This window comes from Pseudoalteromonas sp. 120-MNA-CIBAN-0494 (assembly GCF_040308885.1).
Taxonomy (GTDB): Bacteria; Pseudomonadota; Gammaproteobacteria; order Enterobacterales; family Alteromonadaceae; genus Pseudoalteromonas; species Pseudoalteromonas nigrifaciens.
In genome coordinates this window covers 173,015-230,685 of the sequence record NZ_JBEOOE010000001.1, presented here as the reverse complement: position 1 = coordinate 230,685, position 57,671 = coordinate 173,015, and the positions used below count along the sequence as shown (strand labels likewise).

At 39.3% G+C, this 57,671-nt stretch carries 49 protein-coding genes, 7 pseudogenes and 1 other annotated feature (1 of these 57 cut by a window edge); of the genes and pseudogenes, 28 read left to right on the top strand and 28 right to left on the bottom strand.

Going from position 1 to position 57,671, the window contains the following annotated elements; all coding sequences use genetic code 11:
• Positions 1–219 carry the 5' end (the start) of a LysR family transcriptional regulator gene (locus AAEY55_RS01065; RefSeq protein ID WP_011328872.1) on the bottom strand. The gene continues 648 nt to the left of window position 1, outside the view, so the window shows 219 of its 867 coding nt (coding positions 1–219); its start codon is at positions 217–219; its stop codon lies beyond the left edge, outside the window.
• Positions 220–386: 167 nt separating this feature from the next.
• Here AAEY55_RS01065 and AAEY55_RS01060 point away from each other — a divergent pair, with 167 nt between their 5' ends.
• Entirely contained in the window at positions 387–713 is a 327-nt protein-coding gene (locus tag AAEY55_RS01060) for a multidrug efflux SMR transporter (RefSeq protein WP_011328871.1), read from the top strand.
• A 135-nt stretch (positions 714–848) separates the two neighbouring features.
• A complete protein-coding gene (locus AAEY55_RS01055) occupies positions 849–1,979 on the top strand; it encodes an S-(hydroxymethyl)glutathione dehydrogenase/class III alcohol dehydrogenase (RefSeq protein WP_011328870.1) in 1,131 nt (376 codons plus the stop codon).
• A gap of 136 nt (positions 1,980–2,115) precedes the next feature.
• Here AAEY55_RS01055 and AAEY55_RS01050 read toward each other — a convergent pair whose 3' ends face one another.
• Positions 2,116–2,331 (bottom strand): hypothetical protein, encoded by a 216-nt coding sequence (locus tag AAEY55_RS01050; protein ID WP_011328869.1) that lies wholly within the window; start codon positions 2,329–2,331, stop codon positions 2,116–2,118.
• 170 nt (positions 2,332–2,501) lie between these two features.
• Here AAEY55_RS01050 and AAEY55_RS18750 point away from each other — a divergent pair, with 170 nt between their 5' ends.
• From AAEY55_RS18750 to AAEY55_RS01030, 7 genes and pseudogenes are all read left to right on the top strand, one after another.
• On the top strand, positions 2,502–2,864 hold the full coding sequence (locus AAEY55_RS18750; protein WP_372811437.1) for a PKD domain-containing protein: 363 nt from the start codon (positions 2,502–2,504) through the stop codon (positions 2,862–2,864).
• A 21-nt stretch (positions 2,865–2,885) separates the two neighbouring features.
• Positions 2,886–3,551, top strand: coding sequence for a DUF1800 family protein (locus AAEY55_RS18745; protein WP_407072701.1), 666 nt, complete (start codon positions 2,886–2,888; stop codon positions 3,549–3,551).
• Positions 3,552–3,556: 5 nt separating this feature from the next.
• Positions 3,557–3,985, top strand: coding sequence for a DUF1800 family protein (locus tag AAEY55_RS18740; RefSeq protein ID WP_407072700.1), 429 nt, complete (start codon positions 3,557–3,559; stop codon positions 3,983–3,985).
• Positions 3,982–4,395: a hypothetical protein gene (locus AAEY55_RS18735; protein WP_407072699.1), complete on the top strand. Its 414-nt coding sequence runs from the start codon at positions 3,982–3,984 to the stop codon at positions 4,393–4,395. The genes AAEY55_RS18740 and AAEY55_RS18735 overlap by 4 nt, the downstream gene beginning before the upstream one ends.
• Before the next feature lie 10 nt (positions 4,396–4,405).
• Positions 4,406–5,753, top strand: a pseudogene (locus tag AAEY55_RS01040) (DUF1501 domain-containing protein).
• 82 nt (positions 5,754–5,835) lie between these two features.
• The gene (locus AAEY55_RS01035) at positions 5,836–6,549 is read left to right on the top strand and encodes a DUF1499 domain-containing protein (protein ID WP_182678333.1); all 714 of its coding nucleotides are present in this window, start codon (positions 5,836–5,838) and stop codon (positions 6,547–6,549) included.
• 158 nt (positions 6,550–6,707) lie between these two features.
• The gene (locus tag AAEY55_RS01030) at positions 6,708–7,754 is read left to right on the top strand and encodes an NAD(P)-dependent alcohol dehydrogenase (protein ID WP_179807884.1); all 1,047 of its coding nucleotides are present in this window, start codon (positions 6,708–6,710) and stop codon (positions 7,752–7,754) included.
• 60 nt (positions 7,755–7,814) lie between these two features.
• Here the strand turns inward: AAEY55_RS01030 and AAEY55_RS01025 are convergent, their stop codons facing one another.
• Positions 7,815–9,017, bottom strand: coding sequence for an MFS transporter (locus AAEY55_RS01025; RefSeq protein WP_208835186.1), 1,203 nt, complete (start codon positions 9,015–9,017; stop codon positions 7,815–7,817).
• Positions 9,018–9,553: 536 nt separating this feature from the next.
• Here AAEY55_RS01025 and AAEY55_RS01020 point away from each other — a divergent pair.
• Together AAEY55_RS01020 and AAEY55_RS01015 are read left to right on the top strand one after the other, a co-directional pair.
• The gene (locus AAEY55_RS01020; RefSeq protein ID WP_208835185.1) at positions 9,554–10,852 is read left to right on the top strand and encodes a PAS domain-containing methyl-accepting chemotaxis protein; all 1,299 of its coding nucleotides are present in this window, start codon (positions 9,554–9,556) and stop codon (positions 10,850–10,852) included.
• Positions 10,853–11,010: 158 nt separating this feature from the next.
• Positions 11,011–13,137: a TonB-dependent receptor plug domain-containing protein gene (locus AAEY55_RS01015; RefSeq protein ID WP_350549695.1), complete on the top strand. Its 2,127-nt coding sequence runs from the start codon at positions 11,011–11,013 to the stop codon at positions 13,135–13,137.
• Positions 13,138–13,284: 147 nt separating this feature from the next.
• Here AAEY55_RS01015 and AAEY55_RS01010 read toward each other — a convergent pair whose 3' ends face one another.
• On the bottom strand, positions 13,285–13,473 hold the full coding sequence (locus tag AAEY55_RS01010) for a DUF2986 domain-containing protein (RefSeq protein WP_011328862.1): 189 nt from the start codon (positions 13,471–13,473) through the stop codon (positions 13,285–13,287).
• A 175-nt stretch (positions 13,474–13,648) separates the two neighbouring features.
• Here AAEY55_RS01010 and AAEY55_RS01005 point away from each other — a divergent pair, with 175 nt between their 5' ends.
• Positions 13,649–15,142, top strand: coding sequence for a dipeptidase (locus AAEY55_RS01005; protein ID WP_350549692.1), 1,494 nt, complete (start codon positions 13,649–13,651; stop codon positions 15,140–15,142).
• A gap of 66 nt (positions 15,143–15,208) precedes the next feature.
• Here AAEY55_RS01005 and AAEY55_RS01000 read toward each other — a convergent pair whose 3' ends face one another.
• From AAEY55_RS01000 to AAEY55_RS00985, 4 genes are all read right to left on the bottom strand, one after another.
• Complete coding sequence (locus tag AAEY55_RS01000) at positions 15,209–15,988, bottom strand: EAL domain-containing protein (protein ID WP_350549689.1); 780 nt, start codon at positions 15,986–15,988, stop codon at positions 15,209–15,211.
• A gap of 369 nt (positions 15,989–16,357) precedes the next feature.
• Positions 16,358–16,786 (bottom strand): OsmC family protein, encoded by a 429-nt coding sequence (locus AAEY55_RS00995; RefSeq protein WP_197182172.1) that lies wholly within the window; start codon positions 16,784–16,786, stop codon positions 16,358–16,360.
• A gap of 124 nt (positions 16,787–16,910) precedes the next feature.
• Positions 16,911–17,048 carry a DUF2256 domain-containing protein gene (locus tag AAEY55_RS00990; RefSeq protein WP_182678345.1) on the bottom strand — a complete coding sequence of 46 codons (138 nt, stop codon included), beginning with the start codon at positions 17,046–17,048 and terminating at the stop codon, positions 16,911–16,913.
• Positions 17,038–18,549, bottom strand: a complete 1,512-nt coding sequence (locus tag AAEY55_RS00985) for a cryptochrome/deoxyribodipyrimidine photo-lyase family protein (RefSeq protein ID WP_182684390.1) — start codon at positions 18,547–18,549, stop codon at positions 17,038–17,040. Before AAEY55_RS00985 ends, AAEY55_RS00990 begins: the two co-directional genes overlap by 11 nt.
• 120 nt (positions 18,550–18,669) lie before the next feature.
• On the opposite strand from AAEY55_RS00985, the gene AAEY55_RS00980 reads away from it, so the two are divergent.
• The 7 genes and pseudogenes from AAEY55_RS00980 to AAEY55_RS00950 all read left to right on the top strand — a co-directional run bounded on the left by AAEY55_RS00980 (position 18,670) and on the right by AAEY55_RS00950 (position 24,604).
• Entirely contained in the window at positions 18,670–19,278 is a 609-nt protein-coding gene (locus tag AAEY55_RS00980) for a flavin reductase family protein (protein ID WP_011328856.1), read from the top strand.
• Positions 19,279–19,311: 33 nt separating this feature from the next.
• Positions 19,312–20,970 (top strand): annotated as a pseudogene (locus tag AAEY55_RS00975) (YHYH protein).
• A 9-nt stretch (positions 20,971–20,979) separates the two neighbouring features.
• Positions 20,980–21,510 (top strand): hypothetical protein, encoded by a 531-nt coding sequence (locus AAEY55_RS00970; RefSeq protein ID WP_350549684.1) that lies wholly within the window; start codon positions 20,980–20,982, stop codon positions 21,508–21,510.
• Positions 21,510–22,960, top strand: a pseudogene (locus tag AAEY55_RS00965) (ATP-binding protein). Before AAEY55_RS00970 ends, AAEY55_RS00965 begins: the two are co-directional and overlap by 1 nt.
• Before the next feature lie 8 nt (positions 22,961–22,968).
• Positions 22,969–23,648, top strand: a pseudogene (locus tag AAEY55_RS00960) (response regulator).
• A gap of 209 nt (positions 23,649–23,857) precedes the next feature.
• Entirely contained in the window at positions 23,858–24,136 is a 279-nt protein-coding gene (locus tag AAEY55_RS00955; protein WP_350549681.1) for an EF-hand domain-containing protein, read from the top strand.
• A 12-nt stretch (positions 24,137–24,148) separates the two neighbouring features.
• Complete coding sequence (locus AAEY55_RS00950) at positions 24,149–24,604, top strand: hypothetical protein (RefSeq protein WP_350549678.1); 456 nt, start codon at positions 24,149–24,151, stop codon at positions 24,602–24,604.
• 75 nt (positions 24,605–24,679) lie between these two features.
• Here AAEY55_RS00950 and yghU read toward each other — a convergent pair whose 3' ends face one another.
• The 3 genes from yghU to AAEY55_RS00935 all read right to left on the bottom strand — a co-directional run bounded on the left by yghU (position 24,680) and on the right by AAEY55_RS00935 (position 26,983).
• Positions 24,680–25,519 carry a glutathione-dependent disulfide-bond oxidoreductase gene (gene yghU / locus AAEY55_RS00945; RefSeq protein ID WP_192532113.1) on the bottom strand — a complete coding sequence of 280 codons (840 nt, stop codon included), beginning with the start codon at positions 25,517–25,519 and terminating at the stop codon, positions 24,680–24,682.
• A gap of 73 nt (positions 25,520–25,592) precedes the next feature.
• The gene (locus tag AAEY55_RS00940) at positions 25,593–26,186 is read right to left on the bottom strand and encodes a rhomboid family intramembrane serine protease (RefSeq protein ID WP_192532112.1); all 594 of its coding nucleotides are present in this window, start codon (positions 26,184–26,186) and stop codon (positions 25,593–25,595) included.
• Positions 26,187–26,299: 113 nt separating this feature from the next.
• Complete coding sequence (locus AAEY55_RS00935) at positions 26,300–26,983, bottom strand: type 1 glutamine amidotransferase domain-containing protein (RefSeq protein WP_350549676.1); 684 nt, start codon at positions 26,981–26,983, stop codon at positions 26,300–26,302.
• Positions 26,984–27,126: 143 nt separating this feature from the next.
• On the opposite strand from AAEY55_RS00935, the gene AAEY55_RS00930 reads away from it, so the two are divergent.
• The gene (locus AAEY55_RS00930; protein ID WP_350549673.1) at positions 27,127–28,050 is read left to right on the top strand and encodes a LysR family transcriptional regulator; all 924 of its coding nucleotides are present in this window, start codon (positions 27,127–27,129) and stop codon (positions 28,048–28,050) included.
• Between the two features lie 58 nt (positions 28,051–28,108).
• Here the strand turns inward: AAEY55_RS00930 and AAEY55_RS00925 are convergent, their stop codons facing one another.
• The 6 genes from AAEY55_RS00925 to AAEY55_RS00900 form a co-directional block, all read right to left on the bottom strand.
• Entirely contained in the window at positions 28,109–28,843 is a 735-nt protein-coding gene (locus AAEY55_RS00925; RefSeq protein WP_350549670.1) for a dienelactone hydrolase family protein, read from the bottom strand.
• A gap of 59 nt (positions 28,844–28,902) precedes the next feature.
• Positions 28,903–30,144, bottom strand: a complete 1,242-nt coding sequence (locus AAEY55_RS00920; RefSeq protein ID WP_350549667.1) for a glycerophosphodiester phosphodiesterase family protein — start codon at positions 30,142–30,144, stop codon at positions 28,903–28,905.
• A 41-nt stretch (positions 30,145–30,185) separates the two neighbouring features.
• The gene (locus AAEY55_RS00915; protein WP_011328843.1) at positions 30,186–31,040 is read right to left on the bottom strand and encodes a carboxylate/amino acid/amine transporter; all 855 of its coding nucleotides are present in this window, start codon (positions 31,038–31,040) and stop codon (positions 30,186–30,188) included.
• 92 nt (positions 31,041–31,132) lie between these two features.
• Positions 31,133–32,560 (bottom strand): amidohydrolase family protein, encoded by a 1,428-nt coding sequence (locus AAEY55_RS00910; RefSeq protein ID WP_086998837.1) that lies wholly within the window; start codon positions 32,558–32,560, stop codon positions 31,133–31,135.
• Between the two features lie 147 nt (positions 32,561–32,707).
• Positions 32,708–34,843: a M3 family metallopeptidase gene (locus AAEY55_RS00905; RefSeq protein WP_208834135.1), complete on the bottom strand. Its 2,136-nt coding sequence runs from the start codon at positions 34,841–34,843 to the stop codon at positions 32,708–32,710.
• 218 nt (positions 34,844–35,061) lie between these two features.
• Positions 35,062–35,271 (bottom strand): hypothetical protein, encoded by a 210-nt coding sequence (locus AAEY55_RS00900; RefSeq protein ID WP_011328840.1) that lies wholly within the window; start codon positions 35,269–35,271, stop codon positions 35,062–35,064.
• A gap of 189 nt (positions 35,272–35,460) precedes the next feature.
• Here AAEY55_RS00900 and AAEY55_RS00895 point away from each other — a divergent pair, with 189 nt between their 5' ends.
• Positions 35,461–36,321: a mechanosensitive ion channel family protein gene (locus AAEY55_RS00895; protein ID WP_011328839.1), complete on the top strand. Its 861-nt coding sequence runs from the start codon at positions 35,461–35,463 to the stop codon at positions 36,319–36,321.
• Positions 36,322–36,380: 59 nt separating this feature from the next.
• Here AAEY55_RS00895 and AAEY55_RS00890 read toward each other — a convergent pair whose 3' ends face one another.
• On the bottom strand, positions 36,381–36,929 hold the full coding sequence (locus tag AAEY55_RS00890; RefSeq protein ID WP_086998845.1) for an HdeD family acid-resistance protein: 549 nt from the start codon (positions 36,927–36,929) through the stop codon (positions 36,381–36,383).
• Positions 36,930–37,320: 391 nt separating this feature from the next.
• On the opposite strand from AAEY55_RS00890, the gene AAEY55_RS00885 reads away from it, so the two are divergent.
• From AAEY55_RS00885 to yegD, 5 genes are all read left to right on the top strand, one after another.
• Positions 37,321–39,558, top strand: coding sequence for a TonB-dependent receptor (locus tag AAEY55_RS00885; RefSeq protein WP_350549662.1), 2,238 nt, complete (start codon positions 37,321–37,323; stop codon positions 39,556–39,558).
• Positions 39,522–39,616: a sequence feature (Trp leader region), on the top strand. Its footprint overlaps the gene before it by 37 nt.
• Before the next feature lie 63 nt (positions 39,617–39,679).
• Positions 39,680–39,979: a hypothetical protein gene (locus AAEY55_RS00880; RefSeq protein ID WP_011328836.1), complete on the top strand. Its 300-nt coding sequence runs from the start codon at positions 39,680–39,682 to the stop codon at positions 39,977–39,979.
• 59 nt (positions 39,980–40,038) lie between these two features.
• Positions 40,039–40,695: an HAD family phosphatase gene (locus AAEY55_RS00875; protein WP_350549659.1), complete on the top strand. Its 657-nt coding sequence runs from the start codon at positions 40,039–40,041 to the stop codon at positions 40,693–40,695.
• Positions 40,696–40,727: 32 nt separating this feature from the next.
• Positions 40,728–41,570 carry a DNA ligase gene (locus AAEY55_RS00870; RefSeq protein ID WP_350549656.1) on the top strand — a complete coding sequence of 281 codons (843 nt, stop codon included), beginning with the start codon at positions 40,728–40,730 and terminating at the stop codon, positions 41,568–41,570.
• A gap of 82 nt (positions 41,571–41,652) precedes the next feature.
• A complete protein-coding gene (gene yegD, locus AAEY55_RS00865) occupies positions 41,653–43,017 on the top strand; it encodes a molecular chaperone (protein WP_309216328.1) in 1,365 nt (454 codons plus the stop codon).
• Positions 43,018–43,028: 11 nt separating this feature from the next.
• Here yegD and AAEY55_RS00860 read toward each other — a convergent pair whose 3' ends face one another.
• From AAEY55_RS00860 to AAEY55_RS00850, 3 genes are read right to left on the bottom strand one after another with little or no spacing between them, the layout of a single operon-like run.
• Positions 43,029–43,493: a methylglyoxal synthase gene (locus tag AAEY55_RS00860; protein WP_011328832.1), complete on the bottom strand. Its 465-nt coding sequence runs from the start codon at positions 43,491–43,493 to the stop codon at positions 43,029–43,031.
• Between the two features lie 18 nt (positions 43,494–43,511).
• Positions 43,512–44,144 (bottom strand): LysE family translocator, encoded by a 633-nt coding sequence (locus AAEY55_RS00855; RefSeq protein WP_011328831.1) that lies wholly within the window; start codon positions 44,142–44,144, stop codon positions 43,512–43,514.
• A 2-nt stretch (positions 44,145–44,146) separates the two neighbouring features.
• Positions 44,147–45,340 (bottom strand): multidrug effflux MFS transporter, encoded by a 1,194-nt coding sequence (locus AAEY55_RS00850; RefSeq protein ID WP_011328830.1) that lies wholly within the window; start codon positions 45,338–45,340, stop codon positions 44,147–44,149.
• 380 nt (positions 45,341–45,720) lie between these two features.
• On the opposite strand from AAEY55_RS00850, the gene AAEY55_RS00845 reads away from it, so the two are divergent.
• The gene (locus AAEY55_RS00845; protein WP_089368608.1) at positions 45,721–46,194 is read left to right on the top strand and encodes a hotdog fold domain-containing protein; all 474 of its coding nucleotides are present in this window, start codon (positions 45,721–45,723) and stop codon (positions 46,192–46,194) included.
• Here the strand turns inward: AAEY55_RS00845 and AAEY55_RS00840 are convergent, their stop codons facing one another.
• The 7 genes and pseudogenes from AAEY55_RS00840 to AAEY55_RS00810 all read right to left on the bottom strand — a co-directional run.
• On the bottom strand, positions 46,195–46,677 hold the full coding sequence (locus AAEY55_RS00840) for a polymer-forming cytoskeletal protein (RefSeq protein ID WP_309216327.1): 483 nt from the start codon (positions 46,675–46,677) through the stop codon (positions 46,195–46,197).
• A complete protein-coding gene (locus AAEY55_RS00835) occupies positions 46,667–47,830 on the bottom strand; it encodes a M23 family metallopeptidase (RefSeq protein ID WP_086998862.1) in 1,164 nt (387 codons plus the stop codon). Before AAEY55_RS00835 ends, AAEY55_RS00840 begins: the two co-directional genes overlap by 11 nt.
• 142 nt (positions 47,831–47,972) lie before the next feature.
• Positions 47,973–49,286, bottom strand: coding sequence for a fumarylacetoacetase (fahA, locus tag AAEY55_RS00830; RefSeq protein ID WP_089368605.1), 1,314 nt, complete (start codon positions 49,284–49,286; stop codon positions 47,973–47,975).
• Positions 49,287–49,498: 212 nt separating this feature from the next.
• The gene (gene hppD / locus AAEY55_RS00825) at positions 49,499–50,545 is read right to left on the bottom strand and encodes a 4-hydroxyphenylpyruvate dioxygenase (protein WP_011328825.1); all 1,047 of its coding nucleotides are present in this window, start codon (positions 50,543–50,545) and stop codon (positions 49,499–49,501) included.
• Between the two features lie 319 nt (positions 50,546–50,864).
• A pseudogene (locus tag AAEY55_RS00820) lies at positions 50,865–53,621 on the bottom strand (metallophosphoesterase).
• A 175-nt stretch (positions 53,622–53,796) separates the two neighbouring features.
• On the bottom strand, positions 53,797–55,287 hold the full coding sequence (locus AAEY55_RS00815; protein ID WP_182678376.1) for a peptide MFS transporter: 1,491 nt from the start codon (positions 55,285–55,287) through the stop codon (positions 53,797–53,799).
• 256 nt (positions 55,288–55,543) lie between these two features.
• A pseudogene (locus tag AAEY55_RS00810) lies at positions 55,544–56,626 on the bottom strand (cellulose synthase subunit BcsC-related outer membrane protein); the annotation flags it as partial.
• A 63-nt stretch (positions 56,627–56,689) separates the two neighbouring features.
• Between AAEY55_RS00810 and AAEY55_RS00805 the strand changes: the two are divergent.
• Positions 56,690–57,390: pseudogene (locus AAEY55_RS00805) on the top strand (IS3 family transposase); the annotation flags it as partial.
• Positions 57,391–57,671 lie beyond the last annotated feature (281 nt).

Genomic DNA, 57,671 nt, shown 5'->3' with positions numbered 1-57,671 from the left:
ATCAAGCACACTGCGGCAATGCTGATAAAACACTCGGCCTTCTTCAGTTAACGACACTTTGCGCGTAGTACGATAAAACAGCTTCACATTCAGCCGGTTTTCGAGCGCACTAATTTGCCTGCTTACTTGCGCTGTAGATATTGCCATTTTTTTTGAGGCTTGCGTAAAGCTGGCATTTTCAGCAACGTGTACAAATTCACTAATACCTTCCCACTGCATGATTGTTACCTATATGTACAAGTTAATTTCAAAAATAGCATATTATCATTTTTACAGAAACAAATATAATAGCAGCCATCAACACAAAGATGCTGTGAATAAGTTAAATCGTCGATATAACGTTATCGACATTAATACAACAGCTCGCAAAATAAATAGGAAAAAATATGAGTTGGGTATTTTTATTTTTAGGTGTTATTGCAGAAGCAATGTCGCATGTGGCATTAAAACAAACAGATGGCTTTACTAGGTTACTGCCCAGCATAGTGGTGTTATTGGGCCATTTGGCTGCGTTTGTTTTTTTAGGCCAAGCAATGAAAGGCATGCCTGTAGGTATTGTGCATGCGATGTGGGCAGGGTTAGCTATTGTTACCGTTACGCTACTATCTACCCTTGTATATAAACAGCATTTAGATCTATCCACTTGGTTAGGAATGGCATTGGTGGCCATAGGCATTGCAATGATTAACCTATCGCAAGGGCATAGCCATTAATTGCTTTAAAATGAATAGCATAATTCTAAGCCAAAAATAATATGCAGCAGCGCATTATTAAGGTAACTGAACTAAACTAAAATACGTGTTTACGTTCATTTATATTAAATAATTTATTAATTAAGAGAGAACGAGATGTCAGATAAGTTTATAAAATCGAAAGCCGCCATAGCATGGGGTCCAAAACAGCCTTTATCTATCGAAGAAATTGACGTAATGCTGCCGCGCAAGGGCGAAGTATTAGTTAAAGTTATTGCCTCTGGAGTTTGTCATACCGATGCTTTTACTTTATCTGGCGATGATCCTGAAGGGATTTTTCCGGTTATTTTAGGCCACGAAGGCGGTGGTATCGTTGAGCAAGTTGGCGAGGGCGTAACGAGTGTAAAAGTTGGGGATCACGTTATTCCTTTATATACACCAGAGTGTGGCGAGTGTAAGTTTTGTTTATCGGGTAAAACTAACTTGTGTCAAAAAATTCGTGAAACTCAAGGTAAAGGCTTAATGCCTGATGGCACCACTCGTTTTTACAAAGACGGACAGCCAATTTTTCATTATATGGGTTGTTCAACTTTCTCTGAATACACGGTATTACCAGAAATTTCGTTAGCAAAAGTTAATAAATCTGCACCATTAGAAGAGGTGTGTTTATTAGGCTGTGGTGTTACAACCGGCATGGGCGCGGTAATGAATACTGCAAAAGTTGAAGAAGGCGCAACAGTAGCTATATTTGGCCTTGGTGGCATAGGCTTGTCGGCAGTTATTGGCGCAACTATGGCTAAAGCGAGCCGAATTATTGCTATAGATATTAACGAAAGTAAGTTTGAATTAGCAAAAAAACTAGGCGCTACCGACTTTATTAACCCTAAAGACTACGACAAACCAATTCAAGATGTAATTGTAGAGTTGACCGATGGCGGTGTTGATTACTCGTTTGAGTGTATTGGTAATGTTAACCTAATGCGCTCTGCGCTAGAGTGCTGCCATAAAGGCTGGGGTGAGTCTGTGGTTATTGGTGTTGCTGGTGCGGGGCAAGAAATTTCAACCCGTCCGTTCCAATTGGTAACGGGTAGAGTATGGAGAGGCTCAGCATTTGGTGGGGTTAAAGGTCGCAGCGAATTACCTGATTATGTAGAACGTTATTTAGCGGGTGAATTTAAGTTAAGTGACTTTATTACCCATACAATGGGACTTGAAGATATTAACGAATCGTTCGATTTAATGCGCAGAGGCGAAAGTATTCGCACTGTTATTCATTTCGATAAATAACGATAAACAGCAGCACTATGGTTTAATTAAACCATAGTGCTTTTTTTGTTTAATTTATAGTTACTAATCAACAATCCATCAGTTTTAAAAAAAGTAGATCCAGCCAAAAACACTTCAAAATATATAAGCATTGTTTTTAAATTTCTTTACCGCCGTGTGTTTCGGCTAAATCGTCAAGCTCTGCAACTGTGTAGTCAAAACCACTCTCGTCATAGTCATAATTAACCTTTACGCAATTGCCGCCATTAAATAATTTTGTTTTTACATCATTAATGGGCCAATTTTTAAGTAGATGTATAAATCGGTTGGCAACTTGAGAAGATTCAAAACGATAGCTAATTTCTGTTTTCATAAATAATAAGGCTCTGGCTAGTTTAACCCCCGTAGTTTGTGCATTTTTGCTAATTAGTCAAGTTTCGGTTACAAAAAATAAAGAGTAAACATGTAATTTTTATGTTTCAATTGATGTGTTAATTGCAGTAAGCACTGTTGTGCTTTAATTAAAGGTGAGAACAAATTTACATGTACTATAGAACTTTTTTACTAGCAAGCTCTGCTTTGTTTATCAGTGCTTGCGGTGGCTCTGGCTCAGATGAGACAGCAGTTATAAGCACAAATAAAATCCCCTCCCTATCAATAACCAATATCAAAAACGATATAGTTAAAGGTCAAACTATTGACTTAAATGCAACAGTTGGCGATGCCGATGGCGTTATCAGTAGTGTTGTGTGGGAACAAACTGCGGGGCTTAAAGTACTTAATGCACCTGTAAATGCCAGTAGTATCACTATTACTTTACCAGATGCGCAAAGCCATGCAGCAATGGAGTACGCTTTTAGCGTAACGGCAACCGATAATGAAGGGCTACCAACGTTAAAACTGTGAGTTTTTTTTGCGCGTAATAGTATGGATGAAACTGCTGCCGCACGTATATTACAGCAAGGCAGTATGGGCCCCACATTAAGTGAAATACGCCAAGCTCAAGGGTTAAGCGAACAGCAGTGGCTTGAGCAACAAATGGCGTTACCAATTAACTACCATCGTGGTTATTTAGTGAAAAGCCCTGATGGAAACAAATTTCAGTATATTAATAGGATTGATGCGTGGTGGAAGGGGGGGTTGCATAGCAACGATCAACTACGCCAACGTGTTGCCTTTGCATTGAGTCAAATATTGGTTGTATCGGATGCAAGTAGTAATGTAGGTAATCAGCCCGAGGGCATGATCACTTACTACGATATTTTGCTTAAACATGCTTTTGGTAACTATAGAGAGCGACTAGAAGACGTAACGCTGTCGCCAATTATGGGTACTTTTTTAAGCCATTTAGGGAATGAAAAGGCAAATGATGAGCTTAATATTCGCCCAGATGAAAACTACGCCCGCGAAGTAATGCAGTTACTTACAATAGGCCTTGAAGAGTTAAATTTAGACGCTACTCCAAAGCTTGATGCGCAAGGTAATACAATTGCCACCTACGGTCAGGCTCAAATAGAAGGATTTGCGCGCGTTTTTACTGGGTGGACATTTGCAGCTAGTGAAACTTTTAAGAAAAAAAACGTGATTATGTAAATCCAATGAAAGCGTTTAGCGAGTATCACTCTAGTAAACAAAAAACATTGTTAAATGGCGAAATTATCCCCGAGGGCTACGGACCAGAAGAAACACTGCAAATAGCGCTCGATAACCTATTTAATCATAATAATGTAGCGCCATTTATTAGTAAACAACTCATACAGCGTTTAATTACCTCAAACCCAACACCGCAATATGTTACCCGTGTTGCTCGTGTTTTTAATGATAATGGCGCTGGAGTACGAGGAGATTTAGCCGCGGTAATAAAGGCTATTTATTTAGATGATGAGGCACGCCATTTTGGCAGTGTTTTAAATTATCAAGGGAAACTAAAAGAGCCACTGATAACCACAATACAGTTTTGGCGAAATCTAGATGCTAATATTAGAACACGTGGGGTTTATACAATACCTATGGACAGGGGCCAATGAAGTCGCCCTCAGTATTTAACTTTTACAGGCCCGATTACCAACCTGTTTATTTACGTAGTGATGGCTTAGTTGCTCCAGAGTTACAAATAGCAAATGACTCTACAATAACTGGCATAATGAATAAGCACTTTGCAGATTTAGTGTGGAATGCGGCTGAAGGAAAAACATCTTTAAGTCCAAAATTACTATACGTCTATATTAAAAACGATATGAACCATCTAAAAAATTATGGCATAGAGTCGTTACTTGATCAGTACAATGTGTTGTATTTTGCCGGTTCAATGAGCCACGAAACACGCCAGGCGTTACTCGATTTAAGTGCCTATTTTATTGATAATCAAGATCGTCAGCGGGTATCGTATTTACTTTATATGATTGCTATTTCACCTGAATTTAATTTGCAGTATTAGGAGAGGCATAATGAGCATAAATAGAAGGCAATTTTTGTCATTATGTTTAAAAGGCGGGGTGTCGGCAGCGGCGCTAACCAGCTTACAACTTCAAGCATTAACGGGTTCAACAAATGCTATTGAATTGGGGGATTATAAAGCCCTAGTATGTATATTTTTATATGGCGGTAACGATTCACTAAATATGCTAATGCCGTTAGAGGGCGAGCAACGAAATTTGTATGAAAAAAGCAGGCAAAACTTGGCGGTTGCTTCGCCTATTGCGCTTAATACTAATTCGTCGTTTGCTGGTGGTGTAGGGCTGCACCCAGCGCTTGCACCCATGCAAAGTGTGTTTGATTCGGCTAACTTGGCATTTGTTGGCGGAGTAGGTACTTTGCTTGCACCAACCACGCTTGACGATTATAAAAATAAAGCAGTACCGCTGCCTCAACACTTGTTTTCACATAACAATCAACAATCAACAAGCAGCGTGGATGTATGGTCGTGAAAAGGAATCGCTAAATAATGGTTGGGGAGCGCGTTTGCTAGAGCGCTTAAATCAGCAAGATCAGTTTGCTGCAAACATATCGCTCGATGGCACCAATCTTTGGCAAACAGGCGCTCAAACTAAGGCGTTTTCGCTTAATAAAAGCGGTATCAGTAAAGTAAACGCTTTTGGCGGTTATCAGCCAAGAACTGAGCATGTAACCAATATTATGAACCGTATAATGGGTAATACGAATCATCCATTAACGGGTGCTTACGCTAATAGTTTTAATTCAGCGATAAGAAATACCCAAACAATGAATAGTGCGCTTGAAGCCGCCCCTGAACTTATTACCTCATTTAGCGATACAGGGTTGTCGAAGCAACTAGCTGCGGTAGCTAAGGCGATTAGTGTGCAAGCAAAGTTAAGTACGCAGCGCCAAGTGTTTTTTGTTTCTATGGGAGGGTTTGATACACACGATAATCAATTGAATACTCACCCTGCATTGCTTAGCACACTAGCACAAGGACTTAACGAGTTTAATAGTGCGATGAATGAGCTGAATATGGCTGACAAAGTAACGTCGTTTACTATGTCGGACTTTGGCCGTACGCTAACATCTAATGGCGATGGCACGGATCATGGTTGGGCAGGAAACCAAATCGTTATGGGAGGCGCAGTTAAAGGCGCCAATATATATGGGGAGTTATTAACTCAACATTTAGGCGGACCACAAGATACCGGCCGAGGGCGATTAATACCAAGTGTTGCAAATGAGCAATATTTTGCCACACTAGCTAAGTGGTTTGGTGTTCCTGCATCAGAATTAGGTGATATATTTCCAAACTTAAGATACTTTAATCAGTCGACATTAGATTTTATGGTTTAATTCGTTATTAATTAACCCAAATTCCATCGCAAACAGTATAAAACTGTTTGCGAATAAAAAATTCATGTAATGGAGTAAATTAATGAAAGTTTTAGTAAGTTTGGTGAGTTTAATCGCCTTTTTAATGGTTGTATTGCCCGGGCCATTATATAAATTTGGCGTTGTTGAATTAGGCACTGCGTTTGCTGGATTTAGGTTTGGTGTTTACGTGGGGGGAGCTGCGCTTGTATTACTTTTAGTGCAGGTCATATTTATGCGTAAAACAGCCACTGTAAGTAGTACTATAGTGGCCGTTGTATTTGCGGGTATTGCTATTTTTATGCCACTTAATATGATGGATAAAGCGAAAAGTGTGCCGCCAATTCATGATATTTCGACAGATGTAGTTAATCCACCAAAGTTTGTAGCTATTGCACCACTGCGTGCCGATGCGCCAAACCCAGTGGCTTATGCCGGGGCAGAAACGGCTGCGCAACAGCTTAAAGCTTACCCAGAACTGACTACCCTTAATTATGCTTACCCAAAAAGTGAGCTAGTAGTGGCTACAGTGCAAGCGATTAAAAATTTGGGTTGGGAGTTAGTTAATAGCGATGCTAGCCAAGGGATTGTTGAAGCAACCGAGACTACCACCTGGTTTGGTTTTAAAGACGATATAGTGGTGCGTATTAAAGATGAAGGCTCTCAGCGTTTTGTTGATATTCGTAGTAAGTCGCGTATTGGTCGCAGTGATTTAGGTAAAAATGCAGAGCGTATTCATACATTTGTAGATGAATTAAACGCGGTACTGGCAAAATAATTAGGGCAAACCTAAATGTTAAGTTACTAACAATTAAGTTACCAACAATCAAATGGAACCCAAGCGTACGGCTTGGGTTTTTTATCATCAGTTAGTGTTCACAGCTAAGCAAGTATACTTATTTGGTATTTATATTTTTAACATACTATGGAGTTATTATGAAAACAGTAGGATATGCAGCAAAAAGCCAAGGTTCAGAACTCACCGAGTTTTCTTTTGAGCGCCGCGATTTACGAAATAACGATGTAGAAATTGAAATATTATACTGTGGAGTTTGTCATTCAGACTTGCACGCGGTACGTAATGATTGGGGCGGTAGTCGCTACCCGTTAGTACCCGGACACGAAATTGTTGGTAAGGTTATGTCGGTAGGTAGCGACGTTACAAAATATAAGCAAGGCGATACGGTTGCTGTTGGCTGTATGGTCGACTCATGTAAAAGTTGCGATCAGTGCGATAATAACGAAGAGCAGTTTTGCCGTGAAGGCATGGTAGGCACATACGCAGGAACAGATCGTGTTAACGGCGATATGACCCAAGGTGGGTATGCTAAACATGTTGTAGTGCGTGAAGAGTTCGTACTCTCAGTACCTAAAAACTTAGAGCTGTCGCGTGTTGCACCGCTGTTGTGTGCAGGCATTACTACCTACTCGCCATTACATAAGTGGGGCGTTAAAAAAGGCAGTCGTGTTGCTGTAGTTGGTTTAGGTGGTCTTGGCCATATGGCGGTTAAAAACGCTGTCGCTATGGGCGCAAGCGTTACGGTAGTTGGCCGTAGTGAGTCTAAAAAAGACGATGCGGTTAAACTAGGTGCCCAGCATTATTTAGTGTCGTCAAACGATGATGCAATGAAAAGTGCGCAGTCAGCCTTCGACGTTATTATTGATACCGTACCGGTAAAGCACGATTTATCTATTTACACACCACTGCTAGATATTGATGGTACGCTGGTTATTGTTGGTCAGGTTGGCCCGGTTGATGAGCTAAGCACAGTGCCATTATTAATGGGGCGTCGCCGTATTGCAGGCTCACTTATTGGTGGTATTGCACAAACGCAGCAAATGCTTGATTTTTGTGGCGAGCATAATGTATTACCCGAATGTGAAATGATCAATATTGATGAAATAAATACAGCTTATGAGCGAATGGAAAAGTCTGACGTTCGTTATCGTTTTGTTATTGATATGGCATCGTTAAGTGTTTAATTACACTTAGTAATTAAAAATAAAAAGAGCCGCAAATTAGCGGCTCTTTTTAGTTAACTATTAAGCCTCTTTTGCTACAAACGATTTATTGCTCATTTGTAAGTAGCTAAGTAACCACATAATAAACCCACCAACAAAAAGAGCAGCGGCAACATAGCCTGTTTGATTTGGCGCGGCACCTTGCGCAATTGCAATGCCTCCAACCCAAGGGCCAATTGCATTAGCAACATTAAAAGCACACTGTACTAACGCGCCTATCATGGCATGCCCATTAGGAGACACATCCATTAGTAAGGTTTGTACTAGCGTTGCTAAACCTAAACTGCAGCCAATAAAAAATATAACCCCATAAAGCAGCCAAATGTTATAGCTTGCGGTTACATAAGCAAAGGCAAATACAATAGTGCAAACCAGTACTAAGCCAGTTGTTTTAATTGCAGATTTATCTGCCGCTTTACCTAATACATAATTGCCTAATGTTGAGCCAATACCAAACATCACCATAGCAATCGAAATGGTGTAGGGCGCTGTTTCGGTTACTTCTAAAATAGTATCGGCAACATAGGTATAAATACAAAATACCCCACCAAAACCAATAATTACAATCCCCAAAATAGACCAAACCAGCTTGTTTTTTAATACTCCAAACTCATTAAGTAAATTAGATGGTTTAGTGTTTTCAATATTTGGCACAACTTTATATACAAAAATAAAAGCAATAAAAGCTAAAACACCTGCACCGGCTAAGCAGTAACGCCAGCTTAAGTTTTGCCCTACTAAAGTTACCACAGGTACGCCAACAATGGTGGCAATGGTCAAACCCATAAAAACTTTCGACATAAAGCTTGCACGCTTACCTGCAGGGGCAATTTCAGAGGCTAATAAAATAGCTGCACCAAAATAAGCACCATGGGGCAAGCCACTTAAAAAGCGAAACAATACCAATTGCTCAAGTGACGTTGCAAAAGCGCTTAAGCTATTAGAAATACACATTAAGCTTAAAAATATAAGCAACGCTTTGCGTTTTCTCATGTTTGCAGTAGTTAACATTAAAATGGGCGCACCAACAACAACACCTAAAGCATAAGCGCTTATAGCGTAGCCACTTTGCGAAGGCGTTGAGCCAAAAGTTTCACTGATCAGTGGCAGCATAGGCATCATCGAAAATTCAGATAACCCTAAAATAAAAGTACCGAGCGCAAGCACGATTAATATAGCTGTTCGGTTAAGTTGATTAGATGGCGGCGCTACATCTGCGGTCATATATGAGCCCTTAAGGTTTAATTTTAAAAATGTAAATGCATAATAAATTCTGAATAGAAAATATAATGTGTATGCTTAAATTTTGATGTGAGAGGGTAATTTGTGAGGGCGCCATTCTAAGTTAAAAAAAGTACAGAGTCATGCATAAACAAGAGCGTATTAGTCTTTTAGGATTAAATTTTTATCAAGAAACCATTTTATCGCAGTGTAAGGTTTGTAATTTTGTGAGTTATAACTGCTCCTGCATTATTTTACTGGCTACATATGCAAAGCTGCTGCGCTTTTGGTTATACATAGTTGTCGCTTATTTATAGGAGTGATATACATAACCCCTACCTTACCTGAGATACAAATGAGCTGTTTAAAATTCAATCTCGACAGACAAGTGCGGCCTAGTTGTTTTTGGTTGGTTTTTAATATTTTAACTAGAAAAAAGCATTGATTAGTGTGTGTAAAATAAAAAAACGCTCATAAATTGTGTTTCTATCTCATTAATATTGTTAATATTAATGCTGATTTATTCTTTGAGATTTTACATGTTTGGCATTTCTAAAATGAACGCAAAAATTGAAGAAATGGAGCTTCAATTAATTCAAAAACAGTCTGTTTTATCGGCAATTAATGAGCATGTTGCTTATATAGAATTTACACCTGAAGGAATAATATTAGACGTGAATCAGTTGTTTTTAACAACGATTGGGTACAGAAAAGAGCAAATAATTGGTAAGCATCATAGTATGTTTTGCGAGAGCGATTATGCAAGCTCAACTGAATATAGCCGATTTTGGCAAGAATTAAAGGCGGGTAATTCTAAAGCAGGCGCTTTTTTAAGGTACAAAGCTAATGGTGATAAGCTTTGGCTTGAGGCAACCTATTTTCCAGTAAAGAATAACGGTGTTGTAACCAAGGTTATTAAAATAGCCTCAGATATTACCACTAGCTATATACAAAGAGAGTCGCAAGAAGCTATTGCCAGTGCACTAGATAAAGCGTTAGCTACCATCGAATTTACTCCCGAAGGTAATATTTTAAATGCAAATCAAAACTTTTTAGCAACAATAGGCTATAGCTTAAACCGCATAATAGGTAAACATCATAAGATGTTTTGTACTGAAGCATTTTATGAGGAAAACCCTCACTTTTGGGGTGAGTTAGCACAAGGGCAGTTTAAGTCAGGAAAGTTTAAGCGTATTAGTGCTGATGGTTCAGAAATTTGGCTAGAAGCAACCTACAATCCAATTTTAGATAACAAAGGCAGAGTAACTAAAATAGTTAAATTTGCGTCAAACATTACAGCTCGAGTTAAAAATAATAGTGCGGTAACGCAAGCTGCTGCGATAGCCTATGAGTCGGCAGTTGCTACAGTGCAAACAGCTAAAAAAGGCTCTGAGATATTACAAAAATCTGTTGTGAATTCCGACGAAATCGTAAGCCAAGTACTTAAATCGGTAGATTTAATAAAAAATCTTAATGAGCAGTCAGCTGTAATAGGTGCCATTGTTTCTACAATTAATAGCATTGCTGATCAAACCAATTTACTAGCACTTAATGCGGCAATAGAAGCGGCGCGTGCAGGTGAATACGGGCGAGGTTTTGCTGTAGTGGCTGATGAAGTAAGGCAACTTGCAGCAAGCACTAGTAGATCAACTAATGAAATAGCAACGGTTGTTAAAAACAATCAAGAGTTAACTAACAATATATCAAAACAAATAACATCAGTTTCAGATTCATCAGAACAAGGAAGAGAGCTTATTATGAGTGTGTCCGAGGTTATTAAAGAGATTGGCTTTGGGGCAGATATTGTTTCTCAAACGGTATCTAAATTGAATGTTTAGTTAATCAATTACATAATTTTTACGTTTAAAGCCGCCTCTTAAGTGCTCAAACACGCTTAATAACATTCTAAATTGATAAAGTGCGACAATATGTCGCGCTTTTGTTTTTACAGCTCATTATATAATTACGCCAATTATTACAGTGGCATAAATTAACAATGGTTTATCAAAGTAAAACTCAAAAAATATACCTACTTACCCCTGTTGCACTTTTTATTAGTAGTGTGCTATCTCCTTTAGTATTTGCCGACGATACATCTTTAGAAGTGATTGAAGTACATGGGCATGCTCAAAATAAACATTTAGTACTTGGCTCTACAGAGTCGCTATTAAGTGATTTAGGTGTCGATTTTTCAGCAGCTGGTGGCGTATCTAATTTACCTATTTTAAATGGTTTAATGGGCGACAGAGTAAAAGTATTAGTTGATGGCGCAGAAATAACGGCGGCATGCGCTAATCAAATGAATCCGCCGTTGTCTTACATTTCGGCGAACCAAGTTACGTCTTATCATGTGGTTGCCGGTGTATCACCGGTAAGTGCAGGTGGCGATAATATAGCAGGTGTAATAAGTGTTAACTCTATTGCACCGCAATACACTCAAAATAGCGATTTAGCATGGCATTCTGGTTATGTATCGGCAAAGTACAGCACTGCTGACAATGGTCGTAATTTTGGAGTAGGTGCACGTTTAGCAAGTAATACACTTAGCGTTAATTATCAGGGCTCGTTTAGTGATGCAAACAGCTATGAAGACGGTAACGGCGATGTAGTGCTTGATACGTTGTATCGCGCCCAAAATCACAGTTTAACCGCAGCTATACGCGACGATAAACAGCAGGTTGTAGTTAAGCTTAGTCATCAAAAAATTCCGTATCAAGGCTTTGCTAATCAGTATATGGATATGAGAGATAACACCAGTTACGGGGTTACAGCGCAATACAAACGAGCATTTGCGAGCAGCGAGTTTACAGGACAAGTAAATTGGCATAGCGTAAAACACGATATGGGATTTTTTAGCGCAGAAAAAATCGGCATGATGCCAATGAAAACCGACGCAGAAGATATAAGCAGCCAGTTAAAATGGCGTATAAATTTAGATAACGATAGCAGCATATTGCTAGCTCAAGAATATTACCATTATAGTATTGATGATTGGTGGCCAAGTATTACAGGCTCGGCCATGATGGGGCCAAACGACTATAAAAATATTAATAATGGAAAGCGTGAACGCATTGCACTTGTTGCAGAATATGAAAGCCAAAATAGTAAAAAACTATGGTTAAACACGGGTGTGCGTATTGAAAATATAAATACCCAAGTAAGTGAAGTACAGGCATATAACACAGGTATGCACATGGGCGGTATGCATATAGGGCCAAGTGACGCTATGGCAGCAAATACGTTTAATGCAGGGAGTAGAAATAAAACCGATACTGTAGTTGATGCAAACGTATTAATTAATTACCAAATAACTAACGTTGATGAACTGCAACTTGGTATTGCTCGTAAAAATCGCGCGCCAAACTTATACGAGCGATACAGTTGGGGGGTTAGCAATATGGCAACCACCATGATTGGCTGGTACGGCGATGGTAATGGTTATATTGGCACCCCAGATCTTGGCGTTGAAATCGCACATACAATGAGTGCTACTTATACTAAATTGGCAAAAGACGACAGCTGGCGTTTAAGCACTAATATTTGGTATACCGATGTGAGTGATTATATTGATGCTGACATAGTAAGGAACTTTAATAGTTCAGGCATTGACGGTAATAGTCGCAATATTTTGCAGTTTACTAATGTAGACGCCATTTTATATGGCGCTAAAGTAGATTTAAGTGCCAGTATTTATCAATCTGAACAGTTAGGTCAGTGGCAGTTAAAAGCAAATATAACTAACACCCGTGGCAAACGCGACGGTAACTCTAGCACTCAGCCGCTTTATCAAATTAAACCATTGCAAACCCAGCTTGGTATTAGCCAGCAAGTTGGTAATGTTGAAAACTCACTTTTATGGCAATGGGTCGATACTAAAACGAGAGTAGATAACAACCGCTTTGAAAACCAAACCGATAGCTATCATTTAGTTAATTTAAGTTCTAAAACAGTGTGGGATGCATTTACGCTAAGTGTTGAGGTAACAAATTTATTTGATCAGTATTACCAACTACCATTAGGTGGGGTTAGCATTGCTGGGTTTAAACAAGATAACGCAACCGGCTTTACACAATTAGCAGGACAAGGAAGATCATTAAATTTAGCATTAAGCTACGCGTTTTAAGGTTGAAACGGTAAATAGAAAGGCTATATAAATTTACTATGGCTTTTAAATTAATAGTTACCACTGTGGTAGTAGGTTATTGAGCGATACGCTACTTTTACCACAATAGATCCGTAAAAACTTAAAGCAATAAGCGCCTAAAAGCGCTTATTGTTGCTCAGCTTCAGGTTCAGCGGTTTGCTCAGTTGTTTGTTCTACTTTTTCGTCAGTAAGTTTTTCAAGTTTTTCGCGCTCAGCTTTTGATACATAACCTGGCTTTTTGCTTTTATGTAATTTGGCATTGGTGCGCTTGTCTTTCTTTTGAAATTTAGTAACGATTTTTTTGCGACGGTTCATGTTTAATACTCATAATTTTAAGGCGCGCATTATATAGCACCAAGTATAAAAGCAACTATATAAATATTTAACTAATTGCACTGGTTGTTATGTGATTTTACCGCAAAGCGCTGTTTGTGTGAGATGCACAAGGTTATAATTATGTTTCTTAGTGATTAATTAAATGGGAATTGTTTTGAAAAAGTTAGCGTTAGCCAGTGTTGCATTATTTGCGTTTAGTGCCCAAGCACAGTTAAATAAAAATATTGATAGTGTTGCCAATTATGCCGTAAATACCTACCAAAGCGCCCAGGTACATACACTAACCAATTTAGTATCATTTCCTACTGTGAATAAAAGCGATATTAGCGCACCACAAAATCCCGACTTTATTGGTTTTAAAGCCTTACTCAAAATGAAAGCGGCCGAGCTGGGTTTAGATTATCAGGATTTAGGCTACACAGTATTAATTGGACTTGGGGAACAAAGCGATAAAGTAACCGTAGTAACACACGGCGACGTGCAACCAGCTAATGCGAGTAAGTGGCAGCAAAGCCCATTTATTATTGATACAACATCAGAGCCTGGGCGCTTAATTGGCCGCGGTACCGAAGACGATAAAGGCGCAATAGCGACAGCGCTTTACGCCATGAAAGCCATTAAAGATAAAGGCATAACGCTTAATAACCGTATTGAGTTAATGATTTACCTTGCTGAGGAGTCTGATTGGGGCCCGCTTACTGAGTTTATGAAAACCTATGAGCAGCCAAAGTACGCAGTAACAATTGATGCGTCATACCCGGTAGTGGTGGCTGAAAAAGGTTGGAGTTTAATTGCGCCAACGTTCAATGCTACCTCGGCAAAAACAGGCGTTTATGTTAGTGATGTTGCAGGTGGTGCATTTGTAAGCCAAATACCAGAAGACGCCAGCCTAGTACTGCATAATGCCGATGCTAAGTTACTTACTCAATTAAAAGCCAAAGCCAGTACGCTTAAGCAAGTAGAGTTTAACTTTGCTCAGCAAAGCGATACTGCTGTCGCAATTAGTGTAAAAGGCGTATCGGCGCATTCATCAGAGCCAGAGTCGGGTGTTAACGCAATTGCTTATTTAGCCGAAATATTTAAAGGTCTAGTGCTTGAAAATAATAGCGATGGGCAGTTAATTAACTTTGTAAATCAGCTAATTGGTTTAGATATTCATGGCAAACAGTTTGGCGATATTGCCTATAAACATGATTTTATGGGGCCAATGACAGTGGCACCTACTGTGATTGAACGAGAGGGAAATGCCCTAACGCTTAGTGTAAATGCGCGCCGCCCTATGGGCAAAGAAGAGTTGGTGTTAAAGCAACAAATAGACAGTGCACTAGCAAAATGGCAAGCTACTAACGATGTAACATTAAGTGATGTTAAAACCATTATTGGTACGCCTATGCTACTTGATGGCGCGCCGCATGCGCAAAAGTTACTTGATATTTTTAAGCACTTTACGGGTGATCAACAAGCGGGTTTTGTCTCTATTGGCGGCGGTACTAACGCTAAGTTATTTGATAATGCGGTATCGTTTGGCCCATCAATGCCAGGTAAGCGTTACACCGGGCACTCTGAGCATGAGTTTATTACCCTTGAGCAGCTTAAACTTAACTTGCGCATGTACACAGCGATGATGATAGAGCTAGGTAATATGTAACTTTACTCTCTCCTTAGTATAAAAGGAGCATAAAAATACCGGCTAAATATAAATATTAGCCGGTATTTAAGCTTGGCAATTTAAGTTAGCAAAGTTTACATCTGGTAAGCTTTCAAATCCCGGTTTAGCAAACAAATACCCCTGCATAAGCTCAATACCCGCATTTTTAAGCCATGTATATTCTTCTAATGTTTCAATGCCTTCGGCCAATGTTATAACTCCCAGATCGCGAAACATATTTAAGCAATGAGTCACAATTGTTTGGCGTTTTGCATCTTTATCTATATCGCGTATAAGTGCCATATCAAGCTTAATAATATCGGTTTGAAAATCGGCTAATAAATTTAAGCCAGAATAACCCGATCCAAAATCATCAGTGGCTGTTTTAAACCCAAGAGACTGATAATAGTTAACAACGCGTTTTACATGGGCGGTATCTTCAATTTTTTCAACTTCGGTAAATTCAAATAAAATATTTTTTGTTGGGAAGTTATACTTTTCAGCGGCTTCTAATGTAGTGCGAATACAACGCTCAGGTTTATAAATAGCATTAGGAAGAAAGTTTATACTTAAAATGGAGTCTATTTTTAATTTTGCCGCTAATGCAATGGCTTTTATACGGCACAGTTGATCAAACGTATAGCGATTATCGACTGTAATTTTAGAAATAATAGAATAAGCCGACTCATTATTTAGCCCTCTAACTAATGCTTCATAACCGTAAATACTTTGGGTTTTACAGTTAATAATAGGTTGAAAAGCCATGGTAAAATCAAATCCGAGCTCATCTAAATCTGCGCAATTACTACATGAGACTTTTTCACAATTTATTGCTTTATCATCCATTATTATAGTCCTTTCAATTTAGAGGGGGTAATTACTGTGTTATGCTTTTATCTGTAGAAGAGCTGGTGGAGCAAGTGTAATAAAAATTGCTATATACGAAGGTTATTCGAAAACAGCTTTAATAAAAAGTAACAAATTTACTCAGTATTAGAAAGATCATTTTTATTTAAGTAAATCTACCTTGTATCAATTATAACTCCGCAAAACATAATAAAAGTACGAAAAGGTATTTACTACTTTAGTGAGTTAATTGTTTAATTAATCAAAAGGTTAATTAATAAGGTGATTAACTAGGAAGTAGACCAAGCATAATGCTTGGCCTATTGGTGTAATTATTTATGTAATTACTAGCAAGCTAGGTTAAGGGCTTTAAAGTAAGTTTGCTGTGAGTGATATTTCAGCATTCATTAGTTTAGAAATAGGGCAGCCTTTTTTGGTTTGATCGCATAAAGCTTGAAACTGCTCGTTTGCAATATCAGCAATTTTAGCATTAACTTCAAGCGCAATGTGGGTAACAGCAAAACCATCGTCTACTTCATCTAAGCTAACTACCGCTTTGGTATCAATGTTGTCGGCGGTAAACCCTGCTTCACCTAATGCTAGCGATAATGCCATACTAAAGCATGCACTGTGCGCCGCAGCTACTAATTCTTCAGGGTTTGAGCCGGGTTTATCTTCAAAGCGGGTATTAAATCCGTAGGGTTGATTATTAAGCGCGCCACTTTGCGTAGAAATACTCCCTTTACCTGTTTTAATATCACCAGACCATTTTGAGTTTGCAGATTTTTTAATTGTCATCATCTTCTCCTTATTGCATTGGCGGTAAGCTTTTCATACTAGGTGAGTGTTATTTGCAAAAATAATCACAAAATAGCTAAAAAGCGTTGTATTTATAAGGTTAGTGCAAGATGAGCGCCAGCTATTATTGCTTATTGCACTTACAGCGCTTTGAGCAGTAAATAACATTGTCCCAGTCGCGTTGCCATTTTTTACGCCACGTAAAATGTTTATTGCAAATGGGGCATGTTTTTTGAGGTAAGCTTTGCTTTTTATGAGCCATCGTTAGTGGTTTTATTTTTTACTTGGCTTGTTTTTGCTGTAATTGCTACGTGCCTTCTAAGAATACTTCCTATGGCGCGTTTAACATCTGCTCGCTCGCGGTATTGCCATAAACGTTCGCGCGCTGCTTTTGAGGCTGCTGTTAAATCAAGCATGGGCTCGGGGTAATCTTCCCCTAGCTTAAAATCGTTAAATAGCGCTTCCATAGGAGTTTGTTGCCAAGGCTGGTGTAAATATTCAATAGGGAGTTTTTCAAGTTCGGGGCACCACTTTTTAATAAACGCGCCTGTTGGGTCTTGATCTTCCGACTGCTTTATTGGGTTGTAATGCCTAATGGTATTAATGCCAGTTACTGAGGCTTGCATTTGAATTTGCAGGTAGTGAATTCCTGGTTCAAAATCTAAAAAGTAATTAGCAAGAGGAAAGCTTGCTTGCTGCCAGCTTATATTTAAATGATGTGTTACAAAGCTTACAAGCATGGCGCGCATTCTAAAGTTTATATAACCTGTGGCTTTTAAACAGCGCATGCAAGCGTCAATAATTGGAATACCTGTTTGACCTTGCGCCCAGCGTTCAATATCGCTTTTTACATGTTCGTCATCACGATACGGAAATACGTGATAACCCGGATTAAGTGCTAAAAACTCCATAGAGCATTCGCTTTCAAACTTTTGCATAAAGTGGCAGTGCCAATGCAAGCGCGATACAAACGCAGCAAGTGGGCGCTTCCAGCCTTTTTTATCAGGATGTTTTGAATGATATTTGTCAAAGGCCATTTGGTACACTTGCCTAAGGCTAATGTTCCCCCAGGCTAAATACGGCGAGAGCCGAGAGCAATGTACTTGGCTCAAACTTGGGCTTGATATTCCTTTTTGATAACCTTTACCGCGCTCGGCAAAAAAGCTCTGTAATACAGTGCGTGCTTGCAGCGGGCCGCCTTGTTGAAAACTGTCGTGATTTTGGGTGTAAGCGCTTGGCAGCTCAGGTGCTTGGTAATTATTGAGGGTAATTGTTTTTATACTTTTCCAATTAGGAACCGCGATAGGTGCTTGCATTGTTTGCTGCCAGCGCTCGTTCCAATTATTACGATTTTTTTTGCCGCGAATTACTGCGCCTGTTTGCGACTCCTGCCAATTAATGCGGTTATGTTGGCACCACACTTTAATGGCTTTATCGCGCTCAAAGGTATTGTTTAAACCTATTTCTTGATGGCTAAAAATATTAACTATTTCAAACTGCGTCTTTAACGATTCAAGTAAGTCACCCATGTTTAAATTAAATATATAAACGCAGGCATTAAAGCGTGTTAGTTGATTATTTAACTCAACTATTGATTGATATACAAAGCGCCAATGCCGCTCATTGTAGTGTGCATCTTCAAGCATTAATGGCTCAAAGTTATAAAGTAGTAGGGTAGGTAAGCCGTTACTAAATGCATTTTTTAATGGTTGATGATCGCTAAGACGTAAATCGCGTTTAAACCACACTATGTTTATTTTCATATAATTTGTTTATTGCTTTAAATGGAGATAAAAATTAGTTTGTTATTTAGCTAAGTCAGCCAAGCCTATACGTAACTACTTTGAATTAAGATTTAGTTTTAATGTATTAAAGGGAAAAGTATGTTTTTAGATCTAACCGAAAACACCAGTCAAAATGTTTACTCCTACTTAGTAGGCGCAATAAGCCCTAGACCAATTGCATGGATAAGCACATTAAATAGTGAAGGTATTGCGAATATTGCGCCTTATTCATTTTTTACTGTGGCTAGCTGCAAACCACCTGTTTTAAGCGTTACGCAAGTAAACCCAAGTGATAAAACGAATAAAGATACGCTCAGTAATTTAATGGCAACTAAAGAATGTGTGGTTAATATAGTTAGCCAAGAGCTAGTTGAAAAAATGAATCAAAGTTGTGCAAATTATCCTAGTGATATAAGTGAATTTGATGCAGCTAACATCGCCCAAGCTCCAAGTCTGTTAGTTAACGCGCCAAGTGTTGCCGGTTCAAAAGTACGGTTTGAATGTAAGTTACGCGAGGTTATTAGCATTTCCAATGAGCCTGGCGGCGGAAAAATGATGTTATTGGATGTAGTGGGTATTTGTATAAACGATAGCGTGATGAGTAATGGCTATATTGACCCTGAATTATTAAATGCAGTGGGCAAAATGGGCGGCGATTACTTTAGTACAACCAAAGATAAATTTGTGCTCAAAAGGCCACAATTGTAATTTTAATGTAGATTCTTCCTTAGTTTGTGCACATTGTTTGCACTTTTACTTGTTAACTTTGTTTTATTAAACGTTAATGTAAAGGTTCAAACATTGAAAACGCACTCTAAAACAAAAACCTCGAATGTAGCTAAGTTATTCGCATTAAGTGCACTTTGCATCGCTTTAAGCGCATGTAATAGCGATTCAACAAGTGCAACTATTGAAGGCGAAATAGTCAGTAATGCAGCTCCAACAGTTAATGCGGGTATTGATCAAATAGTTAATGCGGGTGATACCGTTTATTTAAACGCTACGGTTGAAGATGATGGTGAAGTATCGGTTAGCTGGTCGCAAACATCGGGCACAACCGTTAGTTTATCTTTAAGTACTGCAACGTCAACAGAGTTTGTAGCACCTGAGGTATTAACCGACGAAGCACTGATATTTGAACTCAGTGCAGATGATGGCACTAATGATGTTGTTATAGATAGTGTAACAATTACTGTGCGTGCATCATCAGATTATACTAGCAATACCAATACCAGTGCAAAGCTTGCTAGTTGGCTAATTAACAAGGATACAACTTCTACTTATATACAAAATAATGGTGCAGTGGTTGAAGATGTGCAATCAGTTGAAGTTGTTAGCGTTGCACAAGATGATGCTGACGTTGAATACATGTACGTGCAAACCACAGATATTCCAAAATATGACGTAACGCTTACACAAGAGTAAGTAGACGCGCTAAATAACCGCCCACGTGTAGCCACCGATTTTTATAACGGTGTAACCTCAGCAGCAGTAGGGCAAACAATCTCTTTTGGTGAAGACATAGGTTATAACAGCAGCACTGAAAATTGTAATGATACAGGCGGTGCAGGCTATTGGCCTCCAGGACCTGGTTGTCCGACTGAACAAGCTGTAGAAGCGTACTTTCCAATAACACCCACCGATTTACCTGACACCGAAACCTGTGAAACTGGCCTAGGTACAGTTGGTTTAATGGTTAATGGCACCAGCATATTTAATTGGGGCGATGGTATGAGCTACGGTAATAATGTTTGGTATACGTTAGCGCCAATTGCCGAACAATACGATGTGGATGTATGTGGCGGACACGCTGCTAACGGAGAATATCATCATCATTTTTACACGAGCTGCTTAGCTGATTTACTTGAAGATGATGGCGATGCGCATTCACCAATTTATGGTTTTGCAGCTGATGGCTACCCACTTTATGGCCCTTATGAAAGTAACGGGCAACTTGCATTAAGCGGTTGGGAAATGCGCGATTATGGTGCATCAACAAGCGAGGGCGGTTGTGGTACGCAAGGTGAGCGAAGCTGTACTTTAGTCAATCAATACGATATTAGCCAAGGTACACAAATAAGCGATACAGGCCCAGCTATTGGCGCAGAAGTAACAACACTTTCAGGTAATACATTAAATGCCGACGACGGTTATTATTTTGAAGATTATTACTACGCCCAAAAAACAGTAGCAGGTGCACAACTTGATGAGCATAACGGCCACGATACCAACGATGATAAAGGTTATCACTACCACATAACACTTTCGTTAGACAGCGATGGTAAATTACAGCCTTCGTTCCCTTATCAAATTGGGCCACGTTTTAAAGGTCAATTAGCTGATAATTCAATTGGTCGCTGTGATACGGGCGAAACAATGGGTCCACCACCAAGAAGGTAAGGAGTAACTATGCGTTATTTTAAATACGCATTGATCCTAACTACTGCTGTGCTATTGAGCTTTAAGCTCTTTGCGCAGCAGGAAATGATGGATCATAGCCATATGCCTATTGCAGTACCAAACGCTGCACCCACACCGGCACTGAGCCTTAAGTTATTAAAAGATAGTATGTCGGGTTATAACTTAATTTTAGATACACAGCGTTATGATTTGTCTGTGCCGCCAGAGGGCACGATGAACATGCAACAAATGATGGTTGCGACAACAAACCAAGACACCGGTTTTTTACAAGGTCATGCTCATTTATACATTAATGGGGTTAAAATACAGCGAATTTACGGACAAGCGTTGCATTTACCTGCTAACTTATTTAAAACGGGTATAAATACCGTATCGGTTACTTTAAATAATCATGGTCATATGTATTGGACCGCTCAAGGTAAAAAAATAGTTGCTACGCTGTATGTTAACGACCAAACCAAAGAGTTTATAACATACCGATTTGAAAGCTTTCCTAGCAAGGTTAAAAATACGCATTAATGAAAATTCATAATAAACTTTTTTTAATACTATTTAGTTTTACCTTTAGTGTTATTGCAGGGATGGTAATACTTATACAGTGGAGTATAGGGCAAGGCGTTATTGATTTTGTTAATGCAAAAGAGATAAAAGCATTAGAACCACTTACGCTACAACTTGCAAAGCAGTATCAAAAAACGCCCTCGTGGGAGTTAGTTATTGGCGGCGACAAAAACTTTAGAATGCTTATAGAATCGCAACTAGAAAACAGCCAGTTTTTATCTAAGTTACCAAAAAGCCCTGATCCAAGAGGGCGAATGATGCGCCGGCCACCACCATCCGAGCATATTGTTTTAGGCGCGCGCCGACCACCTCCTGAAAATATTGCTCATTATGCTTTGCTTGACGAAAATAAACAGCGAATAGTGGGCAGGTATTTAAGTAATTTAAACTATATGACTACAGCCATTACAGTGAATAATAAAGCGGTTGGTTATTTAGCTGTATCCAAAAGAGATAGCTTAGTTGATGGCTACGAACTTGATTTTTTACAGCAGCAAACAAACTACTTATGGTTTATTGCTTTAGCGGCGGTACTGCTTACATTACTGGTTACCTTTTTATTATCTCGGCATTTAGTTAGCCCAGTAAAACAAATAGCTAACGGTATGCACCGCTTAACGCAAGGCAATTACGAGACTAAGCTGACCCTAGATCGAAAAGACGAACTAGGGCAGTTAAGCGAGGATTTTAATACGCTTGCATTTACGCTGCCAAAGACGAGCAAGTACGTAAACGCTGGCTTGCCAATATTTCTCATGAGCTTAGAACGCCAATGAGCATTTTGCTTGGTGAGCTTGAAGCTATGCTACTTGGCATACGCGAGCCAAATGCAAAAAATATAAACTCGGCCAACGACGAAGCCCTGCATTTAAAGCGCTTAATAGACGATTTGCATATGCTCAATAGCGCAGAGTTAGGGGGCATGCATTACACTATGCAAGCTACTGATATGGCATTGTTATTAAATACTATTGAGCAAAAATATCAGGTTATACTTGAGCAACATAATATAAAGCTTTACCTATTAAATGCTGCAAAAAATATAACCGTTCAAGCAGATAAAACACGCCTTTTACAGTTATTCGATAATATTTTAATGAACGCAGTGCATTACGCACAATGCTCTACTATTTCATTAACGGCGAGTAATATAAGTATTAAAGGGCAAATGTATTTACAGCTTATTATTGAAGATAATGGCGTGGGGGTTGAGCCATCGCATTTATCGCACTTATTTGAGTATTTATACCGAGTAGATAGTTCGCGAAATCGCCAAGAGGGCGGTTCGGGTTTGGGGTTATCTATTTGTCAGCACATAGTTAAAGGTCATAAAGGCGAGATTAAAGCTGAAAAATCTAGTTTAGGCGGTCTTGCTATCATTATTAAATTACCCTTATTTAAAGCTTAGAGGACACTATGCAAGAGCAAATACTGATTGTAGAAGATGAGGTTAAGCTGGCTAACTTAATAAGCGATTTTTTAACAAGCCATCATTACATAACGCATCAAATACATCATGGTAATGAAGTACTACCTTGGCTTGAAATTAACAAGCCTAGTGTGATTTTGCTCGACATAATGCTACCTGGTCAAAGCGGAATTGAATTGTGTAAAGCAATTAGGCAGTTCTCTAATGTGCCTATCATTATGGTGTCGGCAAAGGTAGAGGAGATTGACCGATTACTTGGGCTTGAATTAGGAGCCGATGATTATATTTGTAAGCCTTTTAGTTATGCGGAGCTGGTGGCGCGTGTTAAAGCTATTTTAAGGCGCTTGAATAACGTTGAGCCAAAACCAATGTTATGCAACTTGATGAAAGCACCTACAGTGTAAAATACAAAGCAGCAAGTATTGAGCTTACCAATGTTGAGTTTCAGTTATTTAAGCCCTTGTTTAACAACCCTAACCGTATTTATTCGCGCGATAGCTTAATGGATACTATGTACGCCGATCAACGTATTGTGAGCCAGCGTACTATTGATAGTCATATAAAAAAATTGCGTAAAAAGCTGGAGGAATTAACCAAAACCGACAGCGTTATTCAATCGGTTTATGGTGTTGGTTATCGCTTTGTAAATCCACAGCAGTGTAATTAACAACAAAATGTTTGATTAATTAGCATAATACGATGCGTTAACGTAAGTAATTAATAGCCACTTTAGCTATTTACTCGCATTAGCATTTCGCTATCATTTTAAATTTATGCATTAGCGATATACATTATTTTAACTTCCTCATTATTTGCACATTATTTGCATTTTTACAGCGTAATCTTTTGTTATTAATTAAACAAAAGGTTACGAGCATGAAACACTTATCATCACTTACAATTATTACACTATTGTCGGTTGCTTTTTCAGTAAATGTTGCAGCAAGAGGCAGCGATAGCAAACCACCTAAACCTGATTTTTCAAGCATGGATACCAATGGCGATGGCGTAATTAGCAATGCAGAGTTTAGCGCTAAAAAACCACCACACGGCGAAGACGCACAAACAATTTTTGACGAAATAGATTCAGATGGTAATGGCGAAATTAGTGAGCAAGAAGTAAATGATCATAAACCACCTCGTCGTAAGCGTTGAAAGGATACTGTAATGATTAATAATATTAGCAGTAATTCTGCAAGCCTGGTGCAGCAACAAAGTAGCCAAACCGCAAAGTTAACAACAGCACAAAGTGACTTTGTAAAACAAACACTCGCTGAATTCGATGCCGAAAATTTAACGGCAGAAAACGCGCTAAGTATTCAAGCTGCACTTAAAGAGCAAGGTATAGCGCCAACAAAAGAGTTGGCTGAGCTAATGGGCGAGTTGGAGTTTGACGCTAAAAGCATAGGTGATGATGCTCGACCTGAAGGTCAGCGCCCGCCACCACCGCCTAAAAATTCAATTGAGCAAGTAAATACTAAAGATGTAGTTAGTTATTTAGATGAGTTGTTAGCGCAGTATTCAAGCCAGTTAAATGACGAAGATAAAAGTTCTATTTTATCGGCGGTTCAAGAAAAGTTTGCTTTATCACAAGGTGATTCGATACTGAGTGTTAAAGCGTAATTATAAATAAGGCAACACCTAAACTAAAAAATCAGCTATTACAGCTGATTTTTTAGTTTATCAATAACAGCAAGGTTAAAAGTCACTACTACTGTGGCGCTCTGCTAGTTGCTCTTCTTCAGGTCCCCATGTGCGGTTAACGCGACGACCACGTTTTACGCCAGGGCGTTTTGAAACCTGTTTAGCCCAACGTACAACATGAGTGTATGAGGCAACATCTAAAAATTCAGCTGCATCATAAATGTCGCCAAGCACTAAAGAGCCATACCAAGGCCAAATTGCGATATCGGCAATTGAGTACTCAGCTCCTGCCATGTATTCGTTTGCACTTAAATGGCGGTTTAGCACGTCAAGCTGGCGCTTGGTTTCCATGGTGAAACGATCAATAGGATATTGCATTTTAGTGGGTGCATAACTATAAAAGTGGCCAAAGCCACCACCTAAGTACGGCGCTGAGCCCATTTGCCAAAATAGCCAGTTACGACATTCAGTTTTAGCTTTTAAATCTTTAGGTATAAGCACATCAAACTTTTCTGCTAGGTATTGCAGTATAGAGCCCGATTCAAAAATACGCGTTGGCGGCGTGGTTGAATGATCCATTAACGCTGGAATTTTTGAATTTGGATTAATATCAACAAAGTCAGAACCAAACTGATCACCATCACCTATGCTGATTAAATATGCGTCGTATTCTGCATCGGTTAAGCCCAGCTCTAACAGCTCTTCAAACATAATAGCGGCTTTTTGACCATTTGGTGTAGCAAGCGAATAAAGCTGAAATGCGTGCTCGCCAATAGGTAAGGTTTTGTCATGAGTTGCGCCGGCAATGGGGCGATTAATGCTGGCAAATTTACCGCCACTCTCACTGTCCCATGTCCAAACTTTGGGTGGGGTGTATTGATTTTGATCACTCATAAAAATAACCTCTGTTTAAATGAAATACATATAAAAAAATATATGTATTAATAAATGTGGCCATTAAAATAAATTAAAGGCGAGTTTTTTGACTTTTAATTTTGTCGGATTTTGCTAATTTATAGCCTAAAAATAATCCGCTCAATGCTCCAAATAAGTGGCTTTCAAACGAAATATGCAAGCGCTGTGGTAGTACACCCCAAACAAATCCGCTGTAAAGTAGGGCAACGACAACAGCAATAACAATGGATTTAAATGAACGTCTAATTACGCCATAGCAAAGTATAAAACCCCACAACCCATATATAACGCCACTTAAGCCAACATGAATATTACTACGACCAAATGCCCATACTAAAAAACCACCTACTAATGCGGTAAAAATAAATACGTTATAAAAACGCTTAACGCTGTATTGGCAAATCAACCAACTTAAAACCATAAAAGGCAGCATGTTACTGGCAAAGTGCCACCAACTGCCATGTAAAAATGGCGCGCTCAGTATGCCAATTAAGCCATTAATGCTGCGCGGATAAATGCCAAAACCATTAAGATTAATGCCAGGTAAGCTATTAATTAGCTGTAACACAAAGCAAATTGTAACAATACTAAAAATAGCGAAGCGTTTGCTTGTTAGTAATGACCGTGTGGTTGGCTTGGTTGCCATATAATCGTCCTAGTTGAGCTTAATAGTTGCCAGTATAGGAATTGTATTTGCTAATGCAAAGCAATTAAAAAAGCACAGCATTAAATGCTGTGCTTTTTACTTATAAATCGTTATTAACCTAGTTTGGTTAGTAGCTTTTTAGCAGCAAGTTCTGAGCTTGCTGGGTTTTGACCGGTAATTACTAGGCCATCTTCGAGTACAAGTACACCCCAGTCATCCGTTTTTTGATAGTCGCCGCCTTTTTTAATCAGTTCGTCTTCTACTAAAAACGGCACTATGTCGGTAAGTTGTACTGCCGCTTCTTCACTGTTAGTAAAACCAGTTACTTTTTTACCAGCAACAAGTGCATTACCATCGGCATCTTTAGTATTCAAAAATACGGCACTGGCATGACAAACAGCCGCTACTGGCTTTTGCTCTTTAATAAAGCTTTCAATAAGTGCAATAGAGTCGGTGTTTTCTACTAAGTCCCATAGTGGGCCGTGGCCACCTGGGTAAAATACCGCGTCAAAATCTGTCGAATTTACTTCACTAAGCACTTTGGTATTGGCCATTAATGTTTGTGCGGCGCTGTCTGCGTCGTAGCGTTTAGTTGCATCAGTTTGAAAATCAGCAAGAGTACTTGTAGGGTCTATCGGGGGCTGGCCGCCATTTGGCGATGCAAGAGTGACTTCAACGCCTGCATCTCTAAATGCGTAATAAGGGGCTGCGAATTCTTCTACCCAAAAACCTGTTTTTTCACCTGTGTTGCCCAATTCTGCATGTGAGGTTAAAACCATAAGTATTTTTTTAGCCATTAGGATATTCCTTTTGATGATTTAAATTAGTTAACTTTGCTACCAACTACTATATGCACTAATAATGCTTTAAACAACGATGATAAATTTAACTTTATTGATTCAATAATTGATACAATAATACAGTGGATTTAGGAGATGTTATGAAAGTGTCGTTTGAGCAGTTAAAAAGTATGGTGGTGTTTGCACAAATTGTAGAGCAGGGTAGTTTAACCGCTGCGGCTAAGCATTTAGGTTTAACGCGTGCGGTGGCAAGTTACCATTTAAAAAAATTAGAAACCCAACTTGAAATTACCCTACTAAATCGCTCAACACGCACTATGGCATTAACAGAGGCGGGAGTGGCGTATTACGAGCGCTGCAGAATAATTACTGAGCAAGCCAATGCGGCAAATCAACAAATAGAAAATATAAAAAGTGAGCCTCAGGGGCTGCTCAAAATTAGTTGTCCGGTAAATGTAGGGATGCAATTAATAGTGCCTGCTATTAATAGCTTTAAACGCCAATACCCCAAAATTAACATAGACCTACAACTTAGCGATGATGTAGTTGATATTATAAAGCATGGTTTTGATTTTGCCATTCGTGGGGTGGCGCTAAGCGACTCTAATTTACAAGCAACGAAACTCACAACAATGAGTACCTGTATTTGTGGCTCGCCAGATTACTTTGCTCATTTTGGCAAACCTAAAAACCCTGTTGAGTTAGCTCAGCATCAATGGGTGGTGTATCAATTGGGCAGTAAAACGTTAACCTTTTCAAAAGAAGGTAAAAAATACGACATTACAATGCAAGGCGGTTTAAGTACCAATAACGCTGCTGCCCGTACTGCTTTTGTTGAAGCCGGGCATGGCATAGGCCGTATACCGCTGTACGATGCGTGGCCTAAAGTGCAAGCAGGGTTGCTAGAAATTATATTAGACGATTACAAAAGCAAAGATATTGAGCTTTATGGGGTGTTTCCGCCAGGCGCAGCAGGCTCTAAAAAATTGCGGCTATTTATAGATTATTTAAAAGCCTACTTTGTAAAACAACATACTGCTTTAGGCATGCTAAAAAATATTTAACATGAACGCTGGTTAAAAGATTTATTATCCAGCGTTTGGATTAATTTAATCATCTAATTTATAAAGTGCGGTTAAATAATGCCACAGCTTGTTGATACATACTTATTGCAAGCGCTGCGTCGTATCGCTCACCTTCGTCGCGCATAAAGGCATGTTGTGCGTTTACTTCTTGCCATTGGTAATTTATACCCGTATTAACGCATTGCTGATAAATTTTAGTGCGGCCTTCTTGCGGCACATGTGGATCTTGTTTACCCCATATAAAGTGAATTTCGCCTTGTACATCAGCCATACGTTCAAATGAATTATTACCTGCTTTTGCCGGTAATGTATTACTGTGAATATCGGTTGCGTATAAACAAAATGCAGCTTTAATTTCAGGGTTTAATGCGGCTCTATATGCTAAATGCCCACCAATACATACACCCATTACACCAAGCGTACCTGTGCAATAGTTTTGTTGTTTTACAAAGTCGATCATGGCTTGGGTGTCGCTATCGTGATGCTCTAAAGGTTTAGCCCATTTGTCGGCATTACCTTTGTCTTTACCTGCGTCGTCGTAAGCGAGCACAGTGCCAATAGGATTTAACTCATGAAATACTTCAGGTACTAATACTACAAAGCCATAGCTTGCTAAAATAGCGGCGCTGCGGGCAATAGGGGCGGTTTGCTGAAAAATTTCAGAGTAAAAAATAAGTGCAGGAAACAACCCTTGCGCCTGAGGGCGGTATATAGTGGTTCGCATCAACCCTGTAGGGGTAGGCAAGTCGGCGTTATGTTGTTCGATGATCATAATTGCGCTCAGTTATATAAATTTATATGGTAACTGAGCGCGATAAAATATACGACTAGTTAAAGACTAGCAGGCATTTTATTGCAACTTGCGTAGTAGCTTACGGTTGCTGGCCAGTCGGAAAATATAGCCATTACGCCAACATCTTGCGCAAGTACATCAACTACTTTCATCATGTCGCCATCGTTATTTATTACATCAGCAATTGATTGATAATAATAGCCACCACCTTGGTTAAGTGGACCTGATCGCTCAAGGCTCCATGCAATAAGCTCTAAGCCTGCAGCTTTAGCGGCAATTGCGTATTGTGATGGCACAATATTGCTTTCGTTATCTATTTTTAACATCATCCAAATAGGCGGGGCTAAAATTTTCACCCCATTAGCAACCAGTTCATCCATGCTAGGTTGCCATGTTTGTGGACTACTTGGATCGAACCCAGCATCGCTATCGCGCCCGTCAAGATAGACACTTTGATCAGCAAAATCAGGATTGTTGTTTATCCAATATTTTACGTCATCAAGATTAAATGATTGCGGGTATACTCGCGACGCCGGTATATCCATTTGAGTGTATTCATCTAACATTTTTTGCGCGTATTGCTCTTGCGTCATGCCTTTAAAAGGCATGCTAACTTCTGGTGATTTAAGCTCAGGGGTCATTTTTACCCCGAGTGCTTTAAATAACGCAATACTTTGTTTATGCGTCATTAATGTGCCATTAGTTGCGTATAAGTCGGTGCGCCAACTAGGTGTGCCCTGCATATACTGTGCAACAGTAGTTGCTTGAATGTTTGCACCATCCATTTTGCCTTTAAGCGTTAAAAACTCGCTCAAGCTAATGTCGCTAGTACAGCACTTTGCAGAGGCGGTTACTGCGTTTTCAGCGTCGGCGGGGATAAATGGTTCGCTGCATTTAGCAGCTAATTCAGGAATGGCTAAAATATTGGTTGTGGTGTGTAAATCGCATTGTGAATGGCGACATACAAGCTCATTATCGTTTGTAAATGTAACATCGCACTCTACAACACCTGCGCCCATTCTTGCTGCAGCAGTGTAGGCTTCTTTAGTGTGCTCAGGGTACTGCATAGACGCACCGCGATGCCCAATTGAAAAGTCGGTGCGATAAAAAGGGCCTTCACTACACGATTCTAATTGTGCCTTTAAATCACCAGCGTCCATATCGTTAATTAAATAATAAGGACGCGTACCCAGTTGAGTATTTTGTTTGTTAATTAGGGTATTGCTACAGCCAGTAATTATAAAAATAAAACAGGCGACTAAAATTATTTTACCGAGCATTTAAAACAACTTTAAATTATTAAGATGCTGTAAGTGTAGCGCTATTTTATGGCACTTTTATTAAAGTATTGATTCACCAATAATGCAGCTAAAATAATTCCAGCACCAATAGCTAGCCTGAATAAATCGGCATCTCTGTTCCAAATAAGCACATTAACAATAATACCAGCAGGGATCAGTAAGTTATTCATTACCGCCAGCGCCCCCACATTTACTAAGGTAGCCCCTTTGTTCCAAACAAAATAACCAAACCCAGACGCTACGATTCCTAAATAAATAAGCACGCTCCATTGAGTTGTGGTTGTCGGTAGTTTATCGGTATTGCCAAACAGCAGGTAGCACACTAAAGCAACGCACAAAGCGCCGATAAAAAACCAACCGAACACCGATTTGTGCTCAAGAGTACTGTTACTCATTAAGCGTTTATAGGCCACTTGGCCAATGGCAAAGCACAGGTTAGCCGCTTGGACTAATAATAAGCCAAGCAAAAAGTCGCTACTTATGCCTTCATACCTAATGGCTACCGCGCCGCCAATAGCAATAATAGCAACAATAAAAAAGCGAGGGTTAAAGTGTTTTTCTAAAGCATCGTTTAGTAGGGTGATATAAAGCGGGGTCATCACTGTAAATAGTAGTACTTCAGGCACGCTTAAATATAAAAATGAGTGATAGTAAAAGCTGTACATAGCACCAAGTTGCACTGCACCAATAAGCATTAATTTTAACGCCAATGGTTTAGGAGTCTGTTTAACCTTTAAAAACGGTAAAAAGATTAATGCAGCCAGTGCAATGCGGATTAGCACACTAAACCATGCATCAACTTGGCCTGCTAAATACACACCAATTAAGCTAAACGAGAACGCCCATAATAGGGTGACGGCAAACAAGTAAGCCATGGTTTTTATAACTCCAAATAAAACAACGAGTTTAACCTAGATAATAAAAAAGGGTAATAGTCCACTTGATAAATAAGTGGACTAAAAAGTAACTATTGTGAACTTACAAATTGCTTTGCTTGTAGTTTTAAATGCTCTAGCGCTTTTTTATTGTAGTAGCGGTTATGGCTAATAACGCCTTGTAATGATTGCGTGTTACGAATATCAACTAACGGATTGCGCGCTAAAATAATAATATCTGCCACTTTACCTACCTCTAAACTGGTAAATTGCTGCGTTTTTCCTAAAAATTTAGGCCCAGCTATTGTGGCACTTTGTAGTGTTTGTAACGGGGTAAGCCCATAATCACTAAAAATAGCGAGTTCTTGATGCAACGACAATCCCGGATAAATATAAGAATTTAAAAAACCGGCGTCGGTACCTGCAATAATTGATACGCCAGCTTGCTGCACCCAAGGGAGTAATTTTGCCGTTTTTATAAAGCGCTCTTTGCGTTGTGTTATTTGCTCAGGGGTATCTTTATTTGCGCGATCAACTCGCCATTGGTAGGTGGCTTTTAATCCTTTGCCTAAATAATTTAGGTACTCGTCTTGCTGATGGTCGTTTTCATCAATGTAGGCCGTAATTTGGCCGCCAATTAAGGTAGGCACAACAGCGGTATTATTTTTTGCGAGTACGCGATATTTTTTCATTGCTGTGGCTTTGTCAACATGCTCAGTAATAATTGGCAGCGCACTGGAGTAGCTCAGTATACCTGATTTTACCTTAGCAGAAATTTCTTGTTCGTTATCGGCGGCGGCTTTTAACATGTAGGTCATATGCTCAATCGCATCAAGCCCTGCGTTTGACACATCGGTTACCGAAAGCGAAAAAGGAATATGCCCCGAAATTTGATAACCGCGCTTTTTAACTTCTTTTACTGCTTGTAAGTATAACTGTGGCGTTAAAGCGCTGTCGGTAATTTTAATAAAATCGACATTCATGGCCTCAAGTTTATCAATGGCGGCGTGCATTTCTGCGCTGGTTTCTACTTCTAAGTCGCCAGGCCAAATTGAGTCTTTACCTTCTAGCTTTGGCCCTGAGGTATAAATAGTAGGGCCTATTAATGTGCCTTGATTAATTTGCTCGCGCCATTGTAATACCGATTCACTTAAATCAGCGGCTGCATCGCGCACTGTGGTTATGCCATAGGCTAAATATAACGGCAGTAACTGTTTGTTTTCTGTTATTAGTTGCTCACCGCCGCCAAAGTGTACATGCATATCCCAAAGCCCAGGCATTACATATTGACCACTGGCATCAATTTGACTCGTAGCGCTGTAACGTAAATTTAGCTCATTGCCGCCGCGGGCTACAATAGTAGAGTTTTTGATAACAATGGATTGATTAGCCGTAATTTGCCCTGTCATCATATTAATTACATTGGCGTGGTTAATAATAATGTCGGCTTGTTGTTTTTGAGTCACTTGGTTACAAGCAGCTAAAATAAGCGTGATGGGGAGTATTAATATGAGTTTCATAGCGGCACCTGAATTTTTTATTCAGATTAACATAGTTGTTTAAAGTGGTATTTTCTTTGAGTTAAAAGGTTATAAAAGTGGGTTAAGTTAATGGCAATAAAAGAGCCCGCAAGCGGGCTCTTTAAAAGGTGTTAATTAGTTAACTAATTAGTCTACTAAACCACGGCGCTTAAGAAGTGCGTCGGTAGTTGGTTTTTGACCTCTAAATTCAATGTAGCTTTGCATTAAGTCGCGGCTATTGCCTTTAGATAGGATTTCTTTACGGAACTTATCGCCATTTTTGCGCGTTAAGCCACCGTTGTTTTCCATATGGGCAAAGGCGTCGGCTGCAAATACTTCAGTCCAAAGGTACGCGTAGTAACCTGCAGAGTAACCACCGGCAAAAGTGTGGCTAAAGTAGTTTGATTTATAACGCGGTGGTACAGGGTAGTAAGCAATACCATGTTTTTCTAGCGCGCTTTGCTCAAACTCTTCTACATCAGCTATTTTTTTATCAGAACCAAATGAATGCCATTCCATATCAAGCAATGCCGCAGCTAAGTACTCAGTAGTACCAAAGCCTTGGTTGAATTTTTGTGATTCTAACATTTTGTTAAGCAAGTCTTGTGGAATTGGCTCACCAGTTTTGTAGTGCTTAGCGTAGTTAGCTAATACAGTCGGTTCAATCATCCAATCTTCATTTGCTTGAGAAGGAAACTCAACAAAGTCACGCGCTGTTGCTGTGCCCGCTAGACTTGGGTACTTAACATCTGAGAATAAACCATGCGCCGCATGACCAAACTCATGGAACAAAGTAGATACTTCGTCAAACGTTAATAATGTAGGCTGACCTGCTGCTGGTTTTGGAATGTTTTGCGCGTTGTAGATAACAGGTTTAGTATTTTTTAAACCACTTTGTCCTACGTATGCACTCATCCAAGCACCGCCACGCTTACCTTCACGTGCGTATGGGTCCATGTAAAATAAACCAATTGCACTGCCATCAGCATTAAATACTTCAAAGGTAGTTACATCTTCGTGGTAAACCGGCAGATCTTTACGTTCTTTAAAAGTAATACCGTATAGTTTTTCCATAGCGAAGAATAAACCATTATGAATTACCGATTGTAATTCAAAGTAAGGTTTAACTAGGGCTGGGTCTAGGTTGTACTTTTCAGCACGTACTTTTTCAGCGTAAAAAGCCCAATCCCACGGTTTAAGTTCAAAACTTTCGCCAGAATCGTTAATTACTTTTTGAATTGCTGCAGCTTCAATTTTTGCTTTTTCAACTGCTTTAGGTGCAAGGTCATCTAAAATGCCGTAAACATTTTCAGTGGTTTGCGCCATACGCGAAGTCATTACATAAGAAGCCCAATCTTTATAGCCTAAAAGCTCTGCTTTTTGAGCGCGAAGGTTGGTTTCTTTAATAATAATAGGGCCGTTAGTTTTAGCCGCACGCTTAGTTGAAGCTGTAAACACTTGCTCGCGTAAGTCGCGGTTTTCTAGGCTACTTAAAATTGGCTGCTGCGTGGTGTTTACTAAAGTGATCATGTAACCGGTTTTGCCTGCTTTTTTAGCTGCATCGGCTAGGCTTGCAATTTCGCCTTCAGAAAGACCGGCTAATTTACTTTTATCGGTAACAACAATTACATCTTCTTTAAACGATTTTAAAACGTTTTGCGAAAATGCCGTTGAAAGCTTAGCAAGCTCAGAGTTAATTTCACGCATTTTTGCTTTTTCAGCGTCGTTTAATTTGGCACCGGCTTTAACAAACTGTTTGTAGTAAAAATCAACAAGACGCTGATCTTCTGCATTTAGTTTGCTTTTATTGTCGTAAATAGTTTGTACGCGTTTAAATAATGCGCCATTTAAGTAAATATCGTCTGAGTGCGCTGAAAGTACAGGCGCCATTTTCTCATCGATACGTTGATATTCACTGTCAGAAATTAATCCTGATAAGTTATAAAATGCAGTAGATACGCGATTTAATAACTCACCCGACAGCTCCATTTCAACTAACGTATTTTTAAATGTAGCTGGGGCAGGGTTGTTAGCAATTGCTAATACTTGTGCTTTATGCTGAGCAATACCGGCATCGAAAGCAGCTTCGTAATCTTTAGTAGAGAACTTATTAAATTCTGGTGCCATATATTGTAATGGGCTTGATTTGAACAATACATTGTTTGCGTTAATGTTTTGCACTTGTGTAGCGCTCTCTTTTGCCATGTTGTTTGAATCGTTTGATGTACAGGCAGATAATACTAAAACACTAGCAATAGTAGTGGCGATCAATGTTTTACGCATAGTAACTCCATAAAAATATTAGCCGAAATAGGCTGTGCGAGTCGAAAAACACAGTTAACTTATCAAATTTAGAGTTATATACAATCATGTTTATCGGTATTAAGCGGGATTTAAACGCAAATTAGCGAATAATAGAGGAAAAGGTGGGTAAAAGTAGCTCTAAATATAAACGTTTGAGCTACTTAGTTAAGTAAATAAGCAAAAAAAGTATCCAAATTTTAATTGTAACCTAGTACAAATTTTTTATCAGAGCTAAAGTTTACCGGTTGCTGTTGGCCAAATTCTTGATTAATAGTTGCCAGTGCTTGTTCTTGTTGAGCGAGTAAAGATAAAATTTTATTACGGTATTCGAGGCTAGTTTCAAATAAATTAAGGTCAACCTGCGGCTGCAAGGTTGCTAGTTTTTGAGCTAAAGTTAGTTGCGTCATAATGTTATCTCCAGTGCAAGTACACTATTTATATAGCACTAAGTACCATAAAAGGTTAGTTGATTGTATAAATTGATTTTATTCCCCTAATATTATGACGTGCTAAACTTAGCGAACCCTGAACCAGTTTTACTTTTATTTTAGACACACGTTTATAGAGCGGTATCTTCTTACTTATTTGGATAATAAATGACACTAGAACAATTAAATCAAATGCTTGCTTTTGTACTTTTTAGTTACAACGATGTGCAAATTACAGTGGTAAAAGTAATTCAGATCCCATTGATATTATTTACTATGTGGTTTGTGGTTACTCGTATTGGTAAGTTAATAAAAAAATCATTACTTAAACGTAAAATGAACCCTGATGCGGTGCTATTGTTTACGCGAATTTATTTTATTTTAAGTATCGCAATTTTAATTTTCACTTCTTTAGAGGTGTTAAATATACCGCTTACCGCTTTTGCTTTTGTATCGGGTGCTATTGCGATAGGTGTTGGTTTTGGTGCGCAAAATATCATTAATAACTTTATTAGTGGCTGGATATTAATGTGGGAGCGACCAATTCGTATTGGTGACTTTTTAGAGGTGGGCAATGCTAAGGGCGTAGTTGAAACGATAAACACTCGCTCAACCCGTATTCGCCGTAACGATGGCGTACATATGCTAGTACCAAACAGCCAATTATTAGAAAACACAGTAACTAATTGGACGCTAATTGATCGTAATGCACGTACCTCGGTTAATGTGGGTGTAATGTATGGCTCAGATGTTGAATTGGTTGAAAAACTGATGCAACAAGTGCTTGCAGATCATCCGGCAATATTACCCACCTTACCAAAAGCGGTGTTGTTAGATGACTTTGCTGAAAGCGCGATGATGTTTAGTGCTTATTTTTGGGTGTATGCAGAGTCTGAAACGATGTTGCGCCAAGTTCGCAGCGATATTCGTTTTAGTCTTTATAAGCAGTTTAAGTTAAATAATATTAAAATTGCCTTACCACAACGTATTATTCATATTGATGATAAAAAATTCAATACGCCACTGTAATTAGCACCCATTAAATATAAAGAAAAGTGGCTTAGCATTTTGGTGCTAAGCCAACTGAATTAGCGGCTTTGATTTAATTTTTTTAATTTAAGCGCTAAACCAACTATAAGCGCGCCAAATACTATAGCGTATGCAGCAACTAACCAAAGCAAGGTTAAAATGCCTGCACCTGGGTTAAATACTAAGTACAGTCCAAATATTATAGAAATAAAACCACTAATAATTAAAATCCATTCGTTACTAATTTCATTACGTAACTTTTGGGCTAAAAATATTTCTACTACACCAATTGCAATCGCCCACGCAGCAACATAATAAAGTAACAATAAGGCGGTAAGGTTTGGTGCAAGTAAAGTGACAAAAGCGGCAATAATACTCAGTAAGCCACCAATTAATAATAGCATCCAAAAGGGATTTGATTTTTTTGATGTTATGGCAACCCAAACTCTTAATATGCCATCAAATAAAAAGTAGCCAGCAAAAACTAATAACATAACTTGCAACGACGCCTCAGGTGCAAACCAGGTTATTAAACCAAACAGTATGGCTATAACACCACGAAGTAAAAGTAACGACCAGTTTTTGGTGAGTGTATTCGTAAGATTCATTTTAATCCTTAAGTAAATAGTATGAGCGCCCAGATAAGGTAGCTATTGTTATTAGCAGGGTCAAACAAGTTTAATATCAAGTCTATATAGCATAACTTTAATTTGAAACAGGTCAAATGTCCGCTATTTTTGTTTTTTAAAGGGTTTATTTTTAATTATTTTAAGAGATGTATTTTTTGCACAAATTGTTTTTTTTATGTTTCTTTTATGCAGTAAAAGAGCGTCAGGGTGTTATAATATTAACCACTCATTCAGCCTCTTTAATTCGTTTTGCACTCTCGAGAAAGAGGTCCGCGTAGCGTATCGCGAAAAATTGCCTGAGTCCGCTATTGTAAGTGGCGCAACACATCAACCGTTGAACAAGAGTGCACTAAAAAGGTTAATCCCCGACATGAAAGCAATGAAAAGATCTACGTTAGCAACCCTAGTAAATGCAGCGTTACTCTCTGCCGTAGCAGGCACTTCATTTTCTACTATTGCTGCTGAGCAAGCGCCAGCGGTAAAGAAAAATCAATTAGAAGTTATTCAAGTTACTGCTCGTAAACGTGTAGAAAATGCACAAGAAGTACCAGTAGCTGTTTCTGCACTGCAAGGCGATAGCTTGGATGCTTACAGCTCTGCTGGTATGGATATTCGTTTTATGAATGCGAAAATCCCAAGTTTATCAATTGAGTCTTCATTTGGTCGTTCATTCCCACGCTTTTATGTACGTGGTTTAGGTAATACAGATTTCGATTTAAACGCATCACAACCGGTATCATTGGTTGTAGATGAAGTAGTACAAGAAAACGCTATTTTAAAAGGCTTTCCAGTATTTGACGTTTCACGTGTAGAAGTACTACGTGGACCACAAGGTACTTTGTTTGGGCGTAACACGCCTGCGGGCCTTGTTAAATTTGATTCAGTAAAACCAAGCCAAGAATTTGAAGGTTACGGCTCGGTATCTTACGGTAGCCGTGGCGCTGTAGATTTTGAAGGTGCGGTAGGCGGTGGTTTAACTGACCGTTTATCAACGCGTGTATCAGTACTGTGGCAAGATAAAGACGATTACATTGATAGTAGTGCTCCAGGGTTTGAACAAAAAGACGCGCTAGGCGGCTACACAGATAAAGCAGCCCGTATTCAGTTTTTATACGAAGGCGATGACTTCACTGGTTTATTTAACTACCACGTGCGTGATATGGACGGTAAACCAATTGCCTTCTTTGGTAATTCTATCAAGCCAGGTACTAACGATTTAGTTGATGGCTTTGAAAATGACGTGGTTTACCACGATGCGGCATCACGTGCGACGCAGCAAGTTGAGTCAGAAGGTGCGAGCTTAAAGCTTGAGTGGGATTTTAATAATCACACATTAACCTCTATTTCGGCGTGGGAAAGTGCAGAAATATATTCTCGTGCAGACATTGACGGCGCTTATGAGACAGGTTTTAGCTCAGCAGAAAGTGCTGATGGTATTCCAGATCATGATCAGTATACCCAAGAGTTACGCTTATCAAGCAACTTTGCTGGCGATATAAACTACCAAGTAGGTGTGTTTTACTTTGATGAAGCGCTGACAATTGAAAATTTCAGCTATGATACGTTTTCATCACCTGCAGGTAATGAAACCGGTTATGTAATACAGCAACAAGATACAAAAGCATGGGCGGTATTTGGCTCAGTTGATTACACGATTAGCGATGATTTAAAGGTAACTGCAGGTCTGCGTTATTCAGACGATGAAAAAGAATTTTCTGCAAACCGTACTAAAAGCCCAATTGGTGCTGGTCCGCTATCTAGTGGACTCATCAATGTAAGTGATGACCATATTAGCTGGGATATTTCAACAAGCTATAAAGTAAATGATGACGTAAACTGGTACACACGTATTGCTAATAGCTTCCGTGCACCTAGCTTACAAGGGCGTATTTTATATGGTAATGATGTAACTACCGCAGAAACAGAAACGGTAACCTCATACGAAACAGGTATTAAGTCAGACGTACTAGACGGTCAAGGCCGTGTTAACGCCACTGTTTTTTACTACAAAATGAATGACCAACAGTTAACAGCTGTAGGTGGTGGTGCTAACTTTAACCGTTTGTTAAATGTTGATAAAACCACAGGTTATGGTTTTGAGCTAGATTCTGAATGGGTGTTAAGTGATGAGCTAAATGCTACATTCAACTTAAGTTATAACAAAACTGAGCTTAAAGATGACACGCTTAGCATAGCAGCTCCAAGCCGCCCAACGTTGACAATTACTAACCCAGTAGTAAATGGTAAAGTATTACTCGATGGTAACAGCTTACCGCATGCTCCAGAGTGGATTTCTAACTTCACATTACGTTATACCAAAGAGCTAGCTGATGGTGAATTCTTTGCTTATGGCGATGTTTCTTATCGTAGCAAAATTAACTTTTTCTTATATGAATCAGTTGAGTTTGAAGGTAAGCCGCTTGTTGAAACTGGCTTACGTGCCGGTTACGCATGGGCAGATGGCGACTATGAATACCAAGTGTCAGCATTTGTGCGTAACTTATTTGACGAGCAACAATCTATTGGTGGCGTAGACTTCAACAATAATACTGTAATGGTTAATGAAGAGCGTTACGTTGGTGTAGAGTTTAAAGTTAACTTCTTTTAAGCTTAAACACTAATAGTAAAAATACTACAGAGCCCGCTTTTATAGCGGGCTTTTTCGTTTATATTCATTAATATTACTGCTAAAGTAGCGTTAATTGATTTGCAAAATAAAGAGATGAAAAATGGCTGGATTTTGGAACTACCGAGTGATTTTTTGTGAAGCCACAAAAGATGAAGCAGCGCAGTATCAAATACATGAAGTAGAATATAACCTTAATGGTAAAGTAACTAATTGGTCTGAAACCGGAGCAGCTCCTTTTGGTACATCGCTTGATGAATTAAAAGCTGATTCTGAGCGATTAAAAACAGCGTTTGAAAAACCTGTTTTAAAAGTGGCGCGTAAAGCGCGTGGTTATGAGTTGGTTGATGTTGAAACAGGTGAAGAGGCCACTGGTGAGCCACCGGCGGGTTTAACGGAGTAATTTATAAACATATTAAAGGCGCTTAGGCGTCTTTTTTAGCGCTGTGATAAGGAATAAAAATGACTTTAAAAGCAGTATTATTTGATATGGATGGCACGTTAGTCGACTCTGAGAGCATGCACTTTGCATGTTGGAGCCAGGTACTTGCGCCATTTAATGTAAACTACGAAGAGGGTGAGTTTTGTCAGCGTTTTTTGGGGCGGCCAACGCTCGAAGCTGCAAGTGAAATAAAGCAACAGCATAACTTATCGGTTAGCAGTGACTATTTAGCCGATGAAAAATACCGTTTATTTGCACAATATGTAAAAACCAATTTACCAGCACTAATGCCTTTTGCAGAACAAGCATTAATAGCGGTTAAAAGCAGCGGCTTAAAAATGGCGTTAGTAACAGGCAGCGCTCGCCACGAAGCAGAACCAATATTAAAAGGGCTTGGCTTTTATGATCTATTTGACGCAGTAGTCACTAAAGATGATGTTATTAATCCAAAGCCAGCCGGAGATCCTTACTTATTAGCACTCAAGCAGATAAATGTAGCTGCTAAAGATGCCATTGCAGTAGAAGATACCTTTACCGGAGTAACTGCAGCAAACAACGCCTGTGTTAGCGTGGTGGCGATTGCTAATAATCATACAAAAAACCATGACTTTAGCCAAGCCAGATACCGTATGAATGATCTGCAAGAGTTTTGGCAATGGCTACAATCTCAACTATAGTTTAAGCCACATTACCTTGCTTGGACGCGCTGATGTTTTATATTAAATTAATTACCTTAATCACAGCAGTACTTTTTAGCTCTATTGTGAGTGCAACATTACCCAAAGTGCTGCTTGCTAAAGTGTATGATGAAACTAAGCACAGCGATGTAAGTAACTATTTAGTCAGCGAAAAGTTTGATGGTGTAAGGGCAATTTGGACAGGTGAACAGTTTGTCACTCGGCAAGGTAATGTAATAAACGCGCCAGAATGGTTTACAGCGCCCTTACCAAAAGTATGGCTTGATGGTGAACTGTGGACTAAACATCAGCACTTTGCGGTGCTCAGTGGCATTGTGCGTACTAAAATCCCTAACAATCATGATTGGCAAAGTATTACGTATCAAGTATTTGATATGCCAGATGCAAACGCGCCTTTTAGCCAGCGCTACAATAATTACAACCGCCTTGTTACGGGTTTAAATTCACCTCATATAAAAGCTATAAAGCAGCATCAGTTTACTAATAATCAATTATTAACTGACTACTTTAAAAATATAACAGCGCAAGGTGGCGAAGGTGTTATGCTGCATTTAGCAAGCGCTAAACATGCCGATGGGCGCAGCGATGCGCTATTAAAATTAAAGCCCTACTTAGATGCAGAAGCAATAGTGATTGCATACCTACCGGGTAAAGGTAAATACCAAGGCATGTTAGGATCGTTAAGAGTAAAAACACCGCAAGGGCAACTGTTTTCAATTGGCACCGGATTTAGCGATGCCGAGCGTGAAAGCCCGCCAGCATTGGGTAGCACCATTACTTATCGATTCCATGGTTTAACAAAAAATGGTTTACCTCGTTTTGCTAGTTTTTTACGTGTGAGAGAGTCACCCTAACAATTATTCAGCTCTATATGAGTATATATTTATTACTAGGTATGCTAAATTGCGCGGCCTTTTTAGTGATGTATGGTGATATATGTTTGTTGGTTTTGATTATGGTAGTTCTAATTGTGCTATGGGTGTAATGAACGAGGGTAACGTTCAATTAGTGCCGTTAGAGCAAGGAAAACATTACCTACCTTCAACACTTTATACCCACCATAGTGCGTTGGTAGTTGACTATGTTGCCAAGCATTTACAAGGTAGCAGCGATGAGCTTGCGTTTAAAACTCAGCGCCAAGCATTGCTAAATTCATTACCACGAATTAAATCTGACTTAGATTTACACCCCACAGACGAAACCTTATTTGTTGGCCGCGAAGCAATTAGCGAGTATGTGCAATTTCCTGAAGAGGGTTATTTTGTTAAATCACCAAAATCATTTTTTGGCGCTACGGGTTTAAAACAAGGACAAATTAACTTTTTTGAAGACATTGCCACCGCAATGATTTTAAAAATAAAACAACGTGCTGAGCAATCACTAAGCAAAACGTTAACCCAAACCGTTATTGGTCGTCCGGTTAACTTTCAGGCGGTAGGCGGTGAGGAGTCAAATCAGCAAGCAATTGGTATTTTAGAGCGCGCTGCAAAACGTGCCGGCTTTAAAGAAGTCGCATTTTTATACGAGCCACTGGCGGCCGGTATTGATTACGAGAGCAACTTAACACAAAACCAAAAAGTACTGGTTATTGATATTGGTGGCGGTACCAGCGATTGCTCGTTTGTGCAAATGGGGCCAAGCTTTCGGGATAAAAGTGACCGTGACGCTGACTTTTTAGCTCACAGCGGTAAGCGTATTGGTGGAAACGATTTAGACATAGCTTTAAGTTACTATGGCTTGATGCCGCTTTTAGGCTTAGGCAGTACGTTTAAATCAGGGCTACCTTTGCCTAATCAAGCTTTTTGGCAAGCCTGTAAAATTAACGATGTAAACTTACAAAGCCAATTTTATAGTGCTAACCATCATAGAGAACTTAGCGCACAATTGCGCGATGTGAGCGCGCCAGAGCTATTTAAGCGATTAATACATTTGCAGCAAAATAGGCAAGGGCATCAATTAGTACAACAAGCTGAGGCTGCTAAAATAGCATTAACTTCAGCCACTAATTATAACTGCGATCTTAGCTTTTTAGATGCGTCATTAAGTAAAGATGTTTCAGTCAGTGATTTAGCGTTAGCGGTAGATGATAGCATTAGCCAAATAGTCGCTTTAGCGAAGCAAGCTATAAATGATGCAGATACTACGCCCGATGTTATTTATTTAACCGGTGGTAGTGCACAGTCGCCTCTTATTAAAGCGGCGCTTAGCCAACATTTAGGTGATATTAAAATGGTTAATGGCGATCACTTTGGTAGTGTAACCGCCGGCTTAACTAAATGGGCTAGCATGCTTTACAGCTAAGCCATTAAATATTAAATATCTATTTGTCGGGTTGCTAAATACTTTTCGTAATCTGGCAAGGTGCGTTCAAGCTCAACATTCATTAATGGCGAGCTTAGGAGCATGTCAGCACTTACTTCATTACAGGCTACTGGTATGTTCCACACTGCCGCTAAGCGTAGTAGTGCTTTTACATCTGGGTCGTGGGGTTGCGATGCCAGCGGGTCCCAAAAAAACACCAGCATATGTATTTCATGCTCAGCAATTTTAGCCCCTAATTGCTGATCGCCACCCATTGGGCCGCTAAGCAATTGAATCACATCTAGCCCTGTGGTTTTATTGATTAAATGCCCTGTGGTGCCTGTGGCATATAATGTATGCTCGCTCAGTGCGTTTAGGTGTTTTATACACCATAATTTTAAAGCCGCTTTTTTACCATCGTGCGCTACTAGTGCAATATTTTTTTTAGCCGGTAGCGATTGTATTTTTTGGTCCATAAAAAATTCTTTTTATTGTTAAAGTAATAAGTTAATAGCAAGGGCAATGAAAACAATGCCGGTGATCCTATCTATCCAAGTTTGGCTATTTGGGTTATCTCTAAAAAAGCGCGCAATTTTATCGCCAAAATAAATATAAGCGCAATCAATCGGAAAAGCAAAAAGCGGATACAGCAAACCAAAAAAGGCGAGCTGAAAAGTAGCCGAAGAAAGTGCTGGATCAACAAATTGTGGAATAAACGCGATAAAAAATAATGCCACTTTAGGGTTAAGTACTTCGGTCATCATAGCTTGAAACATTACATTTTTACTTTTCTTCGTAGTTATATGTGGTTTGTCTGATTGCTCAATAGGCTCTTTTATAAAAGTGCTTTTAAGCATCATTATCCCTAAGTAGCATAAATAAGCAGCGCCTGCATATTGCACTGCACTATAAGCTACCTCAGAGGCTTTAAGTATGGCGGTTAAGCCAACAACAGCAAAAAATGTATGTACTACTCCACCGAGGGCAAAACCAAACGCACTTTGCATTCCTGCCGTACGGCCATTAGCAAAGGTTTGTGCCATTAAAAAGGCATTAGAAGGCCCTGGGGCCACCGCAATTAAAAAGCTAGCCAGTAAAAAAGAAACTAAAAAATCAGGGTTTATCATGATCAGCCTTGAGTTGGGTGTAAAGCATGTCCTTTTTTACTTATTAAAATAAGCCAAAGAGGAAGTAACAATAGTAAATGAAAGGCTATTAGCCATGGTGTAGTTAACCCTAAAAACTGTGTTGCAAACACTAATATACTCGCACCACTCATTTGCATTGCGCCAAGTAGCGCTGAAGCGGTTCCGGCTTGTTTTGCAAAGCGAGAAAGTGCCATTCCAGCTGCAGAGCCTAAACTTAAAGCAAAACCAAGTGCAGCAATAAGCATAGGTAACATAAGTGCCAGCGCGGTTTGTATGGTGCTAAGCGCAAGCATTAATAACCCCGAAAAAATCAATAAACCAACCCCAAGACGCAAAGCACGCTGGCTATTATTTTTAATATACATAGGCGCTATAAAACTCGCCACAATGCTACATACCGCATTGAGTGTAAACCAAAAAGTAAAGTCAGCAACTGTACCGCCTAAGTGAGTAATTAACCAACCCGGCGCAAGTGTTACGTACACCAGTATTGCCGACATTGCGACCATACAAAGTAAGCTATTAAATAAAAATATAGGAGTGCTAATAATGGGCATAAAACGGCGTAAATCTAAAATATGGCCTTGATAGTAGCTGTCTGCTGGGCGTGTTTCTTTAAAAAATAATAAGGTTATAACTAAGCCAAAAATAGCAAAAAAAGTTAAAAATAAAAAATTCATCCGCCAGCCAAACTGCACGGTTAACCATGCCCCTAAAATGGGCGCTAATGCTGGAATAAAACAAATAATACCATTTAAATAAGTGATCATTTGCCCACTTCGCTGTGCACCGTATTTATCACGTACTATGGCAAAAGCAACCACAAAAGTGGCACATGCTCCTAATCCTTGTAAAGCACGCGCGAGCAGCAATATATTAAATGAAGGAGCATAATAGGCTAACAAGGCAGAGCCCGCATACAGGCTAATACCAATGACAGCGACCGGTTTACGACCAAACTTATCAGCAAGGGGGCCTGCAATTAATTGCCCTAAGCCTACAGTGAGCATAAAAATAGCAACACTTTGTTGTACTTGCTGCTCTGAAACAGCAAATTGCTCAGCAATAGTTGGAAATGCAGGTAGGTAAATATCAATAGCCATAGGGCAAAAAATAACGAGTAACGCTAATATAAGTAATAAAGTTAAGTTTGGTTTAGCGGGCTGTGTTTGCATTAGTTCTCCTTTTGTCGCGTATTTTAGGGGGGGACTAATAAAAAAGAAAGGGCTTATGACCCTTAGTATCGTCGACATTGATATTTTTTAATTTAAATAACATGAACTCTGGGTAATAAATTTATCTCAAGCAGATATTTTCAGCGCTAACTGCGCTGAATTTACTTGCAATAGATCAGCAGTTGACGCGTAAATTCGCCTTATTGTCATTGAAAATCACTGGTTAGAAAAAATAAATTTAAATATAACTATGATTCAATACGTTAGTAAATCTCTTCACCAAAGTTAAGGTTAAATAGCTAAAAGGGACTTTTAAAGACACTACCTCAAACTGGTCTGATGTGTTACTTTTACAAAAGAATGAACGATGGAAAATAATAATGAGCAATAAATCTTCAGTTTTAACAGCATGGCGCATTGTTAAAAAGCTACCCTTTGGGCACTGGCTATTTACTAAAATAGTCTGTTTTAAAGCGCCATACTTTGGCTCGATGAAGCCTTACATACTTAATTTAAAAGCAGGACATTGTAGTGCGCGGGTTAAAAACCGGCGTAGGGTTCATAATCACATAGGTACAATACATGCAATAGCGCAGTGTAATTTGGCCGAGTTATGTGCTGGAGTGATGGTGGATGCCACGGTACCGGTTAAAACTCACCGTTGGATCCCAAAAGGTATGACGGTACAGTATTTAGCTAAAGTAGATACCGATGTAACCGCTATTGCAGAGATTGATTTACCGCACCAGTGGCTAGATAAAGAAGACTTAGTGGTGCCAGTAAAATTATATAATACCCGCAATGAACTAGTATTCACTGCAGATATTACTATGTACATTACAGCTAAAAAGTAACTAGCTTTTATTAGAGGCTTGTTTATTTACGAATGACAAGCCGATATCGTCCTCGTTAATTAATGGTTTTACATCGCTCACCGGCTTTGACTCATCATTAATGAGTGTTAAGCTTTCTTTTTCAAAGCGCTGTTTTAAATTACCTTCAATAATTGCACCAGCTTCTATACTAAGCGTATCGTGAAAAATATCACCATGCACATGAGCGTTATTTTTAATGTTAACTTCACTGGCATTTAATGAACCAATTATTTTGCCCTTAACAATCACGCTTGTCGCTTCAACAATACCCTCAACTACGCCTGTAGTGCCAATTACTAAATGAGTAGCTTTAATGTCGCCATCAATGCGGCCATCAAGTTGCACTTCACCTTGGCTTATTACTGACCCGGTAAGGCGCATATCTTCTGAAATAATAGAAGGAGCGTGATTAACGCGTTTTAATGAAGCGTTATTTGTTACTTGCTTTTTTTTACCAAACACGAGAGAGCGCCTTTGTTATTTTAAGAGGATTGACATGCTTGCCATCAATAAGCACTTCATAATGTAAGTGAGTGCTGGTACTTCTGCCGGTGCTGCCCATTAAGCCTATTACATCGTGCTTAGTGACTGCTTGGCCTTTTTTTACTTTAACTTTATTTAAATGACCAAAGCGAGTGACTAAGCCATTTTTATGTTCAAGTTCTATAAAGTTACCATAACCGCCATTGCGCCCAGCGCGCAGTACAGTACCGTCGGCAGGAGCAAATATTTCAGTTTTATGCCAGCCGGCTAAATCAACGCCCTTATGAAAGGCGCGGCGACTGTTCATTGGATCTTTTCGCAATCCAAAGTTACTAGAAATATAATACTTTGCAGCTGGCAGCGGTAAGGTATTAGGCAGTTCATTTAAAAAGTTTTCTAAATTATTTAGTAGTAATAATTTATCGGCAATAGCTAAAAATGTGCCAGGAATTTTTGCTTCATCGAATACATCTAACGGACCACCTTGAGCGGTTGTTTGCTCGCTTAATGCTAAATGTTGCGCTAATGCAGACTCTAGCCCTGCACCTTTAAGCATAGCTAAAATGGCGTTATGACGTTGGGTAATTTGACTTTCAAGCGATAAAAAATTTTGCTCGTAGTATTGATTTAGCTGTGCATAGCGAGCAGCGAATGTACTAGGGGGCGTATTTTGCACCTGTTTACTTTGAGCGCTGTCATCGACTAAAGGTTCATGAAACTCGCTTTGCTCTTCTTCAATAGGAGATTCAAGTTCGTCACCCAGCTTTATAACATCTTTACTAAGAGAAGCAGGAAGAGATTCGATCATGCTTTGGAGTAAAGCTTGTTTTTGTTCAAGCTCAGCTAATTGTGCTATTTGTTCGTCATGGCGTGTTTTTTGCTCGCTGACTTGCTGTTGCCATTGTTTTTGCTCATCGAGTTGAGTTTGCTCAATATCTGATATTTTTGTAGTTTGTGAGTAAACCCGAAAGCTCGAAATACTTACCCAACTAAGAGTAACTAATACAAGTAATACGATAAAAACTTGCAGCCAAGGCGCCAAAACCACATGCTTAACTTCACCATTTTGGCGAATAAGTAGTTGACGAGAGGGGAAAAACTGTTCAAAAAAAGACTTTATAAATATAGGCATGACACATAAATACTGGCTATTAACCAAGCTAAGATAGCAATTTGAGTTTAAAAAGCTAGAAAAAATTGTAACTATGACTGAATTAATAAAAAAGGACGGCAATAAATGCCATCCTTTTTAGCAAAAAAATTTATTCTTTAAATTATTTTGCAGCGAGTACAGTACTCTCTACACAGCCAAAACCAATGCGTGCGTAACCTTCTTTTTCACACCAGCCACGCATAATAACGTTATCGCCGTCTTCTAAAAAGCTACGTTGTTGGCCATTGCTCAGCGTGATTTTTTCTTTACCACCACGAGAAAGCTCAAGTAACGAACCCGCTTCTTCATGGGTTGGGCCAGATTGCGTACCCGAGCCCAGCATATCACCTGGCATAAAGTTACAACCATTCACAGTATGGTGCGTTACCATTTGCGCAACTGTCCAGTATGAGTGCTTAAAGCTTGAGGTTGATACACGCGTTGGTGTATGACCTTCATCACGCATTTGCTGAGTTTGAATTTTTACATCCATTTGAATATCAAACGCGCCTTGTTCACGGTTCGCTTTAGATTCTAAATAATCCAATGGTTGTGGATCGTTTTCATCTCGTGTCCAGCTTGTTCTAAATGGTGCTAGCGCTTCAGTTGTCACTATCCAAGGAGATACCGTTGATGCAAAGTTTTTAGCTAAAAACGGCCCTAACGGCTGATATTCCCACGCTTGTAAATCACGTGCTGACCAATCGTTAAAGACACAAAAGCCAAATACATGGTTTTCAGCATTTTCAATCGCTATAGCATCACCTAACGCGTTACCTTTACCTAAGTAAATACCTACTTCTAGTTCATAATCAAGGCGTTTACACGGGCCAAACGATGGTACTTCAGCATCTGGCGCTTTGGTTTGGCCTTTAGGGCGATGAAATTGTTGGCCCGATACACCAATAGATGATGAGCGACCATGATAACCAATAGGTACCCATTTATAGTTAGGTAGTAGTGGGTTGTCTGGGCGAAACAAGCTACCCACAGCAGTTGCATGGTAAATAGAGGTGTAAAAGTCGGTGTAATCACCAATGCGACACGGCAATGCAAACTCAATATCAGCCTGTGCAATAAGCGCTTCGCTTAATTTAGTCTGATGCTCAGAGCCTTCACGCAGCGCTTTAGATAATGCTAAACGCAGTGCTGACCAATATTGCTGCCCAAGGCTCATAAATTCATTTAATGTTGTGTTACTTGCAGCAGCAATGGCTGTTTGCGCATCACCACTAAAAATAGCGAGTTCATTTAGTTTTGCTAAATCGATAACCTGATCGCCAATAGCGACAGCGCCACGAAAAGCTTCGTTGCTATTTTTACGACGAACTTCAGCAAAAGGTAGATTTTGAATAGGGAAGTCGCAATCTGCAACGTTTGCAGAGGCTACCCAGCTTGTTAAATTTATATCATGGGTTTCGTTAATTAAACTCATTACATTTCCTTTGGTTTAGTTGGTCGTGCTAATCAGTATAAATATCAATTTATTAAATAAGCATATAAAGATTAAAAACATCTATTATTAACAGCTTATATGGTGATGAATAGCACGATTTAAACAGACAGAATAGAATTGTTACTCAATATCAGCGTAAAACGACAAAAAGCAGCGAGTTACGCTGCTTTTAAAATATAAATGCTAACTACTTATAAAACGCCACGGCGCTCTTGGTCGCGTTCAATTGATTCAAATAGTGCTTGGAAGTTACCTTCACCAAAGCCACCATCGTCAACTCGCTGAATCATTTCAATAAAAATAGGACCAAATAGGTTTTTAGAGAAAATTTGTAGTAAGTAACAGTTTTCACTTTGGCTATCTACTAGAATTTGATGCTCACGAATTTTTTCTTTATCTTCAGCAACCCAAGGTACACGGTCAAAAATAGTATCGTAGTACTCAGGAATAATATCTAAAGTTGCAATAGTCGATTTATCAAGCTTATCAAGTGAGCTTACTAAGTCGTCAGTTAAAAATGCTAAATGCTGTACGCCAGGGCCATTGTATTCACCAAGGTATTCATCGATTTGGTTATTATCGTTGCCTTTACCTTCGTTAATAGGAATAGAGAAAGTGCCACAAGGCGATTTAAGCGCATACGAAATTAACGCTGTTTTTTGGCCTTTAATGTCGAAGTAGCGAACTTCTGTAAAACCAAATACATCTTTATAAAAGTTAGCCCATTTTTCCATGGTGCCTTTATAAACATTATTAGTTAAATGGTCGATGCGAATAAAGCCTTTATCGTCAACCACGTTTTGCTCGGCTAGATCTTCAAAGTCTTGTGCGTAAATAGAGCCTTTTTCGCCAAATTGCTCAATAAAGTAAATTAAGCTGTCGCCAATGCCATAAATTGCAGGGTAAGGTAAATCTTTATTTGCCGAGTCGGTTGCTGGTTTTGCACCGCGCTCTACCGCTGCTTCAAATGCTTTTTGTGCATTCTCTACTCGCCAACCCATAGAACAAATAGCCGGGCCATGATCTTTAGCAAACTGTGCCGAAAAGCCATCACGCTCGTTATTTAATAAAAAATGAATATCGTTTTGATTGTAATAAACAATGTCTTTACCTTTGAATTTTTTTAGCTTTGAAAAGCCAAAGTCGGTAAATACTTTATCCATGTAATCTGCATCAGGTGTCGCATACTCGGTAAATTCGATACCAACTAAACCTAAAGGGTTATTTACTTCACTCATTATCATTACTCCCGCAATTAAGCACTGCGATTATTTGTTGTCGTATTGCTGTAGATGATTAACTAAATTTGTACTTTGGGGAAGAGGGCGTTGTTATTTAGTAAACAGCGCGTGTGTAAATTTTATAGGACGGTTAGCAGTAAGTTACTTTTTTGCTGAGTGCTTTAAATACGCGTATGTATTAAAACGTTTGAATAAGTGCGGCATTTTAAGTTTTAGCTATTGATTTTGTTGTGGTTTATTTTTTATAAAGAGATTTAAGCTAACTTAAATCTCTTTTTTTACTGTAGTAAAAACAAGGTTTTTTGTATTTAATTGTTTACGGTTTGCTATTGTTAAAGAACTTGCTACGTTGCTCTAACCATAAATTAGGTTTTATTGCGGGTGCAAGTTGGTAATGGCGTTCAACACTTTGATTGAGCTCTCGGGTTGTTTGCTTAAAAGTCAGCTTTTGTTGCGCGTTACCCATACTTTTTATTTCACTGCGAGTCATTGCGCGACCAGCATAAAGCAGTGCGTTTAAATAACCCGGTTCGGTTTCGTAGTTATTATCGGTTAATAATAATACGGCTTGATCGAGTGCCCAGCGTTTACCTATTTCACCGTCTCTTTTAACACCCGCAAATTCACCATCAATATACACTTCAAATACGCCATTGCTTGGTGCGGTATAAAATACAAAAGCTATACGGTGCCAGGTATCAGGCTCAGATGTGCCAAAATAACCACTGTCGCTGGTTGATGCACCTAACCCACCAATAGGATTAATAAATATGTCGGCGTCGTTATTCAAATCATTTGTTGCATCGGTTTGAACTAGTGCTCTGTATATTTCTTTTGCTGCAAAAGGCCAATAAATGTCCATCACTAAAGTGTAGTCAGACACCATTCCTTGGTTTGCAAAATCCCCATTTGGCGCGGTATTTAACTCAATCTTTAGCCCTTCGTTAGGAGAGTGATCGGTAAATGCCATTACAGTTGATGCGCCATCAGCTAAATCACTAATATTAAATGTGCTAGTACTAGCAAAGGTGGTCTTTTTAGGACCCCAGCCTTTATTGTCAGGATCAAAGCAACTAAGAGTTGATGGGCCTAAGTCGGCTTTAAGCGGATCGCTAACATCATCAAAGTTCCAAATAGTGATATTAGCAATGTCTTGGCAGGCATTGAGTGGCGTATTTGTATCAATATGCAAGCATTGAGTGGTTCTATGACGTGCGTATTGATCCAGAAGCCACCAAGCCTCGGCTATCGGTGCTACATCATTAAAAGTAACCCCATTAAAAAATAAATCAGGATTAAGAGCTGCCCCTTTAAAAAGTGCGACACTGTAGTTATTTGATGCTTGAATATTTTCAGGCGCTAGTAAAAACCAATCAGGTTGATTGGCTAACATAGCATTTAAATCATTGCCGCTAACCGTGACTTTATATAAAGAGTTAAAGCCTGGGGTGTTAGATGGCTGCCTTTCTACGTAGTAAGCTTTATGAAAGTCCTCTTGTGTTAGGGCGCCAGGGGTCCAACGTTTTTGCACTAACTCAGGGTTGAGTAAAGCTGCTGAAATAGTGCTGCTTGAGTGCTGAGCGGCTGCAGCGGTTACTGCTGCTAATTGCATTGCATTTAAGTAGTTTTCTGATATTGCAATTTCAGTTTGTGCATCGGGAGCATAATGGCCCATAATTGTGTCGATGGCTTGTTGTGTGGTTGTGTCTCGCTCAGTAATGGTGTCGGTTTTTACTGTTTTGTAGTCAACATTTTTGAGCGTTTTATTACTAGTGTCGAACGTTAAGTTTAAGTCGGTTATGCCCTTAGCGTAAAAGTTAGGTTGAATAACAATAGCGCCATTATCAAGGGTATTAAAGCTCTCACCGCCATGGGTATGACCGCCTAAAACCAAATCAATACCACTCACACTTTGTGCGATTTTAGTATCAAGGCCTTCACCTAAATGGCTTAACATCAGCATATAATCTACTTCATCACTGTACTGACTAACAATACTTTGTGCTATTTGTTGCCATTGCCAGCTCATTTTAAATTGTTTGATAAAATCAGGAATAGGGTCATCTTGTAGTGGTCTATCTAGCTCGTTCCACGGGACCGATGTCATACCAAATACACCGAGTGTAATGCAGCCTACTTGTACTTTAGCAAAACCTACTGCTGCAAAATCTTGTGTTTGTTCGCCTTCGTAGCGTGTATTACTGGCAAGTACAATGGCATTGTCATCCTTTGAGAAGCCTAATAATTTTTCAGGCCCCCAAGCATAGTCATGGTTACCTATTACACGAAGATCGAACTTCATTGCTTTTACGGCTTCATCGGTCGCTAAACCTTGTGATATTTGCTCAGCTACAGTGCCTTTTTCGTAATCATCTCCACCATCGGTAAATAAAGTATAAGGTGATTCGCTTAAAGCCTTTTTATGATATGCCTTAATTCGGCTAAAAAATTGCTCTTGATAACCAAATCGAGCATGTAAGTCGGCAATATGTACAAAGCGAATAGATTGCTCAGTGCTGTTTACATCACAGGTAGGGCCTATACTGGCAGTGCGTTCTTTACGCTGCATTTTTATGGCATATGTGCCTAACTGATTAACTGATTAACTGATTAACTGATTAACTTGAGCTGTAACAAAACCATTTAAAACACGAGAGTTCTCTATAGTTTCCCAAGTTGTAGCGTTTAAACGGGCAATATAAAGTTGGCCGCCTAATGCGTAATCGTCAGGGATTTTTAAGGAAATTGTAAAAGGATTACTAAGTGAAAGCCCTGCGGGAGTTAAGCTATGTAGATTAGAAATAATATTTTGCGTTTGCGGCGTTTCGTCTTGCTCAATACTAATATAAGTAAGCTCTGTATCAGAGTTAACACTATTGGCAGGAATTTCAATTTTAAAGTTATCGTTAATAGTGGCAGATAAACCTGCACCAGTAATAAGTAATACGTTAGCTTGGGGAGTGGAAGGGTTATTAGGATTAGGAGTGACTTGATCGCCAGCGCCACCACAAGCAGATAAAAAACCAATGAAAAAAACAACTAAAATTACTTTATACAAAGTGAACAATTGCATCTACCCGCTATCCCTAAAAATCTAATCAGTAATCAATTGGCTAAATAATACCAGTTAACAACTAAGCAATAAAAGATTATCAAGAGGAAACTTCCCCATACTGCTATGGGGAAGTAATTAAAAGTTGGGTAATAGATATTTAATTAACAAATATTTTAATTAAATACTTTAACTACTAGGCTTCCTCACTTAGTCCCTGTCTTTCCCACACTTTAGATTTAAAGGTCATTAGTACTAAAATAACACCAACACCAATACTAAATAATGCTATTTGTAGGTATAAGTTAGGTATTTCATCAACATTATTTGGATCGAAGTTACCAGCAAGTAATCCTGCAATGATATTACCGATAGAATAAGTTAATACAAATACGCCCATCATTTGGCCTGTGTAGCGACGAGGCGATAACTTACTTACAGCACTTAATGCCACAGGGCTCAAACAAAGCTCACCCACAGTGTGTAAAAAGTAGGTAGTAACAAGCCAGTAAGGTGCTACTTTTAGCCCTTCAGCCGCATAATGCGCTGCCATAAACATAACTAAGAAACCTGTTGCCATTATAATTAAACCAACAGCACATTTTGCACTATAAGATGGTGAAACAAGACGCTTTGACATATTGATCCAAAGCGCTGCAAAAAATGGTGATAGCGCAATAATAAACAGCGAGTTTAATGACTGAAACCAAGTTGTAGGGATTTCAAAAGTACCAATAAGACGGTCAGTATAATCACGTGCAAATAAGTTTAATGATGAACCTGCTTGCTCAAAGCCAGACCAAAAACAGGCTGAAGCTATACATACTAAAAACAGTGCCCACATTCTTTGTTTTTCAGCATCGGTTAACTTACCTTTAAAGTAGATAAGACCAAAATAAACAAAGAAAATAATAGTGAATGCAATCGCAGTATAACCTGCAACTACCGTTGGATTAATAATAATAGCGCCAGTCATCGCGGCTAGAGTGATTGCAGCCGCTATAATGATAAATATAGCAATACTGCCCCATGCGCGAGCAGTACCTTTAGGACCTAATGGATTAGCTGGTAGAGCACTATGCTCAGGTAAGTTTTTAAGTGAGCGCTTGTATTGCACTAAACCAATAGCCATACCAACAGCTGCAGCACCAAACGCCCAGTGCCAACCTAAATTTTCCATAAAGTAACCACAAACGTAATAACCAATTAATGAACCTAAGTTAATACCCATGTAGTAAATAGCATACCCGCCATCACGACGTTCATCAGCATCACTGTATAGTTGTCCAACCATGGCGCTGATATTTGGTTTTAGTAAGCCGGTACCCGTTGCTACAAAAATTAAACCAATAAAAAATGAGTAATCATGTGGAATAGCCAAAATAATGTGGCCACACATAATAATAATACCGCCATACCAAACAGCTTTTTGACCGCCGAATAATCTATCAGCTAGCCAACCACCAGGTAAGCCTAAAAAGTATACTGCGCCTGTGTACAAACCGTAAATAGCAGCAGCTGAAGCAACAGTAAAAGCAAGGCCTTCTTGTTGTAAGCTTGCTGTCATGAATAATACGAGCATAGCTCGCATACCGTAATAACTCATTCGTTCCCACATTTCGGTGAAAAACAAGGTTGAAAGTCCTTTAGGGTGGCCAAACCAACCACTATCTGGAGCTGAACTCATATTTACTTCCTAACTTTAAGTATTGTTGTAATGGCCTTATATATTTTTGCTTTAGCTATTTAGCGCCATGTATTACACGCTAAATGCTCGACCATCAGTATTGTTTAATGCAGCTAAGGTAATGGTTTGCCGTTAAGGTAGTAAAGCTGTAGGTAAGAGTCACACCCTTATCCTAGCTACAATTGCGCATTAGTATACATAGACCTTAGTGCGAGGGGAAGTGTTAAGCTTTATGGTTTAAACACAATAAACCTTGTTAAAAGTCAGCATAAGGTATTATAGGTTTACCTGGGAATGCTAATGTGCCGTAAACAGGATTGAAATAGTAACGTACATAAAGTTGTCCAAAGTTAGGCTCATAAAAGTCAGAGCGGTCAATTGCTAAGTAGCCTCCAAAAAACCAATGCGGGGTTACTCGGTGCTCAAAACTGCCTTCTAAGTTATACGAAACACCGGCGCTAGTATCACCGTTAAAAGCAGGAACGACGCCTGTTTCAAGCTGGCTTGCGAATGCTTGGGCTTGTAAGTTGAGATCGTTTGGGTAAAAGTCAATCGCGTTCGATTTAGTTTGTGAGTAAGAAATACCGGTTTTAATTCGATAAACAAAATCATCTCCCCAACGTGCGTCATAACTTAATGGTAATGAAATACCTATATAGTTTTGCGGGCTGTAATATCCGCCATGACCATAGGTTTCTTCGCTTAAATTAAACTTATAAGACCAATGCAATAAACTGACACCTGCGGTAAATTCACGCTCTTGGTTACTAATAACGCGATAGTAACTGCCACCCATTAGCCGATAACGTTGATTGTCTTTTACGTTTTGACCTTTATATAATTGAAAGTCGGCACTTGACCAAAACCCCCAATTACCACCCAAGTCGTGCGATAAATTGGCGGTTAGGCCAGTTGAGCGCACGCCACCCCAAACTTTACCTGAGTTTATATCGGTTAAACCAGCATAGGAGAGTACCGAGCTGGTAACAGGACGTTTTTCAAGTTCTAGGCTGTATCCAAAGTCGCCAAAATCGTCTGCGTAGTTTATGCCCCACACAATGTCTTCAATTAAAAAACCAAGTGGGGTAGTGCCAATATCAACACGCCAGTTTTCATTTTGCCAACCTATACCAATATCAACGCCACTTTCCTCAGGGCTTACTTCATCTAATGCACAGGTAAAAATACACAATGCACCTTGTCCATAGCGACTACCTGCAAATTGCTCATCAAATCGTGTTGTTTGTGCGCTTATAGTTGTAGGGTCGACTTTAATAAACCCTTGGCCTTGCCAAAGCGGAAAATAAGCTTCCATAGGCATTAAGCCAGCTCCCAGTGTAATGGTCTAATGAAACTGGAGAGGTTTATAGCGTAAAATGAGCTAAACCGAAAAGGTATCAATATGACCAGAAAATCAAAAGTAATACTCAGTGCACAGCAGAAACTCGAATATGCCAAATTAATGGTAGAAGAAGGCTATACTAATAAACAAATTGAAGAAATGTCTGGCGCTGGAAAGTCAGCAGTATCACGTTGGAAGCAACAATATTTATCTGAACTAGATGGTAAGAGCCCTGAAAATGTACAAGCACTTACACCTGAACAGCAGCGTATTCAATTACTAGAGAAGCAGCTGAAGCGTGCTTTAAAGGATAATGACATATTAAAAAAAGCCACCGCTTTCTTCATTCGCGACAATTAAAATTTAAAGTAATGAAAGAATTGAAGAAAGCAAACGCAGATTACACTATCACTGAATTGTGTCGTGTTTTAGAGGTTAGTATGAGTAGCTATTACTATGAACCTGCCAAACCCGATGAACAAGAGCAGGTGCTTTTGGATTTAATTGAATCGATAGCTGAGGACTCGGGTAATACGTATGGCAGGCGTAGAATACACGCTGAACTGAATGCACTTGATCACACAATAGGAGTATATAAAACGGCGTCATTGATGAACAAATTGAATATACACGCCATTGTGCCAAAGAAAAAACATTATTACCCAAACTCAGGTGATGAGCATCACTATGCACAAAACCTTTTAAAACGACAATTCAACCCGAAGACACATAACACGCATTGGGTAGGTGATATTACTTACAGTGTGCCCGGAGTTCAGCACTAGCAAGGAATGCTTTAATGAACCACGAGTCTATCTGAAATACATGAGCAATACGGTAGGAGCCAAATTGTTTATGGCACTATCTGGTTGTGCAGATAGTTGAGTCTGAGCGGCAGTGACTTATCGTATGCTGATAAGGTGATGGAACTCGCTGACAACGGGGAGTGAGGCGAATTCGTTACGCCAAGATGCTCTTCTAGACTAAGTATTGGACGGATGAAGTACATGAACCGATTAACCCGCATCTATGGGCTGAAACG

Excerpts from the sequence above, each read along its gene's own strand:
- AAEY55_RS01060 (WP_011328871.1), top strand. The coding sequence starts at position 387 with ATGAGTTGGGTATTTTTATTTTTAGGTGTTATTGCAGAAGCAATGTCG.
- AAEY55_RS01055 (WP_011328870.1), top strand. The coding sequence starts at position 849 with ATGTCAGATAAGTTTATAAAATCGAAAGCCGCCATAGCATGGGGTCCA.
- AAEY55_RS01050 (WP_011328869.1), bottom strand. The coding sequence starts at position 2,331 with ATGAAAACAGAAATTAGCTATCGTTTTGAATCTTCTCAAGTTGCCAAC.
- AAEY55_RS18750 (WP_372811437.1), top strand. The coding sequence starts at position 2,502 with ATGTACTATAGAACTTTTTTACTAGCAAGCTCTGCTTTGTTTATCAGT.
- AAEY55_RS18745 (WP_407072701.1), top strand. The coding sequence starts at position 2,886 with ATGGATGAAACTGCTGCCGCACGTATATTACAGCAAGGCAGTATGGGC.
- AAEY55_RS18740 (WP_407072700.1), top strand. The coding sequence starts at position 3,557 with ATGAAAGCGTTTAGCGAGTATCACTCTAGTAAACAAAAAACATTGTTA.
- AAEY55_RS18735 (WP_407072699.1), top strand. The coding sequence starts at position 3,982 with ATGAAGTCGCCCTCAGTATTTAACTTTTACAGGCCCGATTACCAACCT.
- AAEY55_RS01035 (WP_182678333.1), top strand. The coding sequence starts at position 5,836 with ATGAAAGTTTTAGTAAGTTTGGTGAGTTTAATCGCCTTTTTAATGGTT.
- AAEY55_RS01030 (WP_179807884.1), top strand. The coding sequence starts at position 6,708 with ATGAAAACAGTAGGATATGCAGCAAAAAGCCAAGGTTCAGAACTCACC.
- AAEY55_RS01025 (WP_208835186.1), bottom strand. The coding sequence starts at position 9,017 with ATGACCGCAGATGTAGCGCCGCCATCTAATCAACTTAACCGAACAGCT.
- AAEY55_RS01020 (WP_208835185.1), top strand. The coding sequence starts at position 9,554 with ATGTTTGGCATTTCTAAAATGAACGCAAAAATTGAAGAAATGGAGCTT.
- AAEY55_RS01015 (WP_350549695.1), top strand. The coding sequence starts at position 11,011 with ATGGTTTATCAAAGTAAAACTCAAAAAATATACCTACTTACCCCTGTT.
- AAEY55_RS01010 (WP_011328862.1), bottom strand. The coding sequence starts at position 13,473 with ATGAACCGTCGCAAAAAAATCGTTACTAAATTTCAAAAGAAAGACAAG.
- AAEY55_RS01000 (WP_350549689.1), bottom strand. The coding sequence starts at position 15,988 with ATGGATGATAAAGCAATAAATTGTGAAAAAGTCTCATGTAGTAATTGC.
- AAEY55_RS00995 (WP_197182172.1), bottom strand. The coding sequence starts at position 16,786 with ATGACAATTAAAAAATCTGCAAACTCAAAATGGTCTGGTGATATTAAA.
- AAEY55_RS00990 (WP_182678345.1), bottom strand. The coding sequence starts at position 17,048 with ATGGCTCATAAAAAGCAAAGCTTACCTCAAAAAACATGCCCCATTTGC.
- AAEY55_RS00985 (WP_182684390.1), bottom strand. The coding sequence starts at position 18,549 with ATGAAAATAAACATAGTGTGGTTTAAACGCGATTTACGTCTTAGCGAT.
- AAEY55_RS00980 (WP_011328856.1), top strand. The coding sequence starts at position 18,670 with ATGTTTTTAGATCTAACCGAAAACACCAGTCAAAATGTTTACTCCTAC.
- AAEY55_RS00970 (WP_350549684.1), top strand. The coding sequence starts at position 20,980 with ATGCGTTATTTTAAATACGCATTGATCCTAACTACTGCTGTGCTATTG.
- AAEY55_RS00955 (WP_350549681.1), top strand. The coding sequence starts at position 23,858 with ATGAAACACTTATCATCACTTACAATTATTACACTATTGTCGGTTGCT.
- AAEY55_RS00950 (WP_350549678.1), top strand. The coding sequence starts at position 24,149 with ATGATTAATAATATTAGCAGTAATTCTGCAAGCCTGGTGCAGCAACAA.
- yghU (WP_192532113.1), bottom strand. The coding sequence starts at position 25,519 with ATGAGTGATCAAAATCAATACACCCCACCCAAAGTTTGGACATGGGAC.
- AAEY55_RS00940 (WP_192532112.1), bottom strand. The coding sequence starts at position 26,186 with ATGGCAACCAAGCCAACCACACGGTCATTACTAACAAGCAAACGCTTC.
- AAEY55_RS00935 (WP_350549676.1), bottom strand. The coding sequence starts at position 26,983 with ATGGCTAAAAAAATACTTATGGTTTTAACCTCACATGCAGAATTGGGC.
- AAEY55_RS00930 (WP_350549673.1), top strand. The coding sequence starts at position 27,127 with ATGAAAGTGTCGTTTGAGCAGTTAAAAAGTATGGTGGTGTTTGCACAA.
- AAEY55_RS00925 (WP_350549670.1), bottom strand. The coding sequence starts at position 28,843 with ATGATCATCGAACAACATAACGCCGACTTGCCTACCCCTACAGGGTTG.
- AAEY55_RS00920 (WP_350549667.1), bottom strand. The coding sequence starts at position 30,144 with ATGCTCGGTAAAATAATTTTAGTCGCCTGTTTTATTTTTATAATTACT.
- AAEY55_RS00915 (WP_011328843.1), bottom strand. The coding sequence starts at position 31,040 with ATGGCTTACTTGTTTGCCGTCACCCTATTATGGGCGTTCTCGTTTAGC.
- AAEY55_RS00910 (WP_086998837.1), bottom strand. The coding sequence starts at position 32,560 with ATGAAACTCATATTAATACTCCCCATCACGCTTATTTTAGCTGCTTGT.
- AAEY55_RS00905 (WP_208834135.1), bottom strand. The coding sequence starts at position 34,843 with ATGCGTAAAACATTGATCGCCACTACTATTGCTAGTGTTTTAGTATTA.
- AAEY55_RS00900 (WP_011328840.1), bottom strand. The coding sequence starts at position 35,271 with ATGACGCAACTAACTTTAGCTCAAAAACTAGCAACCTTGCAGCCGCAG.
- AAEY55_RS00895 (WP_011328839.1), top strand. The coding sequence starts at position 35,461 with ATGACACTAGAACAATTAAATCAAATGCTTGCTTTTGTACTTTTTAGT.
- AAEY55_RS00890 (WP_086998845.1), bottom strand. The coding sequence starts at position 36,929 with ATGAATCTTACGAATACACTCACCAAAAACTGGTCGTTACTTTTACTT.
- AAEY55_RS00885 (WP_350549662.1), top strand. The coding sequence starts at position 37,321 with ATGAAAGCAATGAAAAGATCTACGTTAGCAACCCTAGTAAATGCAGCG.
- AAEY55_RS00880 (WP_011328836.1), top strand. The coding sequence starts at position 39,680 with ATGGCTGGATTTTGGAACTACCGAGTGATTTTTTGTGAAGCCACAAAA.
- AAEY55_RS00875 (WP_350549659.1), top strand. The coding sequence starts at position 40,039 with ATGACTTTAAAAGCAGTATTATTTGATATGGATGGCACGTTAGTCGAC.
- AAEY55_RS00870 (WP_350549656.1), top strand. The coding sequence starts at position 40,728 with ATGTTTTATATTAAATTAATTACCTTAATCACAGCAGTACTTTTTAGC.
- yegD (WP_309216328.1), top strand. The coding sequence starts at position 41,653 with ATGTTTGTTGGTTTTGATTATGGTAGTTCTAATTGTGCTATGGGTGTA.
- AAEY55_RS00860 (WP_011328832.1), bottom strand. The coding sequence starts at position 43,493 with ATGGACCAAAAAATACAATCGCTACCGGCTAAAAAAAATATTGCACTA.
- AAEY55_RS00855 (WP_011328831.1), bottom strand. The coding sequence starts at position 44,144 with ATGATAAACCCTGATTTTTTAGTTTCTTTTTTACTGGCTAGCTTTTTA.
- AAEY55_RS00850 (WP_011328830.1), bottom strand. The coding sequence starts at position 45,340 with ATGCAAACACAGCCCGCTAAACCAAACTTAACTTTATTACTTATATTA.
- AAEY55_RS00845 (WP_089368608.1), top strand. The coding sequence starts at position 45,721 with ATGAGCAATAAATCTTCAGTTTTAACAGCATGGCGCATTGTTAAAAAG.
- AAEY55_RS00835 (WP_086998862.1), bottom strand. The coding sequence starts at position 47,830 with ATGCCTATATTTATAAAGTCTTTTTTTGAACAGTTTTTCCCCTCTCGT.
- fahA (WP_089368605.1), bottom strand. The coding sequence starts at position 49,286 with ATGAGTTTAATTAACGAAACCCATGATATAAATTTAACAAGCTGGGTA.
- hppD (WP_011328825.1), bottom strand. The coding sequence starts at position 50,545 with ATGAGTGAAGTAAATAACCCTTTAGGTTTAGTTGGTATCGAATTTACC.
- AAEY55_RS00815 (WP_182678376.1), bottom strand. The coding sequence starts at position 55,287 with ATGAGTTCAGCTCCAGATAGTGGTTGGTTTGGCCACCCTAAAGGACTT.